At 41.5% G+C, this 52,911-nt stretch carries 53 protein-coding genes, 1 riboswitch and 2 other annotated features (1 of these 56 cut by a window edge); of the genes, 49 read left to right on the forward strand and 4 right to left on the reverse strand.

Going from position 1 to position 52,911, the window contains the following annotated elements:
• The 8 genes from hemA to N780_RS12640 form a co-directional block, all read left to right on the forward strand.
• Positions 1 to 555: the end of a glutamyl-tRNA reductase gene (gene hemA, locus N780_RS12605; protein WP_036784617.1), read on the forward strand. Its footprint begins 816 nt before the window's first position; 555 of the gene's 1,371 nt are visible here — the last part of the coding sequence; its start codon lies off the left edge, out of view; it ends in the stop codon at positions 553 to 555.
• A 15-nt stretch (positions 556 to 570) separates the two neighbouring features.
• The gene (ccsA, locus tag N780_RS12610; RefSeq protein WP_036784619.1) at positions 571 to 1,389 is read left to right on the forward strand and encodes a cytochrome c biogenesis protein; all 819 of its coding nucleotides are present in this window, start codon (positions 571 to 573) and stop codon (positions 1,387 to 1,389) included.
• 21 nt (positions 1,390 to 1,410) lie between these two features.
• A complete protein-coding gene (hemC, locus tag N780_RS12615; RefSeq protein WP_036784622.1) occupies positions 1,411 to 2,340 on the forward strand; it encodes a hydroxymethylbilane synthase in 930 nt (309 codons plus the stop codon).
• Positions 2,340 to 3,119: a uroporphyrinogen-III synthase gene (locus N780_RS12620; protein WP_036784625.1), complete on the forward strand. Its 780-nt coding sequence runs from the start codon at positions 2,340 to 2,342 to the stop codon at positions 3,117 to 3,119. Before hemC ends, N780_RS12620 begins: the two co-directional genes overlap by 1 nt.
• Positions 3,119 to 4,096, forward strand: a complete 978-nt coding sequence (gene hemB / locus N780_RS12625) for a porphobilinogen synthase (RefSeq protein WP_036784627.1) — start codon at positions 3,119 to 3,121, stop codon at positions 4,094 to 4,096. The genes N780_RS12620 and hemB overlap by 1 nt, the downstream gene beginning before the upstream one ends.
• A 24-nt stretch (positions 4,097 to 4,120) precedes the next feature.
• Positions 4,121 to 5,410: a glutamate-1-semialdehyde 2,1-aminomutase gene (gene hemL, locus N780_RS12630; RefSeq protein WP_036784630.1), complete on the forward strand. Its 1,290-nt coding sequence runs from the start codon at positions 4,121 to 4,123 to the stop codon at positions 5,408 to 5,410.
• Between the two features lie 144 nt (positions 5,411 to 5,554).
• Positions 5,555 to 6,568, forward strand: coding sequence for a stage VI sporulation protein D (spoVID, locus tag N780_RS12635; protein ID WP_036784632.1), 1,014 nt, complete (start codon positions 5,555 to 5,557; stop codon positions 6,566 to 6,568).
• A gap of 100 nt (positions 6,569 to 6,668) precedes the next feature.
• Positions 6,669 to 7,688 (forward strand): phosphotransferase, encoded by a 1,020-nt coding sequence (locus N780_RS12640; protein WP_036784635.1) that lies wholly within the window; start codon positions 6,669 to 6,671, stop codon positions 7,686 to 7,688.
• On the opposite strand, the gene N780_RS12645 is transcribed toward N780_RS12640, so the two are convergent.
• Complete coding sequence (locus N780_RS12645; RefSeq protein WP_036784638.1) at positions 7,685 to 7,873, reverse strand: YszA family small membrane protein; 189 nt, start codon at positions 7,871 to 7,873, stop codon at positions 7,685 to 7,687. The genes N780_RS12640 and N780_RS12645 overlap by 4 nt on opposite strands.
• A gap of 131 nt (positions 7,874 to 8,004) precedes the next feature.
• Positions 8,005 to 8,231, forward strand: a binding site (T-box leader).
• Between the two features lie 65 nt (positions 8,232 to 8,296).
• Here N780_RS12645 and N780_RS12650 point away from each other — a divergent pair.
• Positions 8,297 to 10,939, forward strand: a complete 2,643-nt coding sequence (locus N780_RS12650; RefSeq protein WP_036784641.1) for a valine--tRNA ligase — start codon at positions 8,297 to 8,299, stop codon at positions 10,937 to 10,939.
• 25 nt (positions 10,940 to 10,964) lie between these two features.
• Here the strand turns inward: N780_RS12650 and N780_RS12655 are convergent, their stop codons facing one another.
• Together N780_RS12655 and N780_RS12660 are read right to left on the reverse strand one after the other, a co-directional pair.
• Positions 10,965 to 11,828: an ATP-grasp domain-containing protein gene (locus N780_RS12655; RefSeq protein ID WP_036784644.1), complete on the reverse strand. Its 864-nt coding sequence runs from the start codon at positions 11,826 to 11,828 to the stop codon at positions 10,965 to 10,967.
• Positions 11,825 to 12,733 carry an ATP-grasp domain-containing protein gene (locus N780_RS12660; RefSeq protein WP_036784647.1) on the reverse strand — a complete coding sequence of 303 codons (909 nt, stop codon included), beginning with the start codon at positions 12,731 to 12,733 and terminating at the stop codon, positions 11,825 to 11,827. Before N780_RS12660 ends, N780_RS12655 begins: the two co-directional genes overlap by 4 nt.
• A 548-nt stretch (positions 12,734 to 13,281) precedes the next feature.
• Here N780_RS12660 and N780_RS12670 point away from each other — a divergent pair.
• Complete coding sequence (locus N780_RS12670; RefSeq protein ID WP_036784651.1) at positions 13,282 to 14,547, forward strand: bifunctional folylpolyglutamate synthase/dihydrofolate synthase; 1,266 nt, start codon at positions 13,282 to 13,284, stop codon at positions 14,545 to 14,547.
• Positions 14,548 to 14,683: 136 nt separating this feature from the next.
• A complete protein-coding gene (locus N780_RS12675; RefSeq protein WP_052115055.1) occupies positions 14,684 to 16,420 on the forward strand; it encodes a sensor domain-containing diguanylate cyclase in 1,737 nt (578 codons plus the stop codon).
• A 16-nt stretch (positions 16,421 to 16,436) separates the two neighbouring features.
• Here N780_RS12675 and N780_RS12680 read toward each other — a convergent pair whose 3' ends face one another.
• A complete protein-coding gene (locus N780_RS12680) occupies positions 16,437 to 16,961 on the reverse strand; it encodes a type II secretion system protein (RefSeq protein WP_084599570.1) in 525 nt (174 codons plus the stop codon).
• Positions 16,962 to 17,013: 52 nt separating this feature from the next.
• Here N780_RS12680 and N780_RS12685 point away from each other — a divergent pair, with 52 nt between their 5' ends.
• From N780_RS12685 to N780_RS12875, 38 genes are all read left to right on the forward strand, one after another.
• On the forward strand, positions 17,014 to 17,469 hold the full coding sequence (locus tag N780_RS12685) for a prepilin-type N-terminal cleavage/methylation domain-containing protein (RefSeq protein ID WP_036784656.1): 456 nt from the start codon (positions 17,014 to 17,016) through the stop codon (positions 17,467 to 17,469).
• 18 nt (positions 17,470 to 17,487) lie between these two features.
• A complete protein-coding gene (locus tag N780_RS12690) occupies positions 17,488 to 18,564 on the forward strand; it encodes a hypothetical protein (protein WP_036784658.1) in 1,077 nt (358 codons plus the stop codon).
• Between the two features lie 274 nt (positions 18,565 to 18,838).
• Positions 18,839 to 20,086: a hypothetical protein gene (locus N780_RS12695; protein WP_036784660.1), complete on the forward strand. Its 1,248-nt coding sequence runs from the start codon at positions 18,839 to 18,841 to the stop codon at positions 20,084 to 20,086.
• A 28-nt stretch (positions 20,087 to 20,114) separates the two neighbouring features.
• The gene (locus tag N780_RS12700; RefSeq protein WP_036784662.1) at positions 20,115 to 21,107 is read left to right on the forward strand and encodes a PRC-barrel domain-containing protein; all 993 of its coding nucleotides are present in this window, start codon (positions 20,115 to 20,117) and stop codon (positions 21,105 to 21,107) included.
• Positions 21,108 to 21,133: 26 nt separating this feature from the next.
• Positions 21,134 to 22,555 (forward strand): VanW family protein, encoded by a 1,422-nt coding sequence (locus tag N780_RS12705; RefSeq protein WP_036784665.1) that lies wholly within the window; start codon positions 21,134 to 21,136, stop codon positions 22,553 to 22,555.
• A 68-nt stretch (positions 22,556 to 22,623) separates the two neighbouring features.
• Complete coding sequence (locus tag N780_RS12710) at positions 22,624 to 24,246, forward strand: GspE/PulE family protein (protein ID WP_036784667.1); 1,623 nt, start codon at positions 22,624 to 22,626, stop codon at positions 24,244 to 24,246.
• A gap of 12 nt (positions 24,247 to 24,258) precedes the next feature.
• A complete protein-coding gene (locus N780_RS12715) occupies positions 24,259 to 25,299 on the forward strand; it encodes a type IV pilus twitching motility protein PilT (RefSeq protein ID WP_036784669.1) in 1,041 nt (346 codons plus the stop codon).
• A 3-nt stretch (positions 25,300 to 25,302) separates the two neighbouring features.
• A complete protein-coding gene (locus N780_RS12720; RefSeq protein ID WP_036784671.1) occupies positions 25,303 to 26,508 on the forward strand; it encodes a type II secretion system F family protein in 1,206 nt (401 codons plus the stop codon).
• A gap of 79 nt (positions 26,509 to 26,587) precedes the next feature.
• A riboswitch (cyclic di-GMP riboswitch) is annotated at positions 26,588 to 26,671 on the forward strand.
• An 80-nt stretch (positions 26,672 to 26,751) separates the two neighbouring features.
• On the forward strand, positions 26,752 to 27,231 hold the full coding sequence (locus N780_RS19270; RefSeq protein WP_052115056.1) for a prepilin-type N-terminal cleavage/methylation domain-containing protein: 480 nt from the start codon (positions 26,752 to 26,754) through the stop codon (positions 27,229 to 27,231).
• Positions 27,232 to 27,321: 90 nt separating this feature from the next.
• Complete coding sequence (locus tag N780_RS12730) at positions 27,322 to 28,074, forward strand: prepilin peptidase (protein WP_036784674.1); 753 nt, start codon at positions 27,322 to 27,324, stop codon at positions 28,072 to 28,074.
• Positions 28,075 to 28,097: 23 nt separating this feature from the next.
• Positions 28,098 to 29,078 carry a type IV pilus biogenesis protein PilM gene (gene pilM, locus N780_RS12735; protein WP_052115057.1) on the forward strand — a complete coding sequence of 327 codons (981 nt, stop codon included), beginning with the start codon at positions 28,098 to 28,100 and terminating at the stop codon, positions 29,076 to 29,078.
• Positions 29,079 to 29,109: 31 nt separating this feature from the next.
• Positions 29,110 to 29,694, forward strand: a complete 585-nt coding sequence (locus N780_RS12740; RefSeq protein WP_036784677.1) for a hypothetical protein — start codon at positions 29,110 to 29,112, stop codon at positions 29,692 to 29,694.
• The gene (locus N780_RS12745) at positions 29,684 to 30,439 is read left to right on the forward strand and encodes a hypothetical protein (RefSeq protein WP_036784679.1); all 756 of its coding nucleotides are present in this window, start codon (positions 29,684 to 29,686) and stop codon (positions 30,437 to 30,439) included. The genes N780_RS12740 and N780_RS12745 overlap by 11 nt, the downstream gene beginning before the upstream one ends.
• A gap of 154 nt (positions 30,440 to 30,593) precedes the next feature.
• Entirely contained in the window at positions 30,594 to 31,598 is a 1,005-nt protein-coding gene (locus N780_RS12750) for an SPOR domain-containing protein (RefSeq protein WP_036784681.1), read from the forward strand.
• A gap of 155 nt (positions 31,599 to 31,753) precedes the next feature.
• Positions 31,754 to 33,085 (forward strand): glycoside hydrolase family 18 protein, encoded by a 1,332-nt coding sequence (locus tag N780_RS12755; protein WP_036784683.1) that lies wholly within the window; start codon positions 31,754 to 31,756, stop codon positions 33,083 to 33,085.
• A gap of 204 nt (positions 33,086 to 33,289) precedes the next feature.
• Positions 33,290 to 33,892: a Maf family protein gene (locus N780_RS12760; RefSeq protein WP_036784685.1), complete on the forward strand. Its 603-nt coding sequence runs from the start codon at positions 33,290 to 33,292 to the stop codon at positions 33,890 to 33,892.
• A gap of 18 nt (positions 33,893 to 33,910) precedes the next feature.
• The gene (gene radC, locus N780_RS12765) at positions 33,911 to 34,600 is read left to right on the forward strand and encodes a RadC family protein (RefSeq protein WP_036784687.1); all 690 of its coding nucleotides are present in this window, start codon (positions 33,911 to 33,913) and stop codon (positions 34,598 to 34,600) included.
• Positions 34,601 to 34,906: 306 nt separating this feature from the next.
• Positions 34,907 to 35,944, forward strand: a complete 1,038-nt coding sequence (locus N780_RS12770; protein WP_036784689.1) for a rod shape-determining protein — start codon at positions 34,907 to 34,909, stop codon at positions 35,942 to 35,944.
• Positions 35,945 to 35,957: 13 nt separating this feature from the next.
• A complete protein-coding gene (mreC, locus tag N780_RS12775; RefSeq protein WP_036784692.1) occupies positions 35,958 to 36,854 on the forward strand; it encodes a rod shape-determining protein MreC in 897 nt (298 codons plus the stop codon).
• On the forward strand, positions 36,851 to 37,390 hold the full coding sequence (gene mreD / locus N780_RS12780; RefSeq protein ID WP_036784693.1) for a rod shape-determining protein MreD: 540 nt from the start codon (positions 36,851 to 36,853) through the stop codon (positions 37,388 to 37,390). Before mreC ends, mreD begins: the two co-directional genes overlap by 4 nt.
• Before the next feature lie 54 nt (positions 37,391 to 37,444).
• Positions 37,445 to 38,134, forward strand: coding sequence for a septum site-determining protein MinC (gene minC, locus N780_RS12785; RefSeq protein ID WP_036784695.1), 690 nt, complete (start codon positions 37,445 to 37,447; stop codon positions 38,132 to 38,134).
• Entirely contained in the window at positions 38,127 to 38,924 is a 798-nt protein-coding gene (gene minD / locus N780_RS12790) for a septum site-determining protein MinD (protein WP_036784698.1), read from the forward strand. The genes minC and minD overlap by 8 nt, the downstream gene beginning before the upstream one ends.
• A gap of 447 nt (positions 38,925 to 39,371) precedes the next feature.
• The gene (locus N780_RS12795) at positions 39,372 to 40,160 is read left to right on the forward strand and encodes a M23 family metallopeptidase (protein WP_036784701.1); all 789 of its coding nucleotides are present in this window, start codon (positions 39,372 to 39,374) and stop codon (positions 40,158 to 40,160) included.
• Positions 40,141 to 41,007: a M50 family metallopeptidase gene (locus N780_RS12800; protein WP_036784703.1), complete on the forward strand. Its 867-nt coding sequence runs from the start codon at positions 40,141 to 40,143 to the stop codon at positions 41,005 to 41,007. The genes N780_RS12795 and N780_RS12800 overlap by 20 nt, the downstream gene beginning before the upstream one ends.
• Before the next feature lie 15 nt (positions 41,008 to 41,022).
• Positions 41,023 to 42,477: an Rne/Rng family ribonuclease gene (locus N780_RS12805; RefSeq protein WP_036784706.1), complete on the forward strand. Its 1,455-nt coding sequence runs from the start codon at positions 41,023 to 41,025 to the stop codon at positions 42,475 to 42,477.
• 35 nt (positions 42,478 to 42,512) lie between these two features.
• Positions 42,513 to 42,588 (forward strand) — a sequence feature (ribosomal protein L21 leader region).
• 12 nt (positions 42,589 to 42,600) lie between these two features.
• Positions 42,601 to 42,909: a 50S ribosomal protein L21 gene (gene rplU, locus N780_RS12810; RefSeq protein WP_036784710.1), complete on the forward strand. Its 309-nt coding sequence runs from the start codon at positions 42,601 to 42,603 to the stop codon at positions 42,907 to 42,909.
• 9 nt (positions 42,910 to 42,918) lie between these two features.
• The gene (locus tag N780_RS12815) at positions 42,919 to 43,251 is read left to right on the forward strand and encodes a ribosomal-processing cysteine protease Prp (protein WP_036784712.1); all 333 of its coding nucleotides are present in this window, start codon (positions 42,919 to 42,921) and stop codon (positions 43,249 to 43,251) included.
• A gap of 14 nt (positions 43,252 to 43,265) precedes the next feature.
• The gene (gene rpmA / locus N780_RS12820) at positions 43,266 to 43,556 is read left to right on the forward strand and encodes a 50S ribosomal protein L27 (protein ID WP_036784714.1); all 291 of its coding nucleotides are present in this window, start codon (positions 43,266 to 43,268) and stop codon (positions 43,554 to 43,556) included.
• 226 nt (positions 43,557 to 43,782) lie between these two features.
• The gene (locus N780_RS19275; RefSeq protein ID WP_084599572.1) at positions 43,783 to 44,298 is read left to right on the forward strand and encodes a Spo0B domain-containing protein; all 516 of its coding nucleotides are present in this window, start codon (positions 43,783 to 43,785) and stop codon (positions 44,296 to 44,298) included.
• 12 nt (positions 44,299 to 44,310) lie between these two features.
• Positions 44,311 to 45,591 (forward strand): GTPase ObgE, encoded by a 1,281-nt coding sequence (gene obgE / locus N780_RS12830; protein ID WP_036784716.1) that lies wholly within the window; start codon positions 44,311 to 44,313, stop codon positions 45,589 to 45,591.
• Between the two features lie 24 nt (positions 45,592 to 45,615).
• Positions 45,616 to 46,065 (forward strand): transcriptional regulator ThrR, encoded by a 450-nt coding sequence (thrR, locus tag N780_RS12835; protein WP_036784718.1) that lies wholly within the window; start codon positions 45,616 to 45,618, stop codon positions 46,063 to 46,065.
• A gap of 16 nt (positions 46,066 to 46,081) precedes the next feature.
• The gene (gene pheA / locus N780_RS12840; RefSeq protein ID WP_156969171.1) at positions 46,082 to 46,954 is read left to right on the forward strand and encodes a prephenate dehydratase; all 873 of its coding nucleotides are present in this window, start codon (positions 46,082 to 46,084) and stop codon (positions 46,952 to 46,954) included.
• A 248-nt stretch (positions 46,955 to 47,202) separates the two neighbouring features.
• Positions 47,203 to 48,489 carry a SafA/ExsA family spore coat assembly protein gene (safA, locus tag N780_RS20280; protein WP_052115059.1) on the forward strand — a complete coding sequence of 429 codons (1,287 nt, stop codon included), beginning with the start codon at positions 47,203 to 47,205 and terminating at the stop codon, positions 48,487 to 48,489.
• Between the two features lie 2 nt (positions 48,490 to 48,491).
• Positions 48,492 to 49,454, forward strand: a complete 963-nt coding sequence (locus N780_RS12855) for a phosphotransferase (protein ID WP_036784723.1) — start codon at positions 48,492 to 48,494, stop codon at positions 49,452 to 49,454.
• Positions 49,455 to 49,506: 52 nt separating this feature from the next.
• Complete coding sequence (gene nadE / locus N780_RS12860) at positions 49,507 to 50,247, forward strand: NAD(+) synthase (RefSeq protein ID WP_036784726.1); 741 nt, start codon at positions 49,507 to 49,509, stop codon at positions 50,245 to 50,247.
• A 78-nt stretch (positions 50,248 to 50,325) separates the two neighbouring features.
• Complete coding sequence (locus N780_RS12865) at positions 50,326 to 50,961, forward strand: YhcN/YlaJ family sporulation lipoprotein (protein WP_036784728.1); 636 nt, start codon at positions 50,326 to 50,328, stop codon at positions 50,959 to 50,961.
• A gap of 192 nt (positions 50,962 to 51,153) precedes the next feature.
• Positions 51,154 to 51,882, forward strand: coding sequence for a YebC/PmpR family DNA-binding transcriptional regulator (locus tag N780_RS12870; RefSeq protein WP_036784731.1), 729 nt, complete (start codon positions 51,154 to 51,156; stop codon positions 51,880 to 51,882).
• A 154-nt stretch (positions 51,883 to 52,036) separates the two neighbouring features.
• Positions 52,037 to 52,588, forward strand: coding sequence for an intercompartmental signaling factor BofC (locus N780_RS12875; protein ID WP_198135859.1), 552 nt, complete (start codon positions 52,037 to 52,039; stop codon positions 52,586 to 52,588).
• Positions 52,589 to 52,911 lie beyond the last annotated feature (323 nt).

A 52,911-nucleotide genomic window follows, 5' to 3' on the forward strand; every position in this document is an offset into this window, starting at 1 on the left:
CCTTTATTCTTAGTGGACATAGCAGTACCACGTGATCTGGACCCTGCAATTGATGAACTAGATAGTGTCTTCTTGTATGACATTGATGATCTGCAGGGAATTGTTGATGCTAACTTAGAAGCTCGAAAGGAAGCGGCTGAAGCCATCGAGGTAATGATTGAAGGCGAGATTGTAGCTTTCAAAGAATGGCTGCAGACCCTTGGTGTTGTTCCTGTAATCTCAGCTCTTCGTCAGAAAGCTCTTACTATACAGGCAGATACTATGAAAAGTATCGAACGGAAAATGCCTGATTTAACAGAGCGAGAGAAGAAGGTTTTAAGTAAGCATACGAAGAGTATTATTAATCAGATGCTAAAACAGCCGATTTTACAAGCGAAAGAATATTCGGCTCAGCCTAATGCTGATCAGAACTTAGATATGTTTATGCAAATCTTTGGAATCGAAGAGGAAGTTCAACAAGAAATACAAAAGCAAAATGAGAAAAACAGACAAGCCATCCTTGAATCTGATGGGAAATTTTCCTTTCAACCAGCATCGAATGTAGCTAATTCTTAGGAGAGGAATTTCCTTATGTTCGATCTTAAATGGTTATATGAACTGATCATTGTAGTATATTGCCTGAGTTTAATCGGGTACTTTATAGATTTTATTCAAAATAACCGGAAGGCAAACCGCGCTGCCTTCTGGTTACTTTCTATGGTCTGGGTTTTACAAACCTTTTTTTTATTAGGACAAACTTTATTAGAATCTCATTTTCCGATTGTCACCATATATGATGGTCTCTATTTTTATGCATGGATTTTAGTAACTTTTTCACTTATCCTAAATCGTCTCTTCCGAATAGATTTCTTTATATTCTTCACAAACGTATTAGGGTTCTTTATGATGATGCTTCACATTTTCACCCGTGCTCAGTATGACGCTACTGAAAAGGCGATGCGGTTGGTTAGTGAACTATTGGCTACACATATTACATTAGCCATCATTTCATATGGATTCTTCACATTTTCTTGTATATTTTCGTTTATGTATTTATTCCAATATCGTTTGTTAAAGGAAAAGAAGTGGAATAAAAGGTTGTTACGTTTAGGTGATTTGGGGAAATTGGATACGTTTTCTTATGTGGCTGTTATACTAGGGGTTCCACTCCTTTTAATTGCCATTATTTTAGGGCTCGTATGGGGATATACCTCAGGAGATGAGTTTTACTGGTATGACTCCAAAACGTTAGGTTCGTTTGTTGTCTTACTCATTTACTTAATTTATTTATTCCTTCGTGTTGTTAAAGGGTACCAGGGGCGAACCATGGCTTTTTATAACACAGGAGCTTTTCTATTCTTATTAGTGAACTTCTTTTTATTTAGCTCTCTATCAAATTTTCACTTTTAAATGTTGTCAGGAGGAACTGTTATGCGCAAAATCGTAATCGGAAGCAGAAAGAGTCAATTGGCATTAACCCAAACGGATTGGGTGATTGAGAAACTGAAAGAAATCGCACCACAAAATGAGTATGAAGTGAAAAAAATTGTGACTAAAGGGGATCAAATCCTGGATGTAACACTTTCAAAAGTCGGTGGAAAAGGCTTGTTTGTGAAAGAAATCGAGCAAGCTATGTATGATAAAGAAATTGATATGGCTGTTCACAGTATGAAAGATATGCCGGCAGAAACGCCTGAAGGGTTAACGATTGGATGTATTCCGATTCGTGAAGACCATCGTGATGCGTACATTGCAAATGACAATGTAGCGTTTCGTGATCTTCCTGAAGGTGCTATCGTTGGTACGAGCAGTCTTCGCCGTGCTGCGCAAGTATTGGCAGCGAGACCTGACTTAAAAATTAAATCAATACGTGGGAATATTGATACGCGTCTACGTAAATTAAAAGAAGAAGATTTTGACGCGATCGTCCTTGCAACAGCTGGTCTTAAGCGCATGGGCTGGTCGGATGATGTCATCACAGAATATTTAGAACCAGAAGTTTGTGTTCCAGCTGTTGGGCAAGGCGCGTTAGCGATTGAGTGCCGCGAAGACGACCAAGAAATCCGTGATTTGATGGACACGCTAAACCACGCGTATACACATCGTACGGTTATGGCAGAACGCACATTCTTAGATTTACTAAATGGTGGTTGTCAGGTTCCGATCGGAGGATATGCCTATCTAGAAGGAGACGATATTATCCTAACGGCTATGGTTGGTACTCCTGATGGCAAAACGATTCTTAAAGAAGAAGTTCGAGGCCAAGATCCATATGAGGTAGGACGTGAGGCTGCGGATAAGATAAAAGCTCGAGGCGGAGCTGAAATTATTGAAGCTGTGAGAGAGGAGCTCGATCAGTAATGTTTCCTCTGAAGGGGAAACGGATCTTAGTCACAAGATCTGCTGAGCAAGCGGCTTCTTTTACAAATTGTATTGAACAACAGAGCGGGATTTCAGTAGAAATTCCGCTTCTTTATTTTAAAAGCGTTCCGTCTGAAGAGAATAGGCATATACTCAGACGTCTACATAGCTTCAAGTGGATCATATTCACCAGTTCAAACGGTGTTCATTTTTTTATGGAGTTATGTGAGCGTTACCAAGTCCCGCTGTCCATTATAAAGGAGCGATCAATGGCTGCAGTTGGGCGGAAAACAGCAAACACATTAGCCTATTACAATTTAGAAACAGACTTTATGCCTGATACATACACAGGGGAAGCGTTAGGAGAAGCTTTCTTAAATGAGCGAGACAATGGTGCAGTATTAGTCGTTCAAGGGAATCTGGCCAGGCAGAAAGTCGTAGAAACCATTCAACCATATATGGACGTCGAAACAGCAATTATGTATGAAACATGTGTAAATGTTAAAATAAAAGAGGATTTTAATAAAGCATTACAAGAAAATGAAATGGATGCCTTAACCTTTACAAGTCCTTCTACTGTAAAAGCCTTTAAACAGCTTATAGAACCTTCTCTGTTTGAAACCGTTCAATCCTTACCTTGTATATGTATTGGACCTACCACGGAAAAGGAGGCTGAGCAAGCCGGGTTTCCACATAGAATAATACCAAATCATCAAACAGTTGAAGGCATGTGTGAAGCGTTAGGAAGCTATTTTCGTGAGAAAGGAAATGATGATTAATGAATGAATTACAATTTAAACGTCATCGTCGCCTTCGTACAACAGAATCAATGAGATCTCTTGTACGGGAGACCCATTTAAATAAAGAGGACTTAATTTTCCCGATATTTGTAGTAGAAGGGGAGAATATAAAGAATGAAGTTTCTTCAATGCCTGGAGTTTTTCAAGTTTCGTTAGATCAGCTAACGGGAGAAATGCAGGAGCTAGAAGACCTTGGAATCCGTTCTGTGATTCTGTTTGGTGTACCACATGAAAAAGATGAGAAAGGCACACAAGCTTACTGTGAAACGGGCATCGTTCAAAGAGCAATACGTCAAGTAAAGCAGGATGTTCCAAGCTTAACCGTTATAGCGGATACTTGTCTTTGCCAATACACGGATCATGGACACTGTGGTGTCGTTCATGAAGGGGAAATTGTAAACGATGAATCTCTGGAGCTTCTTGTGGAAACAGCAGTTAGTCAGGCGAAAGCGGGTGCAGATATTATTGCGCCATCTAATATGATGGATGGATTTGTTGCAGCGATTCGTCGTGGTTTGGATGAGGCAGGATTTGTGAATACCCCTGTTATGTCCTATGCTGTTAAATATGCTTCTTCTTTCTATGGCCCTTTCCGCGATGCGGCTCATAGTTCACCGCAGTTTGGGGATCGTCGTGCGTATCAAATGGACCCTGCCAATCGTCTTGAAGCCATTCGAGAGGCACAATCTGATGTAGAAGAAGGGGCAGACTTTCTTATTGTGAAGCCAGCATTGGCGTATTTGGATATTATGAGAGAAATGAAAGACCGTTATCCTTTACCAATAGTTGCTTATAATGTGAGTGGTGAATATTCCATGATTAAAGCGGCTGCACAAAATGGCTGGGTAAATGAAAAGGAAATTGTACTAGAGAAACTAACATCTATGAAGCGGGCTGGAGCAGATTTAATTATTACGTATTTTGCAAAAGATGTAGCTCGTTACTTATCTGAGTAATAAATAGAAAAAGGAGTGGTTGTCATGCGTGAGATGAATCAATCAAAGGAAGCTTATCAGAAGGCAGTCGAGTATATGCCAGGTGGAGTCAACTCTCCTGTTCGTGCTTCTAAGTCAGTAGGGATGGACCCAATCTTTATGGAAAAAGGGAAAGGCTCTAAAATCTATGATATCGATGGCAATGAGTATATCGACTATGTTCTTAGTTATGGACCATTAATTTTAGGTCATGCAGATGATAAGGTTGTTTCCCGTTTGAAGGAGATCACAGAACTTGGGACAAGTTTTGGTGCTCCTACAAAGCTAGAAAATGATTTGGCTGAACTTGTGATCGATCGTGTGCCGTCCATTGAAATGGTGCGCATGGTCAACTCTGGTACAGAAGCTACCATGAGTGCGCTGCGTCTGGCCCGAGGATATACAGGAAAGAATAAGATTCTTAAATTCGAAGGTAATTACCATGGTCATGGAGACTCTTTACTTATTAAAGCTGGTTCGGGTGTTGCTACTTTAGGCTTACCTGATTCCCCGGGTGTGCCAGAAGGAATTGCTATGAATACAATTACAGTTCCTTATAATGATGTAGAAAGCCTTCGATATGCTTTTAATGAGTATGGTGATGACATTGCGGGTGTAATCGTAGAACCTGTATCAGGAAACATGGGTGTTGTTCCCCCTAATGACGGATTTCTTTCAGAACTTAGAACCATAACGGAAGAACATGGCTCTTTGCTTATTTTTGATGAAGTCATGACCGGATTCCGCGTGGATTATAACTGTGCTCAAGGTTATTATGGGGTCACGCCAGACTTAACGTGTTTAGGAAAAGTCATAGGCGGTGGTCTTCCGGTTGGTGCGTATGGTGGTAAGAAGGAGATCATGGAGATGATTGCTCCGACTGGTCCGATCTATCAAGCGGGAACTCTTTCAGGTAATCCACTTGCAATGGCGGCAGGTTATGAAACGTTGAATGCATTAACAGAAACCTCTTACCAGGAGATCAATCAAAAAGTTGATCGCTTAGTAGAAGGATTCACAGAAGCGGCTGAAGCATACCATATCCCTCTGACGGTGAACCGTGCTGGATCTATGGTTGCTTTCTTCTTCAACGAAGGTGACGTGACAAACTATGATACAGCGAAGAAGTCTAACACAGATCGTTTTGCGCAGTACTACCGCGCTATGATTGAAGAAGGCATTTATTTACCACCTTCTCAATTTGAAGGAATGTTCTTATCTACCAAACATACAGATGAAGACATTGAAAAAACAATTGAAGCGACTAAGAAAGCTTTTGCTTCTATACAGGCATAAATCCAACCCCCTCATCATGTACTAAGATGAGGGGGTTTTTCTATAGATCTACGATTAGGCATAATTTTTTCTTCCCTCTCATATATCTAGAATGACATAGGCGCTCGAAAGGTCTTGCGTGTACATTGAAGGGAGGAGAAACGCTTGACATATGAAGAACAGAATGTGTTTAGCTTTCATTTAAATGAATCACTTTGGTTTAAAAGAGGACAGGAAGTTGAGGAGTTTATGGGCATCTCTCTTGAGCCGGATATATCCATTCAGGAATATGATGACTCTGTATCTATACGAGGTGTAATTGAGCTCGGAGGGGAGTATTTCCGGTCTTCTGAGGATGTGGAGGGAGAAGAGGAGCAGATCCTTTCTTTACGAGATCATGCTTCAAAGCGAACGATTGAGAATGTAGATCTTCATGATGATGGAGTAAGTGAGTTCTATCACCGTTTTCCTGTAGAAATTTCAATTCCCAAAAGTCGCATTCAATCGATGGATGAAGTGACAGTCAGTATCGATTCCTTCGATTATGAACTCCCTGAGAAAGGGCAATTAAAGTTGAATGCAACTGTCGCGATTCACGGAGTGAGTGAAGAAACGAGGAGTGAAGAAGTAGCGGAAGTGCCTTCACCTGAAGAGGTAGAACCAGAACCGTTTAATTTTGATGTAACCTATCAAGAAGACCATCAAGAAGTGACTGAAGCGGTAGAAGATAGAAATTCAGAGGAAGTAGAAGACGTAGTGGCTGAAGCGGAGGAAGAACAAGGAGAGCTAGTAGAACAAGAGGGAGGCCGCTGGAAATACAAGCAATCCCAGACATTCTCTGAGTTCTTCGGAAAAGTCGAAGATCAGTCTCAGGATGAGGAAACTGAATCTGAGGAAGACATGAGCGACTACGAATTTGAAGAATCATCTGAAGAGTCGTCAGAAGAAAGTCGCGATGAAGAAGATGCGCCTCAGGATGCTCGCTATTTAACGTCCATGTTTGAACGACACGATGAGTCTTACGCAAAGATGAGAATGTGCATTGTTCAAGAAGATGATACGTTAGGGTCTATTGCTCATAAATATAAAATCCCACCCACTCACCTCAGTCGTGTGAACAATTTAGGTGATGAAGATGTGAGTGCGGGTCAAATTCTTTATATACCTGCAAAAGCATAGATGTCCTTATATCCTGCAACGGCTTTCGTTGCAGGATTTTATGTAGGGCAACAGTTTTAATCGATCTAGATACACTTGAAAATGAGGGAGAGTGAATAAATTGGAACAAGAGGTGGTGGATGTATTAGCTTCATACCAGCTATCTGCCTATGAGGTGGAAGTGCAATCTGATAAAGTATATAAGGCCTATACACCTGTAGGTCCTGTAGCAGTAAAGCGGTCTAGTTTAAATAGGCAGACGGTTCAAGATTGGATTGAAGTTTATAGAAAAATAGAAAACTATCGATTTCAGCATGTGGCTCCATTATATATGACTTCTGAAAGGGAGCTCTTTGTTGAGCGTCAGGGAGCGATCTACTATGTGATGCCTTGGATCGAGACACCAAATCGTGACACGCCACCTTACCCGTTTGAGCAGTTGTATAGAACGATTGGGAAGATGCACAAACGCTCGCTTCATACCGAAGTTGTGAAGCGGGAAGATTACGAAGAACTGATGACCAATCGGAAGACCCAATTGCAAAACTACAGGGATGTATTATCTGAGTGGGTAACTACGTTCGAGCAGCGACACTACATGGCTCCGGTGGAATTACAGTTCTGCACACACTATCGTGATCTTGATAAGGTATGCGAAATAGGAATGGATTGGTGTGATCGCTTCTTAGATGATCTGGAAGAGGATAAACAAATACGTACAGCTCTTATCCATGGGAACGTTAAGCCCACGCATTTCCTATACGATGATTCAACTCCGTACCTATTAAATTGGGAGCGTTCCAAAACCTATTATCCCGTGTATGACATTACGACGTATTTTTATCATGTATTACGTTATCATGACGCACCTGTCAATCAGCTTATATCAACTTTCTCGTACTATGAAGAGGAGCTTCCTTTACTGAACAGCGAGCGATGTTTACTTGCTTTATTTCTTTTAAATCCAGAACCATATATTCACCAAGTTGAAACTTATGTAAATGGCGCCCAGGCGAACGGGCAACCTTTTCTAGTACAAAAGTTAGAACGGTCTTATTATGTTTTAAGACATGCGATGGACGTTCAGGAACAAATTGAACAGGCTAGAGTGTACCAAGAGCAACAAGCAGAGAATAGTTAAATCCACTCTAGGTGGAATGCGAAGTATAGACCAATTAAGATACCTAGTAGAAAAACATCGAACGTAGTGGGGAAAAAGAGTGTCCGAACGAGTTGGAAACACGCAATCGGCAATACACAACGCTCAATAATGATTAACCATTGGCGACACCAGGGTGGCAACTTGTAACGATAGAAACGTGCCAAAAGGTATGACCTCCTTTATTGCTTTTCTTTAGTATATGTCCATAGAGGCTGTCATTGTGACTGAAAAAGTTGCTTAAATAGGTTGACTTAACAGAGCGAATGTGGATAAAATAACAAGTACAAGAAAATCGATAAATGCCGTGAAGGGGAAGAGTATGAAACGTAAGCCTATCAGAGAGGGAATCATTCGCTGTGAGATTTCCAGGTTCTTGCGCTCAGAAGGTCGCCCCAGATGCTGTCTCTTTGAAACCGATAGTAGAAGAGGCCGGAGAATACTCCGTTATGTAAGGAAAGTGTGCAGATGACAGGAGTCGTCTGTGAAATAAAGGTGGTACCGCGAATCCATTTCGTCCTTTTTAAGGATGAAATGGATTTTTTTGTTTTTATTCCCTTTCCGGTATAGGCGATAAAGGAGGAACTCGTATGGAGAATCATGAAGTATCTCTTCCAACGAAATATGACCCGAATGCGATTGAGAAAGGTCGCTATGATTATTGGGTAGATGGCAAATTTTTTGAAGCAAAAGATGACAAAACGAAAGAACCGTTCACGGTCGTAATCCCGCCACCAAACGTAACGGGTAAATTACACCTTGGTCATGCATGGGATACAACTTTACAAGACATCATCACACGTGTGAAGCGTATGCAAGGCTATGATGTATTATGGCTTCCGGGTATGGATCACGCTGGTATTGCAACTCAAGCGAAAGTAGAAGCGAAGCTAAAAGAACAAGGTACCTCTCGCTATGACCTGGGCCGCGAACAATTCCTTGAGAAATCATGGGAATGGAAAGAAGAATATGCGACCTTTATTCGTAAGCAATGGGAGAAGCTTGGTTTAGGCTTAGATTATTCTCGTGAGCGCTTCACATTAGACAACGGTCTATCAGATGCAGTTCGAGAAGTGTTCGTAACCCTTTATGAGAAGGACTATATTTACCGTGGCGAATACATTATTAACTGGGATCCGACCACGAAAACAGCTCTATCTGATATTGAAGTCATCTATCATGATGTTCAGGGACACTTCTACCATATGAAATATCCGTTAGCGGACGGATCAGGCCATATCGAAATTGCTACAACGCGTCCTGAAACGATGCTTGGAGATACAGCTGTTGCTGTTCACACTGAAGATGATCGTTATAAGCACCTGATTGGGAAGAAAGTTACCCTTCCAATCGTTGGTCGCGAAATTGAAATTGTAGGCGATGACTATGTTGATATGGAGTTTGGTAGCGGAGCTGTGAAGATTACACCTGCTCACGATCCAAATGACTTTGAAATCGGAAATCGTCATGATTTAGAGCGTATTCTTGTTATGAATGAAGATGGAACGATGAACGAGAATGCTGGCAAGTACAAAGGCATGGACCGTTTCGAATGCCGTAAACAACTTGTTAAAGATCTGCAAGAAGAAGGCATCTTATTCGAAATTGAAGAGCATATGCATTCTGTTGGACACTCAGAGCGGAGTGGAGCTGTTGTAGAACCATACCTTTCTACACAGTGGTTCGTTAATATGGAACCATTAGCAAAAGAAGCGATTAGCCTTCAAGAAGGAAATGATAAAGTTAATTTCGTTCCAGATCGATTCGAGAAAACATACCTAAACTGGATGGAAAACATTCGTGACTGGTGTATTTCACGTCAGCTATGGTGGGGTCACCGTATTCCGGCCTGGTACCACAAAGAAACAGGTGAACTGTATGTAGGTCGTGAAGAGCCAGAAGATATTGAGAACTGGGAGCAAGATAACGATGTATTAGATACATGGTTCTCCTCTGCACTTTGGCCATTCTCCACGATGGGCTGGCCAGATGAGAACAATGAAGACTATAAGCGTTATTTCCCTACTGACGTCCTTGTTACCGGGTATGACATTATCTTCTTCTGGGTATCTCGTATGATCTTCCAATCCATTGAATTTACAGAGCGTCGTCCATTTAAAGACGTACTGATTCATGGTCTTGTAAGGGATGCTGAAGGACGCAAGATGAGTAAGTCTCTTGGAAATGGTGTCGATCCGATGGATGTTATTGATAAGTACGGTGCTGATTCTCTGCGTTACTTCTTAGCGACAGGCTCAACACCAGGTCAGGATCTACGCTTCCAATGGGAAAAAGTAGAGTCTACTTGGAACTTTGCGAATAAGATATGGAACGCATCTCGTTTCGCCCTTATGAATATGGATGGGATCACTAATGAAGAAATCGACTTAACAGGTGAGAAATCTGTAGCGGATTACTGGATTCTAACTCGTTTAAACGAAACGGTTGAACAAGTAACGCGCAATGTTGATAAATATGAATTTGGTGAAGCGGGACGTCACTTATACAACTTTATCTGGGATGACTTCTGTGATTGGTACATTGAAATGGCGAAGCTCCCTCTTTACGGTGAAGACGAAGCTAAGAAGAAGACGACTCGTTCGATCCTCGCTTATGTATTGGATAACACGATGCGTATGCTTCATCCATTCATGCCGTTCATCACAGAGGAAATCTGGCAGGCACTTCCGACGAAGGGTGAATCCATCACTGTAGCGAGCTGGCCACAAGTACGTAAAGACCTTCACCATGAAGAAGCGTCTGAGCAAATGAAGCAGCTCGTAGCCATTATCCGCTCTGTTCGTAACATCCGTGCAGAAGTTGATACACCGATGTCGAAGCAGATTCAGTTGATGATTAAGGCGAACACAGAAGAAATTGCGGATCAATTAGAAGCAAACCGCCATTATCTAGATCGCTTCTGTAACCCTAGTGAGCTTATAATAGATGCAAATCTAACAGCTCCTGACAAAGCAATGTCAGCTGTTATTACTGGTGCTGAACTTTATCTGCCATTAGAAGGCTTAATTGATATCGAGGAAGAAATCGCTCGACTTCAGAAGGAGCGCGAGAAATGGGATTCTGAAGTACAGCTTGTACAGAAGAAGCTCTCTAATGATAAGTTTGTAAACAAAGCTCCTGAACATATCGTTCAAGCTGAGCGCGATAAAGAACAGGACTATATCGACAAACGCGATAAGGTCGACGCTCGTATTAAAGAGTTACAGTCCTAATAAGAAAACTCCGTCTAGTAATTAGCTAGGCGGAGTTTTTTAATTGAGTGTAGATATGATCCATGTACTTCTCGACGATATTGATGGAACTTTTTGCACTAAGCGTGCGACTGCCAACCACGTCTTCTATTTCGTTAAAGAGCAGGTTCCCCTCCTCATCAAATAAGAAGTCAATCCCGACCATTCCGAATGAGAAAAGACTAATGATCCGCTCGATATGAGCTTTTTCCTTTGGTGATAAAGGATATAGCGTGGCAGTGCCTCCAAGTGTATAATTTGCTTTAAAGTCAGAAGAGCTCTCTCTTAGTATGGCAGCTACAATTTCTTTTCCGACCACAAACACCCGTAAATCTTTTCCGAGAATAGGGGCTGGTTTTTGGAGGATGAGATCTTGGCCCATTAATGATGGAGCGAGTTCTGTAGCCTTTTTTGCAGAATCAATCCAGTGAACATCTTTACCCCCTCTTGAATCAACCTTTTTTATAATATAAGGGTAGGGGAGTGGTGATTCTTCTGGATTGAAATTAGCACCTTTTAGAAAAAATGTATCCATCATCGGTATATGGTGACGGGCCAGGTGTTGATGCGTCTTCCATTTGTCATTACATATTTCACTTACATGAGAAGAATTGAACGTCTTCACTCCTAGCCCTTCCAATTGAAGGGTAAGTCTAGCATCAATGGTCCTAATAATAGCAAATGAAGGTACAGGAACTACCTCACTTTGTAAGAATAGAACAAAGCGGCTATTTCGAATGCCTATGGTGATTTTTTCTCTTGGTATAAAGGTGAGTTGCAGCCCAATACGATCGGCTTCTTCAATCATCCATTCGATAAAAGGCTGATTCCGCTCAGCATCTTGATAAGTATAAATGAGCCATCCATTCAAATGCCTTCGCCTCCTTTCTTAGAATGCTGTTTCATCACATGCACCATCATCTTTTCAGCGACATTAATACCTGTGCATTCATATATATTTCGAATTTGTGCATTGCCATTTACTTCACAAATAACCGGCTGTCCGTATTCATCGTAAAGAAGGTCTACACCACAAAAGGTTGTCCCGATCGCTTTACTTGCTCTAATAGCGAGTTCTTTCTCTGCATCAGAAGGGGAATAGGGCTCCATTTTACCCCCCGTTGTTACGTTTGCTCTGAAGTCATGTTCAGAATAACGGAGCATGGAAGCAACGACCTCCTCACCAACAACATTAAGACGCACGTCCCGCCCGTAACTAGCTGATATAAACTGCTGAAGCAGAAATGGACGATTGTGGATGGATCTTAGTTTGTTCATCATTTCTTCTTTTGTATGTACGAGATAGACCTGCTCCCCAAAGGAACCATAAGCTTCTTTTATAATAAGGGGGAAGCCTAGTTTTACCCCTTCGTTAATAAGATGAGTGAGATGTAACTCATCTGTTTTTATAAAAATCTTAGGTCCTAGAATCGTTTCCGGTATAGGAAGTTGTTTTTGAGCTAACCGTTGATACATAACCCCTTTATGATCACATGCCTCAATCGCATCAGCTGAATTGTACACCGGAATCCCCATTGACTCTAGCTGCCGAGCAAGCAGAATATCTTTGTCACCAAAGATAACAAAATCTGGGTGCTCTGCCGTGTCAGCTCCAGTAATACTCATGCCCTCACCAGACATGGTGCTTAAGAGTTCATGATTGGGATAAATGGTCATCGAGATTCCTTTTTGTTGCGCAGCCTCTTGAATAAGTTCAGCGTAATCAAGAAACTTAGGACTTTTCAAATGCCCGTTATAAACGATCCATCCATGCATAGGATCACTCCTTTATTTGATGAGTTATGTTGGTTGTTGATTAATAGGTAGGGATAGTCCGTTATCAAATGTGGCTAGGGCAGGCTTGGGGACAACTCGCTTTCCTGCGGGGAGCTGGGAAGCCTCCTCGTTCGCTTCGCTCTCTGTGGGGTCTTCCCTAGGCTCCTTACCCCGCGGGAGTCTCGCAGTCCCCAAGCCTGCCCTGTCATTATTGAGGTGAACGGTCCAACTTAATATAGTTGCTCTTAAGCCCCTACCTTCCAAGTATGGCGCGTTTCCGTTTCTCCTCATTTGTCAAAGGTGGGCCTGGAAATTGCGAGACTCCTGCGGGAGAGAGAGCTAGACGAGATCCCGCAGAGAGCAAAACGAACGAGGAAGCTCGACAGCTCGCCCGCGGAAAGCGAGTGATTTCCAGGACCACCTTAAGCCTTATTAAAGCTAACGGAAACGTTTTTCTATCGATATTGTCTCAGCTCCGATAGTATAAGAACTATCTTTGGAACCTGTCCTATTTTAGGATAAAATAAGGATGAAATGGAGGTTCGTATATGTTTACGACAATGGAACAAATCAATCAATTTTTTAATGACCGAAATGGGTTAGGGATTAAACCTGGTTTTGGTCGTATGAAAACCATGCTTAAGGCATTAAATAATCCACATAAAGATATAAAAGCGGTGCACATCGCCGGGACGAATGGAAAGGGCTCTACACTTGCTTTTATGAAGGAAGCTTTAATCGACCAGGGGTTTCGTGTGACTAGCTTCGTATCCCCGGCTTTTGGTTCTATACGAGAGCACATCTTTCTTCAAAACGAACCCATTTCTGAAGAACGCTTTATCCATTATATCAATACCCTACTCCCTGTTGTGAAGGAATTGGATGAAAATGAGGATGGTCCATCTGAATTTGAAATTCTCGTCATGGTGGCGATTCTTTTTTCACGTGATGATTCCACCATTAGTTTATTTGAAACCGGTATGGGAGGGAGTGGTGATTCTACAAATGTGCTTGAACCTATCCTTAGTATCATTACAATGATTGATCTTGATCATACGGCTTTTCTAGGTGACACCATTGAAGCGATTGCTGCTCAAAAGGCGGGGATTATTAAAGCTCGCACCCCTATTGTCTCAGGTGTTACACAAGTTGAAGCAAAACAGGTTGTAAAAGATTATGCTGCAAGGAACAATGCCCCCCTTTATCAATGGGGAGAAGCGTTCTACATAAGGGAGAAGGATCAGGCCTATTCCTTTACATCTCAAGATCTGGTACTAGAAGGAATTCGTGTTTCGCTTCCAGGCAAGCATCAACAAAAGAATAGTAGCCTGGCGCTAATGGGGCTCTCACTCCTTAAAGGAGTCAATAGTGAAGAGGCAGCCAAATCGTTTCAAAAGGTGCAGTATAGTGGTAGATTTGAAACGATTTCCTCGGAACCTACCGTGATCATAGATGGTGCTCATAACTTGTCAGGTACAGAGTCGTTAATCGATACAGTCAAACAGAGCTATCCTCATAAGAAGAAAACGTTGTTATACAGCGCACTCAAAGACAAGCCATTAGCTCAAATGATTCCGTTATTAGAAGAGACATTTGATGAAGTTGTATTCACCACGTTTCATCACACAAGGTCCTCTACCCCTGAGTACCTTGCTTCCTTCTCTTCAAATGCTGACCCTAAAATGGTTTCGAGTTGGGAGAAATATATAGATGAAATTTGGGATGATCTTAATGGAAATGTCCTTGTTATTGCTGGCTCTCTATACTGGCTTCCGATTGTGAAGGAATATGCAAATAGAAAGAGAAATAAATAAGAACAACTATTCAGAAATTTTTGAATGAATGGGTGTTATGTGCTACTATAAAAGTATTAGTTTTTTCTAAATATTGCCTTTAATAAGACTTGAATAGTATATGAGATTTGATCGATGGAGATAGGGGATGCAGGGGATGATATCAAAACAAAAGACGGTGGCGTTATGGAGTATATGGGCAATACTCTGGCCAGGGGTTATTACCACAGTGTTTGTAGTAACGAACCCACAGTTGCAAGGAAGGGAGTTTGACCTTCTTTCTTTTGCATTTATGATGGTGATTGTAGCACTCTTCCCAGTCGTCATTCATAATAGCCCAATTATTTTCATTCACGGGATAAGTCTAGCTGTGTTTTTATATTTTGGTTTATTTTTTGAAATGATTATGACACAGATTGCCTACATTGTATCCATCTCAAAGGTGAAACTTTCAAGGCCTTATTGGTATAAACTCCCTCTTAATTTAACTATGTTCCTGTTTGTATCACTAGGATCTGCCCTTTTTTATTATGCATTAGGAGGGTCCCATGGGCCATCAGCTTTTGCGACGCCGAGTGATGCAATTCCTATTATTGGATATGTATTGTCTCAGTTTATTCTTAACCATGCTTTCATCTATATTGTACGGAATTATTTTCTGGGGAATAAGGGCACCATTTTTGATAAAGAATTCTTCTGGGACTTAGGGAACACATCCATTGTGATGCCGATAGGATTTGTTTTATATGTTTTGTATATGGAAATAGGTGAAGCGGCAATCTACTATGTGGGTCTTCCGTTTGTTGGTTTATCTCTTATTTTAACTCTCTATTACGCTAGTCAAAATGTGAACGAGTACTTGCAAAAAGCAAATGAAATTGGACAAGAGCTTACAGGGCGTCTAAAAGTAGGTGAAGTTCTAGATCGGTTTGTAGAAAGTTTGACCGTGCTTTTTCATGTCGATTATGTTTATATATTTGATCGAAAGAATAAAGATGATCTTGAACTCATTCGATATTTCGATGGTGATAAAAATATTGGATTTCAAAATCCCCAATTCTCATCATTTGAAGGTGTCAGTCAGTCCGTGTGCGCGAGCGGCCAGCCTATCCTCTATCAGTCTAGAAAGAAATGGAGGCATATTCGGTCAGATCTCATCCCTAAAAAAGTAGAGAGCATTATGTCTGTTCCTATTGAACGAAATAACAAGATTGAGGGTATTATTACCATTGCCTCTCATAAGAAAAGGTCATACGAGAAGTTTCAGCTCATGCTTGTGGGAATTCTAGCTAACTATATGGCTGTAGCCATCCAGAATGCAAGGCACTATGAAGAAACGAAGCGAAGAAGCGAGCTTTGTCCGTTAACGAAACTGTACAATTATCGTTACTTTGAGAATCTTGTTAGTGATTATGCAGACACCTATGAGCAAGTAGGGGAAAAGATAGATGCGTCTGTAATATTGTTAGACTTGGATCATTTTAAGAGAGTGAACGATCAGTACGGACACGAGAGTGGCAATGAGGCTCTTTGTGAGTTAGCTGTCCGTTTATCGAACATTGTAGGGGATAATGGTACCGTTGCTCGTTATGGAGGAGAAGAGTTCGTTGTCTTCTTGCCAGGAGTGGGAAGGGAAAAAAGTCTTGCCATTGCAGAGGAACTTCGTCACCGTATATCTTCGGTCCCGTTTCGTCTTAAAGAACATATTACCGATCACCAAGGGGCCATAGACGCTTGGCTAACAGCAAGTATTGGAGTAGCGACTTTCCCTGAAGATTGTGAAAGTCCTATTGAACTAGTGCGGCACGCTGATCGGGCGATGTATGTGGGTGCGAAGCAACAAGGTCGGAACAAAGTGGCAAGCTATGAGAGGATTTTAGAAGCGGCTGAGTGATGAACTCAGCCTTTTTTTATTGAAGTAAGAAGTCCTCAAAATAGTCGATAGTCGTCTTTAAACGGAAAGAGGGCTCTTTCTCGTTTTTCTTTGGTTGATCTAGTTTAGCTTTCAGTGTGAGGTCGAGTTCTATGGTTTCTTTTTTATTTACTACCTTACAAGTTTTAGTACCAGGATTCAGCGCAAGCTCCTCTGGATTGCTATTAGCTTTCTTCCCCTTTAAGTAAGTTTTGATGCTCAATGTCTCAAAGTATCGCTCATCTAAATCCATAGGGGATCGTTTCTGGGATGGGGTTTCAATGGTCAAATTTCCTGTACTATAGCATATTTCAAAGGGTCGTACTTCTTGGTTACGCAAAGCTGTGACAAAAATATTAGCTTCTTGGCTAAGATTTACATTCTTTTCAGCTTTTGCATTATACTTTATACTTTGTAGTAAGAAAGTACTTGCTAAAATGGTCACAATCCCCAATATAGCAAGTCCGGCTAGTAATTCCACTAACGTCATCCCGCCTTCATCCTTGTGTATGAACATAAACATCCCCTCGTTCCTCGTTATATTCTTATCATATAAGAAGAGAAGGGTGAAATAAATGAAGAACGGTTATAAAATTCAAAAAAATAAGGAAAAGGGGTTCACTCTGCTAGAAATCCTAGCCGCTCTTGCTATTCTTGGCGTTCTTGTTGTGGTTATGATTCCTTTCTTTACGAATTACGCTGTGTTTACCTCGAAAGCAGAAGAGAATGTCGATGCGATTAATTTAGCGGAGAAAGTGATGTATGAGGTGGTTGAAGATTACCCACTAGACAGCTACATATCAAGGGCTTCTATAGCGAATTGCGATACTACACCAAATCTCTTACCTTCTGGAAACGGCTTACCTAAAAATATAAGTGGAGATAAGGTATATGAGGTTAAAGGATTGTTGTGCAGTCGGCCTGGAAAACAAAGTGGAGGGGAAAATGTAAATCTTTATCAGCTGAAGATTGAATTGTGGAATGAGCAGACCATGGTAACCGAAACATTTACGTATGTTAACTATAAATAAAAAAGGAGCAAAGAGGAAATGAAAAATGAAAATGGTGGAGCATTATTGATCGTATTGCTTACAATAACGCTTTTGTCGATCTTTTCTCTTGGGCTTCTTTATCAAGTGCAAAGTTCCTCTAAGCAATTCACTAAAACTGAAAAGCAAGTTCAGTCTACCAATGTAGCAGAAATGGGATTGCAACATGTGAGGGAATTAGTTGCAATGAATAGGACATACTTCCCGGTAAGTGTAGCAGCTACCAGGAATGAGCTAAGAAATAAAATACTAACCTCTTCAATCATTCAAAATCTTGAACCCTCAAGTAGCAATGCTCAATACTCTGTATCTATAGATTATCAATCTATTCAAGGAAATTACTTTGAAATTGATGTAGAGAGCACAGGGGAAGTAAAAGATGAGAGTGAAACATTTGAAGAGACGCTTCGATTCACATTAACTGGAGGCTGGCAATACTTAGAGGATTTAGATCCTTTCGATACTTTAGATGGTTATAATCAAAATACAGAAGATCAGTTTAAAAAGAATGCCAAAGCTAGTACGTGTGTTAGCAGTGATAGAACGAATATTGATACATTAGTGGCTAGTGTTTCGTCTCAATATTTTATCGCGAAAAATAATAAAAATAACGGCCAAGGTAATTCTAATGGAAACAGTGGGCAAGGGAAAAGCAAGGGAACAGAATACGAATGTCAATCTAATCAACAGTTTGTTTCAGATAAATTTGTGCAAGTAATGCAAAACGTTAAGCTTACTATAAATGGTAACCTTGTCTTACGTAATGGGTTGCAAATGAAAAATGATAGCCTTCTTGTGGTGAATGGGGATTTTCATTCAGGAAATGACCTTAGTAGAAAAAACGTATCCGGCAATAAGGGCACGATTATCGTAAATGGTCATGCTTATTTGCCTGAAGAGAATTTAGGCATGAATCACCCTAAGATTTGTATAACAGGAAGTACTAATTATCCGATAGAGAAGCAAAGGGGAATTGAAAGTTGCAACCCTGAAATACTGAAGTTAAAGCCTTATGGGGTGTATGTATCTGGAGAACTTAGTGATGGAATGAACTGGAGAATTGAAACAATGGAGTAAATTTTCATTTATACATGAAAGTATAATAAAGGAAGAGCCACTTCACACGACAGTATTCATCCTTAAATTGGAATAAAATTAGGCCTTGAATGACCAATGAATTAGGACCTTTTAAATAGTTTGACTTTATTATACAATGATTCTATAACATTACATTTTATACAGAAATATAGGTTTTACAACTAGATTTTGTAGAAAATTACGGAATATGTCCCTGCAAGCTGGGGATGTCCTTACTTTAGTACTAGTTTGGAGATGGAGGGAGAGGTGGGGTTTGGCTGGATATATCGGTGCTCTCATTGCAATTGGAATTTTGTTAATAGGACTTTCTTACATACCTATACAACTCGATCGTAAAGGAAAGCTCTATTTGGTAGGAGCTTCCGCTTTAATCGCTTTGGCGACCTATGCATCTAAGGTCACGTTCGCCTGGTGGCAGAGCAGTTTAATTTTAGTGTTATTAGCTTTTCTAACGGCATTATTGCTAAATCGTCGCTTGCAACAGTTCGTTCTTGTTCGTGATACGTCCGTATTAAATGAAGCTGTACATAAGGAAGAAAAGGATATTGAACCCGTTTCTATTGAAGAGGAAGAGATGCAAGATGAGGAAGAACATCTGATTGTTTCTCAAAAGGTTGAAGTAGAGTCCCTTTCTGACGATAGTAAAGAAGAGGAGATCATTCTTCAGGAAGAGTTAACAGATGTTGCTCCAGATCTTGAAGAAGAAGAGACGTCGGACCTGGATATCATAATTGAAGAGGAACCTTTGAGTACAGATGAACCTCTTTCTCCTGAGGAAGAACTTTTAGCCTCCCGTTCTGATTGGATTGAGGGATATGGTGAAGAGACAGAACACGTTCAAGAAGATGCCTTTGTCGAACGATCTTCTGTCATAGAGGTTATTGAAGAAGATTATACAGAAGAGCTCGACGACGATCGAACATCAGAGGATTCTACTTCTGAATGGGTTGACGAAGATGATGTACTTGAGTCTATTGGAGAAATGGATGAAGAAGAATTCTCTTTGAGAGAAGAGGTTCTGGAAGACTTTGAGTCGTTAGCCGATGAAGACGCTGGTCAAGAAGAAGTTGAAGTCGAAGGACAAGAGGTTAACGAGTCTGCATTTGAAATGGTAGAGCAGATTGAAGGTGAAGAGGGCTCGCTAGAGGTGGAAGCTCCACTAGAAGGGGAGGCCTCTCGGAGAACAGCTGCTCCATTAAAGAGTGTGTTCCAGACGCAAATGCTTCATGCTCTTGTGGAAGAAGTCATGGTCCAGGAAGATATCTTGTCTTCTCACGATTATGAACACTACCTAAAGCAGTTCTTACAGCCTTCATTGCCAGCTCAAGACTACTATACATTTGCCTCTTTGCTGGTGCAGCATCATATTCGAAATCAAAATTACCAAGAATTAAATGAATGGCTCCCTGAACTAATTAATAAGTTTTCTGATTATCCCATTATTAAAGAGGAACTTCAATATATAAAAGACTTCGCGGAAGAACATGGAACAGATTCATAGACTACTAAGGAAATAGGTGTGATGAACAATGAAAAGAAGTCATGAAATTACGGAATTACCCATTATAAGTATTGTTGACGGTAAGGAAGTTGGGAGAGTTAAATCACTTGTCATTAACCCAGATGAGGGACATGTGGACTTTCTGACGATTGAGCATAAAGAGTGGCAAGTAAGTGTGAAAGCAATACCTTTTAAGAAGGTCATTGGTGTTGGTGAGTATGCAGTCACAATTGAGAGCAATACAGCGATTCTTGATCTGGATGAAATCCCTATTGCGAATGAATTAATTAATAAGAAAGTAAAAATTATTGGCTCTAAAGTTATGACCCGAAAAGGGCAACTTATTGGGGAAGTTACTGAGTATTATGTGAATGATGACACGGGCAAAGTAATTGCTACATCTGTCCAAATGGGGGATCAAGAAGTGGTACTAGATAGCACTTCTGTCGTTACATATAGCGAGCACATGACGATTGTGAGTGAAAAGGCGTTGACACAGTATGTCACAACCCTTGAAGAGCTGACAGGTGAACCAAGTGGTCCTCAAGAGCAGCCGGCAGACTCATCCCAGCAAGAAACAGTAGCGCAGGAACCGGTGGCTGTAGCTGCAGATGAGAAAGTGAAACAGACAGTTCCTGCTAAGGAAGATGAATTAGAGGGTACGCTCATAAGTGAAGGGACAACAGGAGAATGGAGTCAAGACGAAAGCCCTTCACCACAGCTTGAGCTTGTAGAAGAAGTAACTCCTGAGGGAGAGGTGGCTTCTGGATCTCTTATATCTGATGAAGTCGAAGAAGTGTTAGAAGAAGAGGAGAAAGAAAAACCCGCTTCCAAACTAGAAGGAATTCATAATAAGCAGCTTGAACTTCTGAAAGGAAAAGTAGTTCAAAAAGATATCGTCGACTCTCGTGGGAACATTTTATTTAACGAGGGTGATCAGCTTACAGAAGATGACGTGAAGCTCGCTCAAGATCAAGGGCCAAGCGTTGTCGTTGATCTGACAATGAGTGTTGAAGGCTAAACCATAAAAGATAGGGAGAATGCGTTGTGGATAAACGGTGGGATTTGAAATTTTTCATGTACCTCCTAGCAATGGCCCTGTTTATTTATGGATTCTCTGTTGGTGGGGCATTTGCTTATGATGTTGTCATGGCAGGGCCTAAAACATATGAAGAAGGAACAAAAGTAGGGGGAGTATCGGTAGACGGACTAACCCGTCCAGAAGCTGAGAATGCTCTTAAAACCAGAGTGCAAGAATGGCTTAATCTACATCCGGTTGAAATGCTGACAGAAGAACAATCCATTGTTTTGTCAGAAGAATTCTTAACGGTGGATGTAGCTGACACACTAGACAACTTAGAAGAGGGGACCGTTAATCCGCTCTCCGTTCGGTTTAACCGAGCGGCTCTAGAAGGACAAAAGGAGGCATTTGGTGAGGAAGTGTACGATCATTTGCTCCTCGATCAGCTTACTGCTGATATTAAGTCACAAGCCGAAGTGTTGTCAGATAAATCGTTGACCTATTCTGTTTACGATTATGTTAGTAGCGGGACAGAATCGCTATTCAGTGTTATTGCAGAGTATAATCAGAAGATCCCTGATGGGTCTGATGTATTTACGTATACAAATGAATTAGATGGTTTGGTTATAGAACCGAAGTCAAATGTATCTTTATTAGAACAAGTCAATGACGTTCCTCTCCAGAATCAAACCGCACTAAATGTGATGGCATCTGGTTTATACGGAGCTGTATTGCAAACAAACTTTGATATTATCCAGAGACACATTAGCCAACACCTCCCTGCATATGCGGAAAAGGGAAGGGAAGCGAGTGTGAATTTATCAGAGGGACACGACTTTGTCTTCTTCAATCCGAATGAGTCTTCTTATAAAATCCAATTCGAGGTGAGTGAAGAGACGCTTACCGTTCAAATTGTAGGGTACCCGATTTCAAGGGAATATGAAGTCCTCATTCAAAATGAGCGTGAAATTGAACCACGCACGATTATTCAGTATAGCGCCTTTGCAACCGGAGCAGAAGTGCAAAGAGAAGGCGAAACAGGGATTGCTTATGACGTGTTCAGAGAAATTTATAATCAGAACAATGAGGCCATCGATACTGAATTTATTACTCAGGATTACTATGCTCCTGTCCATACATTAGAGGTACGTGCGGAGCCTGTTGAACCTGTTACCTCAGACAACGAGGGCACGGACCAGAGTGGAACTGGCTCAGGAGATGACAGCGGTTCAGAAAGTAACGGGGATAATAAGGAGAATCAAGATTCTGGATCAAATGAGAATGATTCAGATGATGACACAAATCCTAATCAGTCGGATGATTCCACAACCAAAGAGGGATCAAAGGAAGGTTCATCTGGAGATTCTGACGATAAAAACGAAGGGCAAAATTCTGACGGAACAGATGGAATATGGAGTCCTGATGAAGGTCCATCTAAAGGGGAATAACGTTAAGGAATGCGGACTCGACATAAGGGTTCGCATTTTCCTTACGAAGAGAGTGAGGAAAACGTAACATGGCAGAGCGTAAGCGTCTGGGTGACTTGTTAAAAGAAGCGGGCATGATTAATGAAGGTCAAATTAAAGAAGCGTTAGAGACAAAGGAAAGTGGTCAAAAGTTAGGAGATGTGCTGTTAGATAAAGGATACATAACCGAGCAGCAATTAATTGAAGTTTTGGAATTTCAGCTAGGCATTCCTCACATCTCCTTGTACCAATATCCAATCGACACGAATCTGCTGTCGCTAATATCAAAAGATTTCGCCAGACGAAATATTTTAATTCCGATTAGTAAAGAAGAGAATGAAATTGTTGTCGCTATGAATGATCCGATGGACTACTATGCAATTGATGACCTACAAATCTCAACAGGTTTTCGGATCTCACCTGTGATCGCAACGAAAGACGAGATCTATCAGGCGATTAACAAGTACTATAACTTACACAGCGGCGAAGATTTAGAACCGTCAGATGACCCTGATGATGCACCTGCCATACGGTTGTTGAACCAAATGCTACAAGCAGGTGTTCAAATGAAGGCTAGTGATATTCATATTGATCCTCAGGAAACGAAAGTGCTGATCAGGTACCGGGTAGATGGCGTCTTACGAACGGAACAGGGACTTTCAAAGTCTATGCAAAACTCATTGACCGCTCGCGTGAAAATTATGGCTAACTTAAATATTACAGAAGTTCGTTTACCTCAAGATGGACGAATTAAGACGTTCATTGATCATACTCCTGTTGATTTGCGGATTTCGACCTTGCCTACCGTATATGGAGAGAAAATTGTTATACGAATCTTGAACCTTGGTAGCGCCATGGGAAAATTAAGTGATTTAGACTTTAACAAAATTAACTATAAACGTTACCTCGAATTAGTCAATCAGCCCTCAGGTCTTGTTTTAATTACAGGTCCTACTGGTTCAGGAAAGTCGTCTACGTTATACGCTTCTTTAAACCATTTAAACACAGACGATGTCAATATTATTACGGTGGAAGACCCGGTTGAGTATCAATTGGATAAGATCAATCAAGTTCAGGTGAATGCAAATATCGGGCTCACCTTTTCAGCTGGTCTCCGTTCAATCCTGAGACAGGATCCGAACATTATTATGGTCGGAGAAATTAGAGACTCAGAAACAGCAGAAATTGCCATTCGAGCATCTTTAACCGGGCACCTCGTATTTAGTACGCTTCACACAAATAGTGCCATTGCTACGATCCCTCGTTTGATCGATATGGATGTTGAGCCTTACTTGGTTATGTCATCTGTTTCTGGTATTGTCGCTCAGCGACTCGTCCGGAAAATATGTCGTGACTGTAAGACAGCTTATACACCGACTGAACTAGAAAAGGAATTGTTTCATAAGCGAGGCCTTAAGGTCGACACGATTTATAAAGGAGAAGGGTGTAATAGTTGTCAGCATACTGGCTACCGAGGTCGCATGGCCATTCAGGAAGTACTGACCATTGATGAAACCATTCGGAAGATGATGATGAACAATAGGTCTATGTCTCAAATTAAGGAGTACGCCTGGAAGAAGGGGATGATTTTCTTAGTGGATGATGGCTTGCTTAAAGTCAAACAAGGCCATACGACGACAGAAGAAGTGCTGCGTGTAGCTAAAAGTGAGTAAGGAGGTGTGTTCATGAAAGAGCGATTTGAGAAACTGTTAAAAGCGGCATTTGAGTTAAAAGCATCGGATATTCATATAACGGTCGGTGTGCCTCCGATCTTTCGGCTGCACGGAGATTTAAAGCAGTATGGGAAAGAAACGATGCGACCAGATGATACATTGGGTATGGCGAAGGCGATTCTATCAGAAACGCTATGGGAAAAGTTTAAAGAAAAAGGTGAGGTCGATTTCTCCTATGGTATCCCTGGTGTGTCTCGTTTTCGAATTAATGCGTACCACCAACGAAATTGTGTATCACTAGCTGTCAGAATCGTGCCGACAGAGATCCCTACACTTGATGCCTTACATATGCCTAATGTGTTAAGAGAAATTGCTGAGAAACCTCAAGGGCTTGTGCTCGTTACTGGACCTACAGGAAGTGGAAAGTCAACGACGCTTGCATCCATGATTGATTACATGAATAACTCGATGCGCCGACATATTATTACACTTGAAGATCCAATAGAGTATTTACATTCTCATCGGTATTCTATTATCGATCAGCGTGAAGTAGGGTTCGATACGAATAACTTTGCCAATGGCTTACGTGCTTGTTTGCGGCAGGATCCTGATGTCATTCTAGTCGGAGAAATGAGAGATTTAGAGACCATTTCTACAGCTATTACAGCTGCTGAAACAGGACACCTTGTATTAGGAACGCTCCATACTACAGGGGCAGCAAGCACGATTGATCGAATTATTGATGTGTTTCCTCCTAATCAGCAAACGCAAGTACGTATTCAGTTAGCCAGTGTCCTTCAATCCATTGTGTCACAGCGCCTCTTTCAAAAAAAGGACAAGAAAGGGAGGCGGGCTGCTACGGAAGTTCTAATGAATACGTCTGCTGTTAAGAACCTTATCCGGAATGAGAAGATTCACCAGATACCAAACATCATTCAGACGTCCAAAGCCCAAGGCATGCACACTCTTGATTTTTCTGTCCGTGCCCTAGTGGAGGAAGGGGTTATCACAACAGAAGCAGCCGCCCCGTTTTTAGAAGAGAGGGGACAATAGAGAATGGCTTACTTCAAGTACAAAGCCCGCACATCTAAGGGGAAGATGAAGGAAGGACGTATTAAAGCAGACTCTAAGCGAGAAGCTGTTGGAAAATTAAAAGAAGACGGGATGACCGTTGCAACCATTAATGAGCTAAACAGTATTTTATATAAAGATATTCAATTAGGCAGTCCGGTGAAAAATAAAGAATTTGTCATTTATCTTCGCCAGTTTGCGACGTTGCTTGAATCAGGTATATCGCTCATCCAATCTACTTATATATTAAAAGAACAAACGTCGAGTAAAGCACTTCAGCGAGCCCTCACCCAAATGGCGGAAGATCTTGAAGGAGGACTTTCTTTCTCTGACGCAGCAGAGAAGCATCACAAGATCTTCCCCGATCTGTTTGTCAATATGGTTCGGGCCGGTGAAGCTGGAGGGAACCTTGATGAAATCCTGGACCGGCTTGCTGGTTATTATGAAAAGCAGTACGACACACGACAAAAGGTCATTTCAGCTCTCGCATACCCGGTTGTTGTATTGGTTATTGCTATTGGGATCGTGATCTTTTTATTAAGCTTCGTAGTGCCCAGGTTTGCGGATATGTTCCTATCCTTTGGAGGTGACATACCTCCAATCACACAATTTGTAATGAGTTTAGGGGAACTATCTCAGAGCATGTGGTGGTTGTTTATTGTGGTCCCAATCCTTCTTTATGGCGGAATTCAGTATATGAAACAGTACCCACGATTCTCCTATGGACTAGATCTTGTGAAATTAAGGATTCCTATCTTCGGACCTCTTATACAAAAGGCAGTACTAGCTCGTATGACAAGGACGATGAGCTCATTATTTAATAGCTCTGTCCCCATTTTACAGGCGGTGTATATTACAGAGAGCATTGTCGGCAATAAAGTTGTCGAATCGGTCCTGAAAACGACAAGAAGATCCCTTGAAAAGGGAGAGTCCATGGCGGCTCCGATGCAAAACCACTGGATCTTTCCTCCGCTCGTGACGCAGATGGTCTCTGTTGGGGAGAGCTCTGGTTCATTAGACCATATGCTAGGGAAAGTGGCTGATTTCTATGAATCTGAGCTAGATTACGCAACAGATCGGATTAAAAGTTTAATAGAACCTGTTATGATCGCTTTCCTTGCCCTGATCGTCGGCGGGATTGTAGCATCCATTGCCATTCCTATGTTCTCTATCTTTGAGCAAATTGGGTAAATGTGCTAAATTCATAAGATAATAGTGGTAATAATGAGACGTATTTACTATAATGGATGTAGATGATTACACGTACGAAGATACCATCGGAAGCGACGAAAGGCTGGCTGTATCTGGGCACTTAGCCACCCTGGAGCGAGTAGTGCAACCGACCGTACATAAAAGTAGACAAGTTTATGGTGTGGTCGTTTTTGTAATGAGAGTTTCATAATTATTTATTATAAAAAAGGGGAGAACAGACTCATGTTAAAGAAGTTTCGTCAACTGATGAACAAAGATGAGAAAGGTTTTACGCTTGTTGAACTACTTGCAGTTATTGTTATTTTAGGGATTATTGCCGCGATTGCGATTCCTAGTATTGCGAATGTTGTTGAGAATAGTAAGAAGGATTCATTAATTCGAACGGCTGAACAAGCTGTTGAGGCTTATAGGTTAGCGGAAACTTCATCTGATCTTGATACTATCCAAACGGAAAGTAGTGGAGCAGCGCTGACATTTAGCGAGTTGGCGGCTGGAGGCTATTTAGAAAATAGCGATGGCTATAGTGGAAGTGTCGTTCCATCAGAGGTGCTAGGTGATAATGACAGTGCTACTGGAGAGTCTACGTATCAAGTAAGCGTTACTGGTAATGGGTATGAGATAGTTAATAAAAATATTGATTCAATTACTAGGGATGACGTTAATGAAGAAGGAACGGCTGCAGCAAATGCCTCGGATGAATGATTAGTTTAAAGATTGCTAAAAAGTTACTGAATTTACGAAGATCCCTAGGTATAGGGATCTTCAATTCTTTTCTGTATTGGAGCAACTAAAATGAACTTGGTACTAATACTATATGGCGTTATACTGGGGCTTGTAGTCGGTTCTTTCTTGAATGTGGTGGGAATTCGGGTGCCGAAGAAGGAAATGTTTATACAGTCTAGATCACATTGCCTTAACTGCAACTATACTCTAACTTGGCGTGATTTAGTACCAGTTTTGTCCTACATAACCCTAAAAGGCAAATGCCGCAACTGCAAAAAAAGCATCTCACCCCTATACCCGATAGTCGAAGCGGCTACGGGATTTTTGTATGCTTACAGCTTTATACGTTTCTGCTTCTCAACTGAACTCATCGTTGCGCTCCTTTTCACCTCATTACTCGTTATTATTACCGTAACCGACCTAACCTACATGCTGATCCCTAATGTAATCCTACTCTTTTTCTTACCCTTCCTTATAATAGGGAGAGTCATTTCCCCTCTCGACCCGTGGTGGGATTCGTTAGCTGGAGGGGCAACAGGGCTCATTTTAACAGCCATCATTATTATCGCCAGCAAAGGTGGTATGGGTGGCGGTGATATGAAGCTGTTTGGTGTTATTGGCATTGTGCTTGGGCTTCCTGGGGTGTTGTTAGCCTTTTTCCTTTCGACTTTATACGGCTCTGTTATAAGTGGAGGTTTGCTTTTATTTAAGAAAATTGATCGGAAAAAGCCAGTGCCGTTTGGTCCGTATATTGTGTTGGGTGCTTTAACAAGTTATTTCTTTAAAGATCCTATTATTGATTGGTATCTTCAGTTATTCTAATCAGAAAGGCAGGTGACCTGAGTATGTTTAACTTTCGAAAGTCAAAAGAGCGCATTAACATTATATTTAAAGACCATGTACTCCGATATATAGAATGTGACACTCCGGAGCTTACGGGCATAGTGGATTACGGAGAACTTTATCTGGAAAGTGGGATCATAGAAGAAGGAAAAGTCGTGGATGCAAGGAAACTTGCTTCAGTTATTGAGGAGTTGACTGAAGAGAAAGAGTGGCGTAAGAAGAAGGTATACTTTAGCGTGCCGGATGCGTCCGTTATTATTAAGTCGTTTCATATCCCAAATGATTTAAAAACGGCTGATGAGGTGAAGGGCTACTTGTATATGCAAATCGGTGAAGGATTGCATCTTCCTTTTGAAGAGCCTGTATTTGATTATGTCGTGTTAGAAGAGAAGGAGAATATGAACGAAGTGCTCTTGTTTGCTTATCCGGAATCGCGGGTTCGGGCTTTTGAGTCTGTTCTTTTAGATGCGAATACGAAACCAGCTGTAGCGGACCTGACTTTCTTGTCTTTATACCGTTTATATTATGATTTGGACCATGCCCGTTCAGATGATCATTTACTTTCTCTTCAGTGGAACTTGGATGGTGTCGTGTTAACGGTCTTTCATCATTGCCATCCTCAATTTACACGTTACATGAAGAGTGGGATAGATCCTAACCTTTGGGAGTTTCCGGTTAAAGGCGATTCAGACGTGCGTTTTACAGGGGATGATCAGGAAATCGAAGCCTATATGGAGGAACAGATGAGAGAAGTCGAGCGCATTATGAACTTCTATCGTTATTCTGTCACAAATGGCGAATCCGCTGTTACGAATCTATTAATATCAGGTGATTTTCCTTTATTACATAAAGTGTATGAAAAGTGCCAGCGTGATTTACAGTTGAACGTAAAAATGTTGGACTCAAAAGAATTTTCATTAGCCGAGGACGGAGTCATTCCATTTCGATATGCAGAGTCCGTTGGCTTAGCCCTGAAACCATAGGTGTGTAGACGTTAGGGGGGATCGAAAGTCGATGAAGGTAGAAATAAATTTACTTGAACAAAAAGAGAAACAAAATATGGTGCCTTATTTAATGGCTCTTGCAGCTGTCCTTTCCATACTTCTCATTTGGCTCCTCCTTTACATGGACAAGCAAGCAGCTTTAGATGAAGTAGAAGATGTGAATAGTAGAATTCAGGAAGTAAGAGTAGCGCAACAAGAGTATCAGGAAGAGCTGAAAGATGAAGTCCAAACCAATCGCCTAGAATTGCAGCGTTCTGTTGAGGCATTAGAAAGCAACCTTTTCCCTGCAGTTTCACTTCTTGAGCGGATGGTGTCTTTGTTACCTGAGCGTGGATTCTTTGAGCGCTACGTCTATGTTCGTCCTCAATCTCTGCTTCTTTACGTTCGGTTCGATGGATTTCAGGATGTGGCTGCCTATACAAATACGCTAATTGAAGAAGATTATGTGGAAAATGTTTCGGTCCAACAAATTACGTCAAACGTACTCGAGGAAGATTTAGACCCCACTCAGTACAGACCAAGATATGTGGCTGAATATGAAGTGACGCTCGATAAAGATCTATGGGAAGAGGGGGAAGAGGACGATGAAGATTGAATGGAGACGAATACATACGATTGTTGTCGTTTTACTGGTCATCGTCTTTCTCGCTTTTTACTGGATTGTTCACTCTCTTTATGTAGATCCAGCTCTTCAGGAAGTGGACCGAGTGAAATCTTCACTTAATAATGAGGAAAGAATACTCAATTCACTTGCAGATCAAAAAACAGAGCAGCAGGATCTTACTTTGAAAACGTCGCGTGAACTGCAGTTAAAGCTCCCGGTGCTACCTGTTCAGGACCAAGTCATCCTGGCAATGGAGCGGGCTGAAAACGTGTCTGGAACATTTATTGAGTCAGTGATTCTAAATGGGGACGAAATGATAGAAGCAGAAGATGATGAGGATATAGATGCGGCTGAACCGACCAGTGAAACAGAAGAAGTGGATGAGGAAACAGAAGAAGCATCAGCTGTTGAGGCCCCTCCTGTTATGCCATCAGTGAATGCTCTTACATATCAAGTTAACGTTCTCGCAAAGAGTTTTAAAGATTTAACGCTTTTCCTTGAAGAACTAGAACAGATTCCTCGCCTGGTTAGCTTTGATGAAATCGAGTTTCAACCAAATGAATCTACTACTGATGAGGAGGAACAAGTTTCTTTTCTTGTAACATTTTCTGCATTTTACGAACCTGATTTAAGCGGACTGCAAGATGAACTTCCACAATATCATTATCCTGAACCCTCTCAAAAAGAGACGCCTTTTGAAGGAGATGGTGAGGATTTATCTGAGGATGAACAATAGAGCCGTGCACACCCTTTCAATATGAAAGGGTGTTTTTATGTCTTTTTGCCAAATCGTGCCGAAAAGACGAGAACCCCAGATGACAGAAGTCGCCTTTCTTTTCTCTAGTCGTGTGATAGATTGAAACAAACTAGTAGAGAAATGAGGGGAGCATGTGGACAAGCACAATAAGATCTCCGTTCGTATTAATGGAGAAGATACGTATCTTGACCGGGACAAAGATGTGAAGGAAAAGAATGTTACAGATGAGTTAGTCGTCGCCAAAGAAGAGCAGGCGTCTGCGATAGAGGAGTGGATGGAAGAACAAGAAAAGAAAAAGCAGACTAAGGAAGAGGTGAAAAAGGAGAAATTACCCGTTTTTGAGCGGAATTATTCTCCCAAGAAGCGATCATTTTCTCTCCCTTCTGAAATGAAGCAATTATTAATTGCTGCCGCTTCTGCCATTCTTGTAGGGACACTAATCGGCTTTATCATGATTCGAATCTTTGGTGGAATTGAGGGTAGTGCTAATGGTGGGGCTCAGCCTGCTATGCCAGCGCTTCAGTCAGGCACTGCTCAAGATCAAGGGGGAGTATCTGGCAATGGGAATGCGCAAGCTCTTTCATTTCCTGGAGTTTCTGCCTATGTTGTACAAGCCGGGATCTTCTCAACGGAAGAGAAGGCAAAAACGTGGGCGAGCAATTTATCTGAGAAGGGATTAGAGGGTTATATCTGGCCTAGAGATGGACAATTTTACTTATTTGCAGGCGTTGCTTCTTCTAAGGAGAATGGAGAGAAGATTGCCACGTATTTAAAAGACCAGGGATTTGAAACGTTTGTGAAAGAGTGGCATGTAGGAAGTGGCGAAAAAAAGGTAGCAAAAGCTGAAGGAACATGGATTCAATCTGGTGTGGAAGCGTGGAAGAATGTATTGCCAGCGACAACGTCCTTAATTGAAACAGGTTCAGGCACTGCTTCTGAATTAGCAGCTAAGGTTGATGCTTGGAAAAAAGCGATTCCAAATGAAGCTTCAGAGAAAACCGCACCGATTCAAGAAAGCTTTAATCAATTTAGTCAAGCAGCCCAAGCATTTGAACAGAATAAAAGTACAACAAGCCTTTGGGATATGCAAACGAGTATGCTTTCTGTATGGCATGATTACGAACAATATCTGAAGTAAAGCATAAAGGTGCTTCCTGTGAGGGAAGCACCTTTTTTGATGCTTAAGCTTTATTCATAATGAGATCTTTAAACGATCGGAACTAACACTGGAGTAAGAGTGCATAATAAAGCCCTCTTTGTAGGTATCCTAACGGTATCGAAGGAGGCTTTATTATGAAAGGTTATGTATGTGTTGGGGTAGTACTGTTGTTTATTCTATTTACATCAGAAGATCAGATTAAAGCTGAAATCATTCATATTACTCAAAAAGGCGATACGCTCTACAATATAGGGGAACGCTACACTATCACACCAGATCAGCTCGCAAAGCTAAACGGAATGCCTAAAGAACGAAAGCTTGTGCGAGGCCAGTCCATTTTAGTGCCAGGTCAGGCATACATTGTTCAACCATCAGATACTTTATATAAGATCGCAAAGCGCCACAAGGTAAGCGTGAATGAAATCATGGAGAAGAATGGTTTGAAATCCACAACGATTCTTAAAGGTCAGACGCTTACTGTTCCAAAAAAGCAAAAGACTCCTGTAAAAGTTGGAGCTTATTTTATCCCTAAGGACGAAGTATACAATGAGAATATTATTGATAATCTTGGTCAGTATTTAACAACGATTTACTTATTCAGCTACACCCCGAGTAGAGATGGAACGTTAACCTCCATCTCATTGAAGGGGAGTGTTAACAAAGCATGGAGAAAAGGGATATTGCCATTTGCTACTGTGACAAACTTAAGTTCAAAGGGCTTCGACCCGGACCTTGCCCATGAACTCATTCGTACAGAAGAGAAGCGAAAGACATTTATCAATCACCTCTACCTTTTGTTGGACCGTCATGATTACAAAGGTGTCGTAATTGACTTTGAAGGACTTCATCCCGAAGACCGGTCCTTGTTTTCTCTTTTTATTAAAGAGCTTAGTGATCGCCTCCACCCTAATAATATGGAAGTGCATATTGCTGTTCCCCCACTGAAAGGGAGTAAATCTCCTTCTTATAGCGCGGCTTTTGATTATAAGACGCTCGGGGAGCATGCAGACAGTCTTTTTCTTATGACCTACAATTGGCATTGGCTTGGAGGACCCTCTGGCCCGATTGCGCCTATTCTAGAGGTAAAAAAGACGTTAGACTTTGCTACAACAGTTGTGCCAAGGGAAAAACTCATGCTTGGTATTCCTATGTATGCCTATGATTGGGTGATTTCTGGGGAAAAGCGTGTCAAAGGAGAAGCTTATTCTGTCCAAAATGCCATTGCAAAATATATTCATCATGAGAGTCAGATTTTTTATGATGAGCAGTCAGAAGCACCGTGGTTTCGTTACAAAGATGAACAAGGTCGTACCCATGAAGTGTGGTTTGAAGACCCGAGGAGCTTATTAGCGAAGTTTGAACTCGTTCGAGACTATCAGTTAGGGGGACTGGGAGCTTGGCAGCTAGACTTTAGCATGCGCCAAAGCGAAACATTATTAAGATCTGAGTTTAGCGTGCTGAAATAGAGGGAAAAAGAGCTGTTGGGTTTGCTTTTTTCTATTTCCGCTTATATATAGAGTGCAATATTTCATTTTTGTATACGAAAAAAACGATATTAAAATACTGTAAAGAATGTAATAGTTGTTTTCACCCTTTTGCGAGGGTGGCTTTGAGCAAGTATGATGAAACTACCCTGTAACGATCAGAACAACGAGAAAAGGATGATGTATATGTCACAACTTATTTTGGCTTCTTCTTCTCCAAGAAGAAAAGAACTACTAGAGCAAGTTCATATCCCATTTCAAATTAGAAAGCAGGATGCGGACGAGTCGAGTTTACCATTTTATAATCCTCGTGCTTACGTTCAAGCTCTAGCTGAACTTAAAAATCGTACGGTCGAACTTCAAGAACACAATGAAGTGATTTTAAGCGCCGATACAATCGTAAGCTTTGAAGGTAAAGTGCTTGGGAAGCCACAGTCAGCTGAAGAAGCTTATGAGATGCTTTCTATGTTAAGTGGTGCTCAGCACGAAGTCTACACGGGGGTTATGCTCCGCTCGTCGGAACAAGAATCGTTTATTGTAGAGAAGACGACAGTTGAATTCTGGCCATTAACGAAGGATGAAATCGAATACTACATCGAAACAGGCGACCCTTTTGATAAAGCGGGAGGCTATGGTATTCAAACATACGGTGCTACGTTGGTGAAAGGGATTAAAGGGGATTACAACAATGTTGTTGGTCTGCCGCTTTCTCGTGTCGTTCGCTCCTTGCAAGCTTATGGCGTCTATCCTTCTTTACCTGAAGTGGAGAATGAGCGTACAGGGAATTAAGTGAAGGGAGGCGTTGATGTGCCTGAAGTACCTGTATTTATAAAGCAGGTCCCCCAGGAAGATCGTCCAAGAGAAAGGCTGATTCGTCTGGGGGCACGTCAATTGTCTAATCAAGAACTGCTAGCTATTTTGTTAGGAACAGGTACGAAGAAAGAATCGGTGACCTCTCTATCTCAAAGGCTTCTCGTTCATTTTGAGGGGTTACTCTTATTGAAAGATGCAACGATAGAAGAGTTAACAGCCATAAAAGGCATAGGAGAAGCGAAAGCTGTAAATGTTCTGGCGGCTCTTGAAATTGGCAAGCGGATTCATTTTCATAAACCTACAGAGCGTTATACCATTCGAAGTCCTGAAGACGGTGCTGATTATGTGATGGAGGAAATGCGCGATTTAAAGCAGGAGCACTTTGTGGTCCTTTTTTTAAATACCAAAAATCAAGTCGTTCATAGACAGACCATTTTTATTGGCAGTTTAAATGCCTCAATCGTGCATCCTAGAGAGGTGTTCAAAGAAGCTGTTAAACGTTCGGCCGCCTCTATTATATGCGCCCACAATCACCCCTCAGGTGACCCCTCGCCATCTCAAGAAGATATCCACGTTACGCGTCGTCTTATAGAGTGTGGAAAGATGTTAGGGATTGAGGTTCTAGATCACCTTGTCATTGGTGATCATAAATATGTATCCCTGAAAGAAAAAGGATATTTGTAAGACTACTGCTGTTTTAATTGTATAAGTCTACTCCGCCATTCCTTCGATCTGCCTATTCTAGAAAAAATGACCCGATTACTACTATCTATTTCTTCTGTTTTTTCGTATAATTGAAAAGAAACCCAATGCTATCAAGCGCCAGGCGTTAAGTATCCTTACTTACGTTTGGCGCTTGTTCACTTGATAAAAAAAGATGCTCCCACTAATGGGGAACAGGGAAATGAACTGAAACAGGTTTAGATTACATATTAATTATGAAAACGAATAAATACGTTCGTGAACTGGTCATAGAAAGGAAGATGTAAGGTGGTTGGATTTGGATTTTCTCAAGATTTAGGTATTGATTTAGGTACGGCTAACACGCTAGTTTTCTTAAAAGGTAAAGGGGTTGTCGTTAGAGAACCTTCTGTTGTTGCTAAAAATATGAACTCAGGCGAAATACAAGCAGTAGGTAGCTCAGCTAAGAATATGGTAGGGCGTACACCTGCTAATATATCAGTCATTCGACCGATGAAGGATGGGGTTATTGCAGACTACGATACAACGGCTGCTATGATGAAATATTACATCAAGAAAGCCCAGAAGAATCGTTCTTCATTCGCCAGGAAACCAAATGTAATGGTTTGCGTTCCTTCTGGTATTACAATGGTAGAAGAACGTGCGGTGATTGATGCTACGAAACAAGCTGGAGCTAAGGATGCATTCCCTATTGCTGAGCCTTTTGCTGCGGCGATTGGTGCTGGTTTGCCAGTATGGGAACCGACTGGTAGTATGGTTGTAGACATCGGTGGAGGAACGACAGAAGTAGCGATTATCTCACTGGGTGGAATTGTTACGAGTCAGTCTATTCGTGTGGCAGGCGACGAAATGGATGACTCCATTATCCAATACATTCGTAAGCAATATAATTTAATGATTGGTGAACGATCAGCTGAGACGCTAAAAATGGAAATCGGTACAGCAGGAAATCCTGGAGAAGATGAAGAATTGGATATTAGAGGGCGTGACCTTGTGACGGGTCTGCCGAAGACGATTACCATTACAGCTGAAGAGATTGCGGGCTCACTTAAAGACACAGTCGATCAGATTGTGGATGCAGTGAAGAATACGCTTGAGAAAACTCCTCCAGAGCTGTCAGCAGATATCATGGATCGTGGTATTGTCTTGACGGGCGGCGGAGCTCTTCTGAAGAATATTGATACAGTCATTAGCGATGAGACGAAGATGCCTGTGTTCGTGGCAGAAGATCCACTTGATTGTGTCGCGATTGGCACAGGTAAATCTTTAGAATATATTCATCACTTTAGATCACAGCCGAACGTGGCTTCTAGAAGCATGGATTAAGTAGGTGTAAGGTATGCCATCATTTTTTCGAAATAAGCGACTGATTCTCATTCTTGTAAGTATTATATTTCTGGTGGCGCTCATTGGATTCACAATTCGAGATCGAGAGAATTTAACCCTGCCAGAGCAATTCTTGCAAGATACAATCGGTTGGGTTCAGACAGCTTTTCATGCCCCGGTACAGTTTGTGACGGGGACATTCGACAACGTGTCAGATATTAAAAACACGTATGAACAGAATAAAGTGTTGAAGCAAAAGTTGCTTGAGGACCGAAATTTACTTGAAGATATACAGCTTTTAAGAAAAGAAAATAAAGAACTACGCAGTATGTTAGATAAGAATGAAAGCTTAGGTGGTTATACCCCAATCCAGGCTACTGTCATTGCACGAGGGCCTGAGGAACGGTGGTATAAGCAGCTTACGATTAACAGAGGTGAGCAACACGGGGTTCAAAAAGGCATGGCGGTCATTACTGGTGAAGGAATGATCGGCAAGATCCAGAGTACCTCGCAGGTAACTTCAACCATACAGCTATTGAGTGGATTTGGAGGAAGCAACCTTATTCACGCGAAAGTAGTCGGAGACGACAATCAATATGGTCTAATCGAAGGTGGATATGATGAAGAGAAGAAAGCTCTTCTCTTGAAGGAAATCCCTTATGATGCCAAGATTGAAAAAGGCCAGCTTGTCGTTAGCTCAGGGATGGGAGGAGTATTTCCTAGTGGGTTAGAAATTGGGAAAGTGCGTGAGGTTGTCATTGATGAATATGGCTTAACCCAACTTGCGTACGTTGAACCAGCGGCTGACTTTTACGAGATTAACCACGTGTCTGTTGTAGATCGTGATATGTTCTCACCAGAGCTAGATGAACAACCTGAGGATCCAAATGAAGAGGAGGAGGGGCAATGAAGCGTTTACTCCTTCCTGCTATTCTCTTAATATTCCTCATCTTAGAAGGGACGGCTACAGATTTCTTGCCGAAAGAATGGCTTCTCTCTGATTATTTTATGATCCCGCATTGGGTGTTCGTCATCCTCGTGTACATAGCTATATTTTACGATTTTGACAGCACGTATTATTGTGTGTTTTATGGCATTATATTTGGTTTTCTTTTTGACCTTCTTTATACAGATATTTTAGGGGTATATATGTTTACCTACGGAATTGCGGCTTATGTCATCCATGGAGTAAAGAAACTCTTGCATGCCAATATGTTTGTCGCAATTCTTATGAGTATAGTTGGTGTAGCATTGGCTGATGCTCTCATATTCTTCTTGTATTCTTCCGTACAAGGGTTTGTAATGACGTGGAAAACCTATGCGCTTATGAGCTTAATTCCCACATTACTGGCTAACCTAGTCTTCACGCTCGTTTTATATCCATTCTTACCACCGCTTCTTTACAAGTGGTCAGAAGAGCAATTGGCAAGCCAGAAAGCCGTGTAGGCAAAAGGATTTGCGAGACAAAGAGTCGAATATATTGTTTGAGGTGAAGCTTCCGTGAGTACCAAGAAGCAAGTCGTTACTATAAAAGGCACTAAAGATGGCCTGACATTACACATTGATGATACATGCTCGTTTCACGATGTTTTGTTTGAACTAGACCGAAAGATTTCCGGGAATTATGTTGATGAAGACCAACCGATGATTACTGTAAATATTCAGCTAGGAAATCGGTACTTAGATGAAGACCAAAAAGAAGAGCTTCGTGAAGTCATTCGTCGTCATAATAAGTTAGTTATTGATGAAATTCACTCTAACGTTATAACAAAGGATGAAGCACACGAATGGGAGGTTGACCGTGCTGTTAACCCAATCTTTAAAGTCATTCGAAGTGGACAAGTGTTAGAGGTTCGTGGTGATTTATTACTCGTAGGTGATGTAAACCCAGGAGGAAAAATTGTCGCAACAGGAAACATCTATGTGATGGGAAATCTAAGAGGAATCGCCCACGCTGGCGTAAATGGAAATACAAAAGCTGTTATCGCAGCTTCATACATGAAGCCAAACCAGCTTCGCATTGCGGATCTTTTAAGCCGATCTCCTGATTATGATGAGGCAGAGGGAGCGTATATGGAATGCGGGTATGTAGATGACAAAGAAGAGAAGATCATAATTGATCGTTTGCAACTTCTCACACAAAAGCGCCCTGAGTTAGCAGGGGTAGAAAGGAGCATGCTAAATGGGTGAGTCGATCGTAATTACATCAGGAAAAGGTGGCGTCGGGAAAACCACGACAACAGCTAACCTCGGAACAGCCTTAGCACTAATGGGGAAGAAGGTGTGTTTAGTTGACACAGATATTGGACTTCGGAACCTGGACGTGGTGATGGGACTTGAGAATCGTATTATCTATGACATTGTCGATGTCATTCAAGAGCGTTGCCGCCTTAAGCAAGCTTTAATAAAGGACAAGCGTTTTGAAGACCTATCTTTATTACCTGCTGCCCAGACAAGTGATAAATCAGATTTAACTCCAGAAGGTATGGTCACGATCGTTCAAGAATTAAAGCAGGACTATGATTACATATTAATTGACTGTCCTGCAGGTATTGAACAAGGGTATAAAAATGCTGTCGCTGGAGCTGACAAAGCCATCGTTGTTACGACACCAGAGAAATCTTCCGTACGTGATGCTGATCGAATTATTGGTTTATTAGAACAAGAGGATGTAGAACCTCCTCGTCTAATTGTAAACCGCATTCGTAATCACATGGTCCAAAATGGAGATATGTTAGATGTCGACGAAATTGTAACCATTCTATCTATTGATCTATTAGGAATCGTGGCTGATGATGACGAAGTCATTAAAGCGTCCAATCACGGGGAGCCTGTAGCGTTTCAACCAAATACGAAAGCTGCTTTAGCTTACCGAAATATTTCAAGAAGAATCCTTGGAGAATCGGTGCCATTATTATCACTAGAAGAAAATAAAAGCTTTGTTTCTAAGGTAAAACGATTTTTTGGAATCCGTTCTTAAACGTTATATCTAGACGAATAGTGAAAAGCTCAGTCCAGTGCTTATTAAAGCGCTGGACTGAGCTTTTTTGTGGCGGAGGTTGTACAAGAATAGGGCTGTAAGCGGAAGGGTACTGCTTGAGAGATGCTGTTACCAAATTAAAGCTGCATGTGGCGTGTTTCCGTATCTCCTAATATGGAAAAGGTGGGCCTGGAAACTGCGAGACTCCCGTGGGCAGAAGAGCACAGGTGAGACCCCCTCACCCGGCTTGCCGGGTGAGGAGGCTCACCAGCTCCCCACAGGAAAGCGAGTGGTTTCCAGGCCCGCCTTACGCTCAATTAAAGGTATAGGAAACATTCTCTTTACTTTAAGTAAGAAATCCTCCCCTTATTCTTTCTCCCAATTCATAACTCGTCTACCTCCATCATAAACTTGTACAAAGAATGGATGAAGGAATGAGGAGAGGCTATGAAAAGAGACGTTAAAGACATTCGAAGATCAATAGCGGAACGTAAAAAGAAGCGAGGGGTGGGAGGAGAACGAAAGTCTACATCAACTCAAGCTGTTTCTTACGTACAAGAAGAAGAGAAACACGGCTACTTCCCTTTTTCTGAAAGCGATCGTGGTTCAAACGCAAACACTCAGTTCCTGACGGCTTTCTTATTTAAAAGTGTCATAGCAGGTGTCTTATTTTTCTCAGTTGCAATCCTTTACAAACTCGATGCTGGATTCCTTGAGACCCCGAAACAATGGGTAGATCAGGCGGTAACAGAAGAGTTTCAATTTGCTGCTGTTAATCAGTGGTATATGGATAAGTTTGGTGAACCACTTGCGTTTCTCCCTCAATCTCCGGGAGAAGATGAAGTTGTTCCAACTGCAGCAGGTGAATTAGCCCTTCCGGTAAGTGGGAGTATAAGGGAGTCATTTCAAACAAACGGCCAGGGGGTTGTCATTGAGACTTCCTCAAAAGAAGACATTCTCGCTTCTGGTTCCGGGATGGTGGAGTTTGCAGGAAAGAAAGAGGACACGGGGAATACCATCATTATTCAACACGCAGACGGAAGTAAGTCTTACTACGGGTATTTATCTGAAATCAATGTGAATCAGTACCAACAGGTTACAGCGGGTAATGTAATTGGGAAGACGGCGCCTGCTGAGAATGGGACAGCTGAAACGGTTTATTTTGCCATACAAAAAGGTGGTCAATTTGTTGATCCAATTGAGGTGATCCAGGTTCATGACGAGGCTGATCAATAATCATTTTCACGTTCATCCGCTGCTTTGGATACTGCTTGGGATCGGCATCTTGACCGGTTCCTTGTGGCAACTTGTTATTATGTTCTCCCTTGTATGGATACATGAGCTGGGTCATTATGCAATGGCCCGCTTTTTTAAGTGGAGAATTCGCTCGGTTATGCTTTGGCCTTTTGGTGGAGTGATGGAAACAGAAGAACACCATACAAGACCATTCCATGAAGAGGTTCTTGTTGTTGTAGCTGGACCCTTACAGCATGTGTGGTTATGGGGAGCTATTTCCTTGTTGGGGTATACAGGGTGGTTGTCACCGGCCACCATCGAGGTGATGCATGTATACAACGGGATATTATTTTTATTTAATTTATTACCGATTTGGCCGCTTGATGGAGGCAAGCTTTTGTTTCTTTCTCTTTCCTATGCGTTGCCGTTTGTACGCGCTCAGCAAATTCTATTGTATTTATCAGTCTTCTTCTTGGTTGTCTCGCTAGTCTCTGCTTTAATCTTTTTACCTTTTTCGTTAAGTACGATCTTTTTGGCAGCTTTCCTGTTATGGGAAAATCGGCTAGAATGGAAGCAAAGAGAGTATTCCTTTCTGCGTTATCTAATGAAACGCCATGAACAGAATGGTGAAAAGGTTCGTAAGCTCCGGGCTATTCACGTAAATGAAGATATCCCCGTAATGCACATCTTTAGGCAATTCAAACGAGGGAACCACCATCAAATTTTTGTAACACGTCCGAATCAAAGTCGAGCGCAAATTGATGAAGGCGAATGTTTGTATTATTATTTCACAATGAAACAATCTCGGGCTAAAGCAGCAGAACTCGCAGAATGGTTTGCTTCATAGAGAAGGTGAGAATAGATGAAAGACATTTATATTCAAACGCTGCCAACAGAAAAATGGGCAGTCGTCATGGAAGAAAGTAAGATCGATCTGGTATCTGTTTCAAGACAAGATGACGAAGATCTCGTTGGAAACATATATTTAGGAAGAGTCGTTAATATAGAGCCAAGCTTACAAGCGGCCTTTGTACATTTTGGCCAAAGTAAGCTTGGCTTTTTGAAATGTTCAGAGATTCCTGATTCAAGACAGAACCCAGAAAAACGAATTGAACAACTCATCCACGAAGGTCAGGCGTTATGGGTTCAGGTTACAAAGGATGCCATTGAAGATAAAGGAGCGCAGTTAACAGCAAATGTTACGTTGCCAGGCCAGGACATCGTTTACCTCCCGTTTGGCCAGTACCACGCTGTGTCGAAGAAGATTGAAGAGAATAGGCGTAATGAATTAATGGAATTAGCTTCAAGTTGGAGTGAAGGAAAAGAAGGGGTCTTGTTTAGAACATCTGCTAAACATGTATCTGATACTAGATTAATGGAGTCCTGCAGTCGTTTGAAACAAGAATGGAAAGAGATCGAAACCGCCCTCCAAAATCGAAAACCACCTGTCCTGGCTTTTGAGGACCCTGTTATACCTGATCAAATTGTAAGACAATACGGTGAAAAGGAAATTCAATCGATTACAGTCGACGAACAATCGGTGAAGCGACATATCGATCAGCGTTACCCTCATCTTGCATCGAAGTGTGAGTGGAAAGATTCCACTCATCAAAGACCTTTTACAATAGACCAAGTGATCGAGAAGATTATCGAACGTAACGTGCCGCTACAAGGTGGGGCGGAGATTGTGGTGGATCAGACTGAAGCTATGGTAGTAATCGATGTAAATTCAGCCAAAAAAGTGGGGAAAACTTCGAAGTCTCAATCTGTGCTGCAAACCAACGTCGCCGCGGCCAAAGAAGTAGCTAAACAAATCAGGCTCAGAAATTTATCTGGCATGATTTTAATCGACTTTATAACGATGAAAAATCCAAAAGACCAACAAAAAGTTATATCGGCTTTAAAAAAAGAGCTTAAACAAGATCCGATTCGTTCTGAAGTACTAGGGTTTACGAAGCTTGGACTGCTTGAAATGACAAGAAAGCGTACCTCGTCCTCTCTTCCTTATAGGATCGCTGAAAAAAGGCCGGATCATGTGTTAACACTTGAGACAAAAGCCTATCAGCTAGAGAGGGAACTTCTTTCTTATCGGAGAAGTGATAAGGAGGTTATTGTGCTTGAAGTCGATCCAGAACTCTTGTCCTTGTTCAGGGAGAAAATCGACATCGAAAAAATGAAATCTTCCCTTTACAAAGAAGTCTATGTCCTTAATAATAGTAAAAGCGATAGTTCCTATCGCATCCGTTATGTAGGAGATGAGAAAAACCTGCAAGAGCGACCTTTTTATATCGACGGGTCTCTTGACAGGTTGTTTTAGAGGTGGTAACATCTATATGTTATGTCTCGTAGCACCAAGTGCTACAACCGCTCAAAACAGGTTTTTAAGCTCGAAAATTCGAGCACCTGCATGGCGAGTCTGAGTGCAAGAGGAGGTGCAAGTATGTACGCAATTATTGAAACTGGTGGCAAACAAGTCAAAGTAGAAGAAGGTCAAACCATCTACGTTGAAAAAGTTGAAGCTGCTAATGGTGAAAACGTAACGTTCGACAAGGTACTTGTAGTAGGTGGCGAAGACACGAAAGTCGGAGCTCCTTACGTAGACGGTGCTTCTGTTACGGCTAAAGTCGACAAACAAGACCGTGGCCGTAAAGTAACTGTATTCAAATACAAGCCTAAAAAGAACTACAAGCGTAAACAAGGTCATCGTCAACCTTACACAAAACTTACTGTTGAAAAAATCAACGCGTAAGGGTGCCTTATGATTCAGGTACTTGTAACACGAAATGAGCAAAGCCACATCATAGATTTTGAATTGAGCGGACATGCTGAGAGTGGTCCTTATGGACATGATCTCGTTTGTGCTGCTGTTTCAGCTGTATCTTTCGGTGCAGTAAATGCTGTGATAGAACTTTGTGAGTTTGAACCTGTCATCGAGCAAGAGGGTGAAGGTGGATATTTGAGAGTTGAACTCCCGGATTCCCTTTCTCCTGCTGTGTTTGAGAAAGCACAAGTCTTGTTAGAAGGTATGATGATATCACTTAAAACCATTGAACGTGATTATGGTCAATATATTACAATAGTCGAACCATAAGGAGGTGCAGCCCAATGCTACGTCTGAATTTACAATTCTTCGCCCAAAAGAAGGGTGTAGGTAGTACAAAGAACGGTCGTGACTCTGAGTCTAAGCGTCTTGGAGCGAAGCGTGCTGACGGTCAGTTTGCGACAGCTGGTTCTATTCTTTACCGTCAACGTGGTACAAAAGTTTACCCAGGTGCTAACGTAGGCATCGGTGGTGACGACACACTATTCTCTAAAGTAGATGGTGTTGTTAAATTTGAACGCTACGGTCGTAACCGCAAAAAAGTTAGCGTATACCCTGTAGCTCAAGAAGCGTAAGCTTTTTAGAAAAACTCTAGCCTTCGGGTTAGAGTTTTTTTATTGAGATGTGAATGGATAAAATGAGTTGATGCACGATATGTTGAGCATCTTTTGTCATATGAAATCGTAAAGGAAAAAACCTCTCTTATGAACCCTCTGGAAATAAATCGCTACTTTTCAACAATCTTTTCCCAATGACCCTAAGTCTGCTATACTTTTACTATTATGATAAAAGGAGCGGGATATGATGAAAGTTGATGAGGTGGAGAATCTCTTGAGGCACTACCGGCATGATTGGATGAACCAGTTACAGCTTGTGTATGGATATGCCACAATGGACAAGATGGAATTAGTAAAAGAGAAACTCCAGCATATTATTGCGGTTTCAAGAGAAGAATCAAAACTAATGAGTCTTAAGGCACCAAGGTTTTCACTTTGGGTCGTGCAGTTCCGTGAGCATTATAATCAATTTCATATGACCTATCATGTAGATTCTTCGCTAGACTTGTCTGCTTTTGATCAGTCCTTAGTTCACTCATTAAACCAACTCATGTCGCATCTGAAACAGCATGTGAATGAACTGAATTTATACGAAATAGAGATGTCTGTCACGAAAGGTGAAACACCTATCATCACGCTGGGTGTGAGTGGGGATTTAAATGCAGTAGAATCCCTGAAGTCAGAGATCCAACCAATACAATTTGTAAAAGACATAGAGATAACAGACAGACAGATGTTAATCTCTTTGTTATTAAAATAAGAGGTGAAAGAAATGTTTGTCGATTCGGTTAGTGTTTATATAAAAGCCGGTGACGGAGGAGACGGAAGTGTATCCTTCCGCCGAGAGAAATATGTTCCTATGGGTGGCCCTGCTGGCGGTGACGGTGGTAACGGAGGTGACGTCATCTTTGAAGTCGATGAAGGCTTAAATACACTTATGGACTTCCGTTACAATCGTCATTTTAAGGCGAAACGTGGCGAACACGGAAAAAGTAGAGGAGCGCACGGGAAGAACTCTGATCCTCTAATCGTACCGGTCCCTCCAGGAACAACGGTAAGAGATGCTGATACTGGAGATGTGCTTGCTGATTTAATTGAACACAAGCAGCAAGCCATTATCGCTAAGGGTGGTCGAGGTGGCCGCGGAAACATCAAGTTTGCGACACCTCGTAACCCGGCACCTGAGATTTCTGAGAACGGTGAACCAGGTGTAGAACGTAATGTTTCATTAGAATTAAAACTGATGGCTGACGTTGGACTAGTAGGGTTTCCAAGTGTAGGGAAATCAACACTCTTATCTGTTGTGAGTGCAGCTAAGCCTAAAATAGCTGAATATCATTTTACAACCATTACTCCGAATTTGGGAGTAGTTGAGACAGAAGATCAGCGTAGTTTCGTTATGGCTGACCTTCCTGGATTGATTGAAGGCGCTCATGAAGGGGTAGGGCTTGGTCATCAGTTCTTGCGCCACGTTGATCGTACGCGTGTTATTGTACACGTTGTGGACATGGCAAGTATGGAAGGGCGAGATCCATATGAGGACTTTGTGACAATAAACGAAGAGTTAAAACAATACGATGAAACTATATTAGAACGTCCTCAAATTATCTTAGCGAGTAAGATGGATATGCCTGAATCCGAGGAAAAGCTTGAAGAATTTAAATCTCAGCTTGAGCAAGATATTCCGATTTACCCGGTCTCTTCTATTACACGTGGAGGGTTAAAGGAAGCGTTGTTTGCTATTGCTGATATTCTTGAAACGATTCCAAAAGATGATACGCCTGTTGAGGAAGTAGAAGAACGCGTTGTATACCGCTTCGAGAAAGAAGAGACTCCGTTTGAAATTACGCGTGAATCTGATGGTGCCTTTGTATTAAAAGGACCGAAGATTGAGAAATTATTCAAGATGACCAATTTCGACAGGGACGAATCCGTCAGCCGATTCTCTCGTCAGCTACGTACAATGGGAGTAGACGATGCCTTGCGTAAACGCGGTGCGAAAGATGGCGATACGATTCGCTTGCTTGATTTTGAATTTGAATTTGTCGAATAGACTATTCAAAAGGGGAACGAGATCATGGGAATAAACAATGAACAATTTTTTTTAGTCCGTAGTGACGTTTTACCAGAATCCATGCAAAAAACATTGGATGCAAAAGCCTTGCTTGAGAGAGGGAAAGTTGATTCGGTTCATGATGCCGTACAAAAAGTAGACTTAAGCCGAAGTGCCTTTTATAAATATAGGGATGCTGTATTCCCTTTCCAAGCAATGGTGAAAGAGAAAATGATTACGCTTTTCTTTCATTTGGAAGATCGTTCTGGTACGCTTTCTCAATTACTTGCGGCGGTTGCTGAATCAGGCTGTAATATATTAACGATACACCAAACGATTCCGTTACAAGGGAAAGCAAACGTAACGCTTTCATTAAATACATCTGGTATGAGTCAATCAATTGATCAATTATTACAAGATTTCAAACGCTTAGACTTTATAGACCGAGTTGAGGTTGTAAGTAGCGGAGCATAGCTGAGGGGGATTCATAGTGGTGAAAGTAGGATATTTAGGTCCAAAAGGGACATTTACGAATATAGCAGTAGACGCACTTTTTGAAGCGGAGCAGACGGTTAGTTACAGAACGATTCCAGAGTGTTTAGATGCGGTAGACACACAAGAAGTTGAGCTAGCGGTAGTTCCTGTTGAAAATGCAATTGAAGGGACAGTGTCCATGACTATTGATTATTTAATTCATCAGGTGGAACTTCCTATTATCGCAGAAGTGGTTGTGCCCATTACGCAGCATATCCTCGTTCATCCTGAGTTTGAGGGAGATGTAGAGCGTATAGAACACGTATATTCGCATAGCCATGCCATTGCTCAGTGTCACCAATTTATTCATAAAGAAATGCCTGATGTGGAAGTTCACTATAGTGCTTCCACAGGAGAAGCTGCTGCTAAAGTGAAGGACCTTAAAGGTCAGCACGCTGCTATAGGAAATGCGCTTGCAGCACAAGAGTATGGCTTAAAAGTGTTAAGGGAAAATGTTCATGATTATAATAATAACCATACACGCTTTGTGGTGGTCCAAAAAGAGCAAGCACCAGTAGAGATGAAGGATCATGAAGTGAAGCAACAAAAAACAACGCTAATGGTTACGTTGCCGAGTGACCGAGCGGGTGCGCTTCATCAAGTTCTATCTGCCTTTGCATGGCGAAAAATGAACCTTTCAAGGATCGAATCACGTCCTATGAAGACGGGGTTAGGCAACTACTTCTTCATTATAGATGTTAACCAATCTTATGATTCCATTTTGTTTCCAGCTCTGCAGCAAGAGCTAAAAGCCTTGGGGTGCCAAACTAAAATTTTGGGCACATATCCTTGCTTTGAAATTCAATCAAATGCAGTTTATAAAATGTAAAGAAAAGGCCTCTTTCCTTATTTTGGGAAGAGGCCTTTTTTAAATAGATAAATAAATGCCGCTATTGCTTTTTTATCCAATTAGAGTAGATTCTTGCGTGGTCAATATGATAATAGACTGCAGGAATCCGGAAAAAAGTTAGGCAAATCCATCAATCTTTTGGTTGTTCATGCATATGTTGTATGGAGTTCATCTGTTATTTATTTTCTTATGAGAATGCCTATAACAGAAAGAAGGGAGTAACTGCGGTGAAAATACATGTTGTTCAAAAAGGGGACACATTGTGGAAGATTGCCCAAAAATATGGGGTGAACTTTGAAGAGCTGAAAGCGATGAATACGCAGCTCAGCAATCCAGATATGATTATGCCTGGCATGAAGATCAAAGTGCCGACGGATTCAAAGCCGGTAAAAAAAGAGATGAAAAAGTACCCGGCAGAACATCCGTATAAAGATACGTCACCAAAGCCGTTACCTATGATAAAAGAAGAGAAGAAAGAGCAGCCAAAGGAAATGCCTAAAAAAGAGATGCCGAAAAAGGAAATGCCTAAAAAAGAAGCTGTTAAACCAGCGACACAAGAGAAGCCGATGATGCCGGTGCAGCCACAGCCTCAAATGCCTATGCAGATGGCTCCAATTCAAATGCAATTTCCAACTATGGAGCAACAAATGCAAAATTACTATACCACAGTGAATATCCCTAAGATGCCTCAATATAAAGAACCGAAACCTGAAGTTAAACCTAAAGCAAAAACGGAACCGAAACCTAAAGCGAAACCTGAAGCGAAACCTGAAGCCAAACCAAAAGGGAAATCTGAGGAGAAACCTCAAGATGTAAAAGGGGTTCAGCAAGAGGAGCAAAAGCCACAACTAATGCCACAAATGCAGCAACAAATGCAGCAACAAATGCAGCAACAAATGCAGCAGCAGATGCCACAAATGCAGCAACAAATGCCACAGCAGATGCCGCAAATGCAACAACCAATGTACTACTATCCAATGATGCATCAACCTTGTGTACCTTGCCCACCTCATCCTTGTATGCCTTGCTATCCACATCCTCAATACCTAGGAAGTAGTGATGTGAATTGCTACGATGAAGGGCAAATGATGCCAATGCAGCAAGGTATGGTTCAAGGGGCTTATGATGAATTTGCTGAATCATCTAGTATGGATATGCCTCAAATGCCAGGTCAAGTGGCTGGTATGAGTGATGATTGCGGATGTGATGACGGATACCAGCAAGGATACGGGATGCCACAGCAAGGATATGGCATGCCACAGCAAGGATACGGAATGCCACAGCAAGGATATGGCATGCCACAGCAAGGATACGGAATGCCGCAGCAAGGATATGGCATGCCACAGCAAGGAAGCGGTATGCCAGGTCAAGGAGGCGGAATGCCGCAACAAGGATATGGGATGCCGCAGCAAGGGGACCAGGGAGGGTATGGTTTCCCTCAAATGGGGCCAGGAAGTTCTCAATTTAGTGGATTAGATATGCCAAGATTTGACGATGACGACGAGGATTATTAAATATGAAGAAATTAAAAGGGGGAGTCGGAAGCGACTTTCCCTTCTCTTTTTTTGAGGAGAAGGCAGGTTTAACTATTCGTAATTTCAAAGTCATTAAGCCTCATGTGCTTTTCGTGTCTACAGGATCAGGGTCATTTATCTTAAAGCGATATAGCTCGGTACATTCTGTCAGGCAACAATGGGGATTGTTTACAGGCCTTCCTAAAGACTCTCCTGTAATTCCGTTTTCTCCTTTCCCATCAGGTGATTTTTATATAAGAGATGAATATGGTTCAACCTGGACATTAGCTCCTTACATGTATCGTGGAGAGGGATTAAGTTATAAGCGTAAATGGGATAGGGAAACTGCCTGTGATGTGTTGGATCAATTTCATCAAAAGGCTAAGGGAGTTAAAGTGAAAACAGGGATTGTGAAGCAGCCTTTGTATATTCACTGGAGAAAACGGTTTCGCCTGTTTGAAAACCATTATGATGTGTTTAGGCACTATGGTTATGGAGGCCTTTTTGATTCTTTACGACAAGTATCAGAAAAAGCATACAATCAATTTGTGAAGTTAGATTGGTATGGTCTTGAGAATCGTGGGATGAATGAGCTCTCTTGGGTTCACGGGGATGTTGCAGCTCATAATTTTTTGAAGACAGAACATAATAAAGTATATCTTATCGACTTTGATTTGGCCTCACAATCCCCGAGGGTCTATGACTGGATTCAGATTGCTCAGCGTTTTTTACCATTTGTGGAAGGTCGTGAAGAAATCGCTTATATAGAACATAAACTGACTCAAGAGGAACTTCCTTTTTTTCGCCTTGGGTTAGCGATTCCTGCCTCTATAGTAAGAGAGTGGAATACGTTTATGGCAAGTCATCCATCATCTGAAGAGGTTCTTTACTACCTTCAAGTGCTCCATGGAAGGTGGCGCAAGCAACAAACATTTGTAGAACAAAACAAGTTTATGCTAACATGATATGAGAACTAACCTAACATAACTTATAGTAACTGAAAGGAAGAGCGTACTTATGCAAGAAAAAGTTGACAAGCTTGTGAAATGGTTGCAAGATCAAGCGAATGATGCAGGATTAAAAGGACTTCTTGTAGGAGTAAGTGGAGGAATTGATTCAGCTGTCGTAGCACATTTAATTAAGCGTGCGTTCCCGGATAATTCGCTGGGTGTAATCTTACCGTGTAAGAGTAATCCAAATGATCAAGAGGCAGCTCAAAAGGTTATTGACAGCTGTGGCATTAAATCAATGACTGTGGATTTAACAAAAACACATGAAGTGATGTTTTCAACTATTCAAGACCAACTTAAATCTGCAGGTGATTATAACGAAAACCAAGAGAAATTAGCTGATGCAAACCTGCGTGCACGCTTACGTATGAGTACGTTATACTCTGTTGGAACGAATTACAAATATCTTGTAGTAGGAACAGATAATGCAGCTGAATGGTATACGGGTTACTTTACTAAGTATGGTGATGGAGGCGTTGACTTAGTACCGCTTGTTCACTTAACAAAAGGTGAAGTTCGAGATATGGCACGTGAACTAGGAGTTCCGGAAGAAATTATCGAGAAGAAACCAAGTGCAGGTCTGTGGGAAGGTCAAACAGATGAAAACGAAATGGGTACATCTTATGAAATGATCGACAAACATCTTAAGGGCGAAGAAATCCCTGAAAAAGACCGTAAAATTATTGAAGATATGCATAAGAAGAGTGCTCATAAGCGTGAATTAGCTGCGGCTCCGCCTGAATCTTAAATCATAAATTACCTAAATGTAACTCGGTTAATGAAAACCTCCCTAAGCCATCCTAAGGATGAAAGGGAGGTTTTTCTCATGAAAAAAGAATTCATGATAGGCGCGGTTCTCTCTCTTGGATTACTTGCAGGTTGTGGTGGTGCCGACGAAGAATCCATTCAAACTGAACTTGAACCAGAGTCTTTAAACTCTGAATTAGAAGGTCAGGCGGAGAAAAACGCTAAAGAAGATCGTAATCAAGATATCGGCAAAAATCAGCCAAAGTTTCAAACGAATATCGATACAGAATATTACCAGTATGAATTAGAGAGATCTCGTCCTAAAAATGGCGAGGCTCAAAAAGAGTATCCAACAACCCCGACTACTGATAAGGATGCCAACTCTTATAATAATAAAGAGTACGACAAGCAATCTAGAGTAATTGGGAAGCGTTTAAGCCAGTCTCGTTATGTAAAGACTGCACAAGTTGTCGTGACAAATGATGCTGTTCTAGTAGCAGTGGAAGAGCCAGACCGTGCGACATATACAAGGGTAGATGTGGCGGAAAAGGTACGTGCAGCTTTGAAAGAAATGCCTGAAACTAAAGGAAAAGAAATCGTTGTGTATACGGATGAACGCTACTGGGATCGAATGAAAGATCTTAAGAGCCGAATTAACCAAGATGAACAGATGCCAGAAGGGATTGACCAATTTAGAGACAAGAATTATAAATAACTAAAGAGTGCTATAGAAGCGCTCTTTTTTTTTGTGGGTTTTTATGATGCACAGGCTATGGACCGTGTTATTTACATATGTCAAAGAAGCAGCTAGCCCTGAATTGGCAGGCTTTTTCAAATTTTTTCTTTGTGTTATAGTAAACATGGATTTTAATTTTTTTATGGAAAGATGAAGAGAGGAGAATGTCCCATGGCAGGTCATTCGAAATGGGCCAATATTAAGCATCGTAAAGGCGCTCAAGACAAAAAACGTGGAAAGCTATTTATGAAAATGGCAAAAGATATATATGTAGCAGCCAAAGAAGGCGGAGGAGATCCTGAAACAAATCCTCAGCTTCGTTTAATGATTGATAAAGCAAAAGCAAATAATGTACCAAACGAAAACATCGATCGTGCGATTAATAAAGCAACTGGTGGTTTAGATGGCGCAAATTACGAAGAGTTCACATATGAAGGGTACGGCCCAGGCGGAGCAGCAGTTATGGTAGAGGTGCTTACCGATAACCGTAACCGTACAGCTTCTGAAGTTCGCCACGCTTTCAATAAGAACGGTGGGAACCTTGGAGAAAATGGATGTGTTTCCTTCATGTTTGATCGTAAGGGTTATATTGTTATCGATCGTTCTCTAGTGGAAGTTGATGAAGATGAATTGATGCTTGAGGCAATTGAGGCTGGAGCTGAGGAAATGGAAACAACAGAAGGGGCATTTGAGATCTACACAGACCCTGAGGCGTTTCAAGACGTTCGTACGACTCTAAAAGAGCAAGACATTTCCCTTGATACGGAAGAAGTAACGTTCTTCCCCCAAACATACTCCGAGCTTGACGGAGAAGTTGCCGAGCAAATGGAAAAGTTAATTGATATGCTTGAAGACCTAGAAGATGTGCAAGAAGTCTACCATAATTTCCGCCAAGCATAACGAGACCTTAAGGATAAAACTTCTAATTTTGGGAACCCTAAAATTAGAAGTTTTTTTTATTCCTAAAACACAACCTGACATCCTTTAGTGGGTGAAAGCGTGCCAGGCGCCGTATAGTGCTTTAAAGGGATAAAGAATCATGGAGGTGGATGGTTTGCGAGGAGTTCGTTTGGTATTAATTACAGTGACTTTCTGTTTGTTAGTAGGTGGGGTTCGTATTATGGATACTTTGCCGCTAAAGGCTTCAGAATCTTCTTCTAACGAAGCAGCGGAAACGAATGAGAGTGTGCAGGAGCCTCTAGAAATAGAAGTTGTGTTGAAGCGTGAGTATATTGATGGACACATCGGTGAAGAACGGAAAAAAGAAACGATTTGGGCAATGGAAGACTTCTGGGCGCGCTATGAGGGCTGGGAGCTTGTAGATCAGCGTGAAGGTCATATTACGTTTAAGAAAGAAATTGATGACCTCTCACCCTTTGTGAAAGAAGCAGGATATTTTGGTTTGAATGAAGGGAATGAACTCATTTTATTTGATGGTACAGATGAACGTTCTGAGGTCATTCAATCCTTTTTCCAAATTGATGTTGGGAAGCTTGAAAGTTTCCAAAGTGAAGAACTACAAAAAGGGATTAAAATCAAATCTAAAGATCAGTACTTAAGTTTACTGAAAAAATATGAGTACTTTTCGATCACGCCAACCCCATAACAAAACCCCTTCCTCTAAGCTTAGAGGAAGGGGTTTTTGGTTTATATGTATTACGATTGCGTTTTACTCTTTGGTGGTCGGTACACTTTTTCAGCATTCACTCCGAGGTTTTTGAGATATTCCACAATACGATCAATCGTACTCATAAATAACACCCCGTTCCCTGATAATATACGTCGATCATACATCTTCATGACCAGTCAGTCAATATGAAAATATGTGCAATTCTGAATCTTTTTTATTTACATCGTTATTATTCCTTATCACATTTCCTTCCGTTGCTTTCCTTATGCCCGACGGAACTGAACAAGGGGCCTGCGCTT

The organism is Pontibacillus chungwhensis BH030062, assembly GCF_000770675.1.
GTDB lineage: Bacteria > Bacillota > Bacilli > Bacillales > BH030062 > Pontibacillus > Pontibacillus chungwhensis.

Excerpts from the sequence above, each read along its gene's own strand:
- ccsA (WP_036784619.1), top strand. The coding sequence starts at position 571 with ATGTTCGATCTTAAATGGTTATATGAACTGATCATTGTAGTATATTGC.
- hemC (WP_036784622.1), top strand. The coding sequence starts at position 1,411 with ATGCGCAAAATCGTAATCGGAAGCAGAAAGAGTCAATTGGCATTAACC.
- N780_RS12620 (WP_036784625.1), top strand. The coding sequence starts at position 2,340 with ATGTTTCCTCTGAAGGGGAAACGGATCTTAGTCACAAGATCTGCTGAG.
- hemB (WP_036784627.1), top strand. The coding sequence starts at position 3,119 with ATGAATGAATTACAATTTAAACGTCATCGTCGCCTTCGTACAACAGAA.
- hemL (WP_036784630.1), top strand. The coding sequence starts at position 4,121 with ATGCGTGAGATGAATCAATCAAAGGAAGCTTATCAGAAGGCAGTCGAG.
- N780_RS12650 (WP_036784641.1), top strand. The coding sequence starts at position 8,297 with ATGGAGAATCATGAAGTATCTCTTCCAACGAAATATGACCCGAATGCG.
- N780_RS12660 (WP_036784647.1), bottom strand. The coding sequence starts at position 12,733 with ATGCATGGATGGATCGTTTATAACGGGCATTTGAAAAGTCCTAAGTTT.
- N780_RS12670 (WP_036784651.1), top strand. The coding sequence starts at position 13,282 with ATGTTTACGACAATGGAACAAATCAATCAATTTTTTAATGACCGAAAT.
- N780_RS12675 (WP_052115055.1), top strand. The coding sequence starts at position 14,684 with ATGATATCAAAACAAAAGACGGTGGCGTTATGGAGTATATGGGCAATA.
- N780_RS12680 (WP_084599570.1), bottom strand. The coding sequence starts at position 16,961 with ATGTTTATGTTCATACACAAGGATGAAGGCGGGATGACGTTAGTGGAA.
- N780_RS12685 (WP_036784656.1), top strand. The coding sequence starts at position 17,014 with ATGAAGAACGGTTATAAAATTCAAAAAAATAAGGAAAAGGGGTTCACT.
- N780_RS12690 (WP_036784658.1), top strand. The coding sequence starts at position 17,488 with ATGAAAAATGAAAATGGTGGAGCATTATTGATCGTATTGCTTACAATA.
- N780_RS12700 (WP_036784662.1), top strand. The coding sequence starts at position 20,115 with ATGAAAAGAAGTCATGAAATTACGGAATTACCCATTATAAGTATTGTT.
- N780_RS12710 (WP_036784667.1), top strand. The coding sequence starts at position 22,624 with ATGGCAGAGCGTAAGCGTCTGGGTGACTTGTTAAAAGAAGCGGGCATG.
- N780_RS12715 (WP_036784669.1), top strand. The coding sequence starts at position 24,259 with ATGAAAGAGCGATTTGAGAAACTGTTAAAAGCGGCATTTGAGTTAAAA.
- N780_RS12720 (WP_036784671.1), top strand. The coding sequence starts at position 25,303 with ATGGCTTACTTCAAGTACAAAGCCCGCACATCTAAGGGGAAGATGAAG.
- N780_RS19270 (WP_052115056.1), top strand. The coding sequence starts at position 26,752 with ATGTTAAAGAAGTTTCGTCAACTGATGAACAAAGATGAGAAAGGTTTT.
- N780_RS12730 (WP_036784674.1), top strand. The coding sequence starts at position 27,322 with ATGAACTTGGTACTAATACTATATGGCGTTATACTGGGGCTTGTAGTC.
- pilM (WP_052115057.1), top strand. The coding sequence starts at position 28,098 with ATGTTTAACTTTCGAAAGTCAAAAGAGCGCATTAACATTATATTTAAA.
- N780_RS12740 (WP_036784677.1), top strand. The coding sequence starts at position 29,110 with ATGAAGGTAGAAATAAATTTACTTGAACAAAAAGAGAAACAAAATATG.
- N780_RS12745 (WP_036784679.1), top strand. The coding sequence starts at position 29,684 with ATGAAGATTGAATGGAGACGAATACATACGATTGTTGTCGTTTTACTG.
- N780_RS12755 (WP_036784683.1), top strand. The coding sequence starts at position 31,754 with ATGAAAGGTTATGTATGTGTTGGGGTAGTACTGTTGTTTATTCTATTT.
- N780_RS12760 (WP_036784685.1), top strand. The coding sequence starts at position 33,290 with ATGTCACAACTTATTTTGGCTTCTTCTTCTCCAAGAAGAAAAGAACTA.
- mreC (WP_036784692.1), top strand. The coding sequence starts at position 35,958 with ATGCCATCATTTTTTCGAAATAAGCGACTGATTCTCATTCTTGTAAGT.
- mreD (WP_036784693.1), top strand. The coding sequence starts at position 36,851 with ATGAAGCGTTTACTCCTTCCTGCTATTCTCTTAATATTCCTCATCTTA.
- minD (WP_036784698.1), top strand. The coding sequence starts at position 38,127 with ATGGGTGAGTCGATCGTAATTACATCAGGAAAAGGTGGCGTCGGGAAA.
- N780_RS12795 (WP_036784701.1), top strand. The coding sequence starts at position 39,372 with ATGAAAAGAGACGTTAAAGACATTCGAAGATCAATAGCGGAACGTAAA.
- N780_RS12800 (WP_036784703.1), top strand. The coding sequence starts at position 40,141 with ATGACGAGGCTGATCAATAATCATTTTCACGTTCATCCGCTGCTTTGG.
- N780_RS12805 (WP_036784706.1), top strand. The coding sequence starts at position 41,023 with ATGAAAGACATTTATATTCAAACGCTGCCAACAGAAAAATGGGCAGTC.
- rplU (WP_036784710.1), top strand. The coding sequence starts at position 42,601 with ATGTACGCAATTATTGAAACTGGTGGCAAACAAGTCAAAGTAGAAGAA.
- N780_RS12815 (WP_036784712.1), top strand. The coding sequence starts at position 42,919 with ATGATTCAGGTACTTGTAACACGAAATGAGCAAAGCCACATCATAGAT.
- rpmA (WP_036784714.1), top strand. The coding sequence starts at position 43,266 with ATGCTACGTCTGAATTTACAATTCTTCGCCCAAAAGAAGGGTGTAGGT.
- N780_RS19275 (WP_084599572.1), top strand. The coding sequence starts at position 43,783 with ATGATGAAAGTTGATGAGGTGGAGAATCTCTTGAGGCACTACCGGCAT.
- obgE (WP_036784716.1), top strand. The coding sequence starts at position 44,311 with ATGTTTGTCGATTCGGTTAGTGTTTATATAAAAGCCGGTGACGGAGGA.
- thrR (WP_036784718.1), top strand. The coding sequence starts at position 45,616 with ATGGGAATAAACAATGAACAATTTTTTTTAGTCCGTAGTGACGTTTTA.
- N780_RS12855 (WP_036784723.1), top strand. The coding sequence starts at position 48,492 with ATGAAGAAATTAAAAGGGGGAGTCGGAAGCGACTTTCCCTTCTCTTTT.
- nadE (WP_036784726.1), top strand. The coding sequence starts at position 49,507 with ATGCAAGAAAAAGTTGACAAGCTTGTGAAATGGTTGCAAGATCAAGCG.
- N780_RS12865 (WP_036784728.1), top strand. The coding sequence starts at position 50,326 with ATGAAAAAAGAATTCATGATAGGCGCGGTTCTCTCTCTTGGATTACTT.
- N780_RS12870 (WP_036784731.1), top strand. The coding sequence starts at position 51,154 with ATGGCAGGTCATTCGAAATGGGCCAATATTAAGCATCGTAAAGGCGCT.